At 58.3% G+C, this 57,671-nt stretch carries 47 protein-coding genes (1 of these 47 running past the window's edge); 31 read left to right on the top strand and 16 right to left on the bottom strand.

What is annotated here, in order from left to right; all coding sequences use genetic code 11:
* The 4 genes from R3F00_RS14795 to R3F00_RS14780 all read left to right on the top strand — a co-directional run.
* A protein-coding gene (locus R3F00_RS14795; RefSeq protein ID WP_371282573.1) for an efflux RND transporter permease subunit crosses the window boundary here: on the top strand, positions 1-1,196 show its 3' end. Its footprint begins 1,933 nt before the window's first position; 1,196 of the gene's 3,129 nt are visible here — the last part of the coding sequence; its start codon lies beyond the left edge, outside the window; its stop codon occupies positions 1,194-1,196.
* A complete protein-coding gene (locus R3F00_RS14790; RefSeq protein ID WP_371282572.1) occupies positions 1,193-1,513 on the top strand; it encodes a P-II family nitrogen regulator in 321 nt (106 codons plus the stop codon). Before R3F00_RS14795 ends, R3F00_RS14790 begins: the two co-directional genes overlap by 4 nt.
* 79 nt (positions 1,514-1,592) lie before the next feature.
* On the top strand, positions 1,593-2,489 hold the full coding sequence (locus tag R3F00_RS14785) for a cation diffusion facilitator family transporter (protein ID WP_371282571.1): 897 nt from the start codon (positions 1,593-1,595) through the stop codon (positions 2,487-2,489).
* A 129-nt stretch (positions 2,490-2,618) separates the two neighbouring features.
* Positions 2,619-4,850 (top strand): heavy metal translocating P-type ATPase, encoded by a 2,232-nt coding sequence (locus R3F00_RS14780; protein WP_371282570.1) that lies wholly within the window; start codon positions 2,619-2,621, stop codon positions 4,848-4,850.
* 660 nt (positions 4,851-5,510) lie between these two features.
* Here the strand turns inward: R3F00_RS14780 and R3F00_RS14775 are convergent.
* Positions 5,511-5,735, bottom strand: coding sequence for a GDCCVxC domain-containing (seleno)protein (locus R3F00_RS14775; RefSeq protein ID WP_371282569.1), 225 nt, complete (start codon positions 5,733-5,735; stop codon positions 5,511-5,513).
* A 181-nt stretch (positions 5,736-5,916) separates the two neighbouring features.
* Here R3F00_RS14775 and R3F00_RS14770 point away from each other — a divergent pair, with 181 nt between their 5' ends.
* The 10 genes from R3F00_RS14770 (at position 5,917) to R3F00_RS14725 (ending at position 16,275) form a co-directional block, all read left to right on the top strand.
* Positions 5,917-6,339: a CopL family metal-binding regulatory protein gene (locus R3F00_RS14770; RefSeq protein WP_371282606.1), complete on the top strand. Its 423-nt coding sequence runs from the start codon at positions 5,917-5,919 to the stop codon at positions 6,337-6,339.
* Between the two features lie 123 nt (positions 6,340-6,462).
* Entirely contained in the window at positions 6,463-8,223 is a 1,761-nt protein-coding gene (locus R3F00_RS14765) for a copper resistance system multicopper oxidase (RefSeq protein WP_371282568.1), read from the top strand.
* A complete protein-coding gene (locus tag R3F00_RS14760) occupies positions 8,220-9,575 on the top strand; it encodes a copper resistance protein B (RefSeq protein ID WP_371282567.1) in 1,356 nt (451 codons plus the stop codon). Before R3F00_RS14765 ends, R3F00_RS14760 begins: the two co-directional genes overlap by 4 nt.
* A 16-nt stretch (positions 9,576-9,591) precedes the next feature.
* A complete protein-coding gene (locus R3F00_RS14755; protein ID WP_371282566.1) occupies positions 9,592-10,437 on the top strand; it encodes a cytochrome c in 846 nt (281 codons plus the stop codon).
* A gap of 11 nt (positions 10,438-10,448) precedes the next feature.
* Complete coding sequence (locus tag R3F00_RS14750) at positions 10,449-10,946, top strand: nuclear transport factor 2 family protein (RefSeq protein WP_371282565.1); 498 nt, start codon at positions 10,449-10,451, stop codon at positions 10,944-10,946.
* A 9-nt stretch (positions 10,947-10,955) separates the two neighbouring features.
* Complete coding sequence (locus R3F00_RS14745) at positions 10,956-11,546, top strand: DUF411 domain-containing protein (RefSeq protein ID WP_371282564.1); 591 nt, start codon at positions 10,956-10,958, stop codon at positions 11,544-11,546.
* A gap of 15 nt (positions 11,547-11,561) precedes the next feature.
* Complete coding sequence (locus R3F00_RS14740; protein ID WP_371282563.1) at positions 11,562-11,993, top strand: nuclear transport factor 2 family protein; 432 nt, start codon at positions 11,562-11,564, stop codon at positions 11,991-11,993.
* A 115-nt stretch (positions 11,994-12,108) separates the two neighbouring features.
* Positions 12,109-14,496 (top strand): heavy metal translocating P-type ATPase, encoded by a 2,388-nt coding sequence (locus tag R3F00_RS14735; protein WP_371282562.1) that lies wholly within the window; start codon positions 12,109-12,111, stop codon positions 14,494-14,496.
* A 160-nt stretch (positions 14,497-14,656) separates the two neighbouring features.
* On the top strand, positions 14,657-15,109 hold the full coding sequence (locus tag R3F00_RS14730; protein ID WP_371282561.1) for a DUF305 domain-containing protein: 453 nt from the start codon (positions 14,657-14,659) through the stop codon (positions 15,107-15,109).
* A gap of 59 nt (positions 15,110-15,168) precedes the next feature.
* Positions 15,169-16,275: a phosphatidylserine/phosphatidylglycerophosphate/cardiolipin synthase family protein gene (locus tag R3F00_RS14725; RefSeq protein WP_371282560.1), complete on the top strand. Its 1,107-nt coding sequence runs from the start codon at positions 15,169-15,171 to the stop codon at positions 16,273-16,275.
* 33 nt (positions 16,276-16,308) lie between these two features.
* Here the strand turns inward: R3F00_RS14725 and R3F00_RS14720 are convergent, their stop codons facing one another.
* From R3F00_RS14720 to R3F00_RS14680, 9 genes are all read right to left on the bottom strand, one after another.
* Positions 16,309-17,475 carry an acetate/propionate family kinase gene (locus R3F00_RS14720; RefSeq protein WP_371282559.1) on the bottom strand — a complete coding sequence of 389 codons (1,167 nt, stop codon included), beginning with the start codon at positions 17,473-17,475 and terminating at the stop codon, positions 16,309-16,311.
* A 91-nt stretch (positions 17,476-17,566) separates the two neighbouring features.
* Positions 17,567-19,966: a phosphoketolase gene (locus R3F00_RS14715; protein WP_371282558.1), complete on the bottom strand. Its 2,400-nt coding sequence runs from the start codon at positions 19,964-19,966 to the stop codon at positions 17,567-17,569.
* A 226-nt stretch (positions 19,967-20,192) separates the two neighbouring features.
* A complete protein-coding gene (locus tag R3F00_RS14710) occupies positions 20,193-20,822 on the bottom strand; it encodes a hypothetical protein (RefSeq protein ID WP_371282557.1) in 630 nt (209 codons plus the stop codon).
* Positions 20,823-20,838: 16 nt separating this feature from the next.
* On the bottom strand, positions 20,839-25,278 hold the full coding sequence (locus R3F00_RS14705; RefSeq protein WP_371282556.1) for an RHS repeat domain-containing protein: 4,440 nt from the start codon (positions 25,276-25,278) through the stop codon (positions 20,839-20,841).
* Positions 25,275-25,694: a DUF2933 domain-containing protein gene (locus R3F00_RS14700; RefSeq protein ID WP_371282555.1), complete on the bottom strand. Its 420-nt coding sequence runs from the start codon at positions 25,692-25,694 to the stop codon at positions 25,275-25,277. The genes R3F00_RS14705 and R3F00_RS14700 overlap by 4 nt, the downstream gene beginning before the upstream one ends.
* A 193-nt stretch (positions 25,695-25,887) precedes the next feature.
* Positions 25,888-26,421, bottom strand: a complete 534-nt coding sequence (locus R3F00_RS14695) for a MerR family DNA-binding protein (protein WP_371282554.1) — start codon at positions 26,419-26,421, stop codon at positions 25,888-25,890.
* Between the two features lie 36 nt (positions 26,422-26,457).
* Entirely contained in the window at positions 26,458-29,601 is a 3,144-nt protein-coding gene (locus R3F00_RS14690; RefSeq protein ID WP_371282553.1) for an efflux RND transporter permease subunit, read from the bottom strand.
* Position 29,602: 1 nt separating this feature from the next.
* Entirely contained in the window at positions 29,603-31,057 is a 1,455-nt protein-coding gene (locus R3F00_RS14685; RefSeq protein WP_371282552.1) for an efflux RND transporter periplasmic adaptor subunit, read from the bottom strand.
* Positions 31,057-32,220, bottom strand: a complete 1,164-nt coding sequence (locus tag R3F00_RS14680) for a TolC family protein (RefSeq protein ID WP_371282551.1) — start codon at positions 32,218-32,220, stop codon at positions 31,057-31,059. The genes R3F00_RS14685 and R3F00_RS14680 overlap by 1 nt, the downstream gene beginning before the upstream one ends.
* Before the next feature lie 924 nt (positions 32,221-33,144).
* On the opposite strand from R3F00_RS14680, the gene R3F00_RS14675 reads away from it, so the two are divergent.
* The 3 genes from R3F00_RS14675 (at position 33,145) to R3F00_RS14665 (ending at position 36,279) form a co-directional block, all read left to right on the top strand.
* On the top strand, positions 33,145-34,386 hold the full coding sequence (locus R3F00_RS14675) for a hypothetical protein (protein WP_371282550.1): 1,242 nt from the start codon (positions 33,145-33,147) through the stop codon (positions 34,384-34,386).
* Positions 34,387-34,567: 181 nt separating this feature from the next.
* Entirely contained in the window at positions 34,568-35,035 is a 468-nt protein-coding gene (locus R3F00_RS14670) for a hypothetical protein (protein ID WP_371282549.1), read from the top strand.
* Between the two features lie 362 nt (positions 35,036-35,397).
* Positions 35,398-36,279 carry a hypothetical protein gene (locus R3F00_RS14665; RefSeq protein ID WP_371282548.1) on the top strand — a complete coding sequence of 294 codons (882 nt, stop codon included), beginning with the start codon at positions 35,398-35,400 and terminating at the stop codon, positions 36,277-36,279.
* Between the two features lie 119 nt (positions 36,280-36,398).
* On the opposite strand, the gene R3F00_RS14660 is transcribed toward R3F00_RS14665, so the two are convergent.
* The 4 genes from R3F00_RS14660 to R3F00_RS14645 are packed head-to-tail and all read right to left on the bottom strand — an operon-like array spanning position 36,399 to position 37,845.
* Positions 36,399-36,938 (bottom strand): hypothetical protein, encoded by a 540-nt coding sequence (locus tag R3F00_RS14660; RefSeq protein ID WP_371282547.1) that lies wholly within the window; start codon positions 36,936-36,938, stop codon positions 36,399-36,401.
* A 4-nt stretch (positions 36,939-36,942) separates the two neighbouring features.
* Complete coding sequence (locus tag R3F00_RS14655) at positions 36,943-37,167, bottom strand: GDCCVxC domain-containing (seleno)protein (protein ID WP_371282546.1); 225 nt, start codon at positions 37,165-37,167, stop codon at positions 36,943-36,945.
* Positions 37,164-37,466, bottom strand: a complete 303-nt coding sequence (locus tag R3F00_RS14650) for a heavy-metal-associated domain-containing protein (RefSeq protein ID WP_371282545.1) — start codon at positions 37,464-37,466, stop codon at positions 37,164-37,166. Before R3F00_RS14650 ends, R3F00_RS14655 begins: the two co-directional genes overlap by 4 nt.
* A 10-nt stretch (positions 37,467-37,476) precedes the next feature.
* Complete coding sequence (locus R3F00_RS14645; RefSeq protein ID WP_371282544.1) at positions 37,477-37,845, bottom strand: mercuric transporter MerT family protein; 369 nt, start codon at positions 37,843-37,845, stop codon at positions 37,477-37,479.
* Between the two features lie 79 nt (positions 37,846-37,924).
* Between R3F00_RS14645 and R3F00_RS14640 the strand changes: the two genes are divergently transcribed.
* Entirely contained in the window at positions 37,925-38,335 is a 411-nt protein-coding gene (locus R3F00_RS14640; RefSeq protein WP_371282543.1) for a helix-turn-helix domain-containing protein, read from the top strand.
* A 344-nt stretch (positions 38,336-38,679) separates the two neighbouring features.
* Complete coding sequence (locus tag R3F00_RS14635; protein ID WP_371282542.1) at positions 38,680-38,889, top strand: hypothetical protein; 210 nt, start codon at positions 38,680-38,682, stop codon at positions 38,887-38,889.
* Here the strand turns inward: R3F00_RS14635 and R3F00_RS14630 are convergent.
* Positions 38,837-42,271 (bottom strand): DDE-type integrase/transposase/recombinase, encoded by a 3,435-nt coding sequence (locus tag R3F00_RS14630; protein WP_371282541.1) that lies wholly within the window; start codon positions 42,269-42,271, stop codon positions 38,837-38,839. The two genes, R3F00_RS14635 and R3F00_RS14630, sit on opposite strands and share 53 nt — an antisense overlap.
* A 543-nt stretch (positions 42,272-42,814) precedes the next feature.
* Here R3F00_RS14630 and R3F00_RS14625 point away from each other — a divergent pair.
* From R3F00_RS14625 to R3F00_RS14605, 5 genes are all read left to right on the top strand, one after another.
* On the top strand, positions 42,815-45,091 hold the full coding sequence (locus R3F00_RS14625; protein ID WP_371282540.1) for a patatin-like phospholipase family protein: 2,277 nt from the start codon (positions 42,815-42,817) through the stop codon (positions 45,089-45,091).
* 188 nt (positions 45,092-45,279) lie between these two features.
* A complete protein-coding gene (locus tag R3F00_RS14620; RefSeq protein WP_371282539.1) occupies positions 45,280-46,824 on the top strand; it encodes a choice-of-anchor Q domain-containing protein in 1,545 nt (514 codons plus the stop codon).
* Positions 46,825-46,887: 63 nt separating this feature from the next.
* Positions 46,888-48,201 carry an amidohydrolase family protein gene (locus tag R3F00_RS14615; protein WP_371282538.1) on the top strand — a complete coding sequence of 438 codons (1,314 nt, stop codon included), beginning with the start codon at positions 46,888-46,890 and terminating at the stop codon, positions 48,199-48,201.
* A gap of 211 nt (positions 48,202-48,412) precedes the next feature.
* Positions 48,413-49,609, top strand: a complete 1,197-nt coding sequence (locus R3F00_RS14610; RefSeq protein ID WP_371282537.1) for an acyl-CoA desaturase — start codon at positions 48,413-48,415, stop codon at positions 49,607-49,609.
* A gap of 167 nt (positions 49,610-49,776) precedes the next feature.
* Positions 49,777-50,145 carry a hypothetical protein gene (locus tag R3F00_RS14605; protein WP_371282536.1) on the top strand — a complete coding sequence of 123 codons (369 nt, stop codon included), beginning with the start codon at positions 49,777-49,779 and terminating at the stop codon, positions 50,143-50,145.
* A gap of 61 nt (positions 50,146-50,206) precedes the next feature.
* On the opposite strand, the gene R3F00_RS14600 is transcribed toward R3F00_RS14605, so the two are convergent.
* Positions 50,207-51,067, bottom strand: a complete 861-nt coding sequence (locus R3F00_RS14600) for a mechanosensitive ion channel family protein (RefSeq protein ID WP_371282535.1) — start codon at positions 51,065-51,067, stop codon at positions 50,207-50,209.
* A gap of 238 nt (positions 51,068-51,305) precedes the next feature.
* Here R3F00_RS14600 and R3F00_RS14595 point away from each other — a divergent pair, with 238 nt between their 5' ends.
* The 7 genes from R3F00_RS14595 to radA all read left to right on the top strand — a co-directional run.
* Positions 51,306-52,460, top strand: coding sequence for a DUF4124 domain-containing protein (locus R3F00_RS14595; RefSeq protein ID WP_371282534.1), 1,155 nt, complete (start codon positions 51,306-51,308; stop codon positions 52,458-52,460).
* Positions 52,461-52,604: 144 nt separating this feature from the next.
* A complete protein-coding gene (gene rpsF, locus R3F00_RS14590) occupies positions 52,605-53,069 on the top strand; it encodes a 30S ribosomal protein S6 (protein ID WP_371282533.1) in 465 nt (154 codons plus the stop codon).
* A 26-nt stretch (positions 53,070-53,095) separates the two neighbouring features.
* A complete protein-coding gene (gene rpsR, locus R3F00_RS14585) occupies positions 53,096-53,320 on the top strand; it encodes a 30S ribosomal protein S18 (protein WP_371282532.1) in 225 nt (74 codons plus the stop codon).
* 89 nt (positions 53,321-53,409) lie between these two features.
* A complete protein-coding gene (rplI, locus tag R3F00_RS14580; RefSeq protein ID WP_371282531.1) occupies positions 53,410-53,862 on the top strand; it encodes a 50S ribosomal protein L9 in 453 nt (150 codons plus the stop codon).
* A 213-nt stretch (positions 53,863-54,075) separates the two neighbouring features.
* On the top strand, positions 54,076-55,521 hold the full coding sequence (locus R3F00_RS14575; RefSeq protein ID WP_371282605.1) for a replicative DNA helicase: 1,446 nt from the start codon (positions 54,076-54,078) through the stop codon (positions 55,519-55,521).
* Positions 55,518-56,600 (top strand): alanine racemase, encoded by a 1,083-nt coding sequence (gene alr / locus R3F00_RS14570; protein ID WP_371282530.1) that lies wholly within the window; start codon positions 55,518-55,520, stop codon positions 56,598-56,600. Before R3F00_RS14575 ends, alr begins: the two co-directional genes overlap by 4 nt.
* Before the next feature lies 1 nt (position 56,601).
* The coding region (gene radA, locus R3F00_RS14565; protein ID WP_371282529.1) for a DNA repair protein RadA at positions 56,602-57,671 on the top strand (1,070 nt) is incomplete at its 3' end.

Genomic DNA, 57,671 nt, shown 5'->3' with positions numbered 1-57,671 from the left:
AGGAGACGCTTGAAGAGGTGGTTCCGAATGTCGTACCCGGCTATACCCAACCGATCCAGATGCGGGTGGAAGAGCTCATATCCGGCGTGCGTGCGACCCTGGCGCTCAAGCTCTACGGCGAGGATCTTCAGCAACTCGATCGGATCAGCGGGCAGTTGAAGGGCGTGCTCGCCGGCGTGAAGGGCGTAGCCGATCTGTCCCTGGAGGCGAATGTGGGCAAACCCCAGATCCGCATCCAGGTCGATCGAGACGAGCTGGCGCGCCATGGCATGAATGCCGAGGAAGTGCTGACCATCGTCCGCAACGGTTTGGGCGGCGAACCGGTGAGCGTCCTGCTCGACGGCGTTCGGCGTTTCGACATTGCGGTGCGTCTCAGCGATGTGACACGTGATTCAGTGGAAGCCCTTCGCAAGATTCCCATGCGAACGGCAACCGGCGCCCTTGTAGCGCTGTCCGAGGTTGCCGATGTCAGCGTCGCGGAGGGCTATTCCTTCGTGCGCCGCGAGCAATTGCAGCGCTATGCCGTGATCCAGATGGATGTGCGCGGTCGCGATGTGGACGGCTTCGTCAATGACGCCGAAGCGGCCATCCAGAAACAGGTGGCTTTACCCTCTGGATACTGGATCGAGTGGGGCGGTGCATTCGAAAACCAGCAGCGTGCGCTGGCCAAGCTCGCCTTGATCGTACCGGTCACGATCTTCTTTATCTTCGTGCTGCTCTATACCGCCTTCAATTCGGTGAAGTACGCCGTTCTCATCCTGGCCAACGTTCCGTTCGCCACGATCGGCGGTCTGCTCGCATTGTTCGTTACCGGTCAATATCTCTCGGTGCCTTCGGCGATCGGCTTCATTGCGGTCTTTGGCGTGGCCATGCTCAACGGCATCGTGCTGGTGAGTTTTCTCAACGAGCTTCGAGACAAGGGACTCAGTCCGCGTGAAGCGGTATCGCAGGGAACGGCATTGCGCCTGCGGCCGGTATTGATGACGGCGAGCGTGGCGATACTCGGGCTGGTGCCGATGCTGCTTTCCAGTGGCGTCGGCGCGGAAACCCAACGACCCCTGGCCACCGTGGTGGTCGGAGGCTTGATCACCTCGACCTTGCTCACGCTGATCTTGCTTCCGGTTCTCTACGAGTGGATGGAAAACCGCGCGGAGCGAAAAACGCTCGAGTCACGAACACAGGAGGCCGCGTCATGAAACAGATCAAGGCATTCGTGCACAAGAATCGCGTGCCCGACCTTATCCATTCTCTTGAGGAAGCGGGATTTCGGAAGCTGAGCCTGTTCGACGTCAAGGGTCTATTGCGTGCAATCAGCACACGCGAGCAGGAATATTCGATCGATCTTGGCGACCGTGTCATCAGCGAAATGCAGATGGAATTGTTTTGTGAGGACGAGGAGGTGAGTCGAGCGGTGGAGATATTCCGCCGGGTCGGTCGGACGGGCCGACGTGAGGCTGGCTGGGTCTATGTCGCTTCCGTCGAGCAGTCCTACGCCATTGGCGATCCCGACTAGCGCCAAACGGGTGCCGGTGCCTGCGGGTTTTCCACCCGCTGGTACCGGCAATTTCCGAGGGCAACATGGAGACGGAAACGTGAGTGCAGGACATGATCACGGCGTAAGCGAAATGAAACATGAGAAGCCACTTTGGTGGGCTTTCGGTCTAACAGCGGTTTATCTCGTCGCGGAAGTCGTTGGCGGCCTCCTCACCAACAGTCTGGCGTTGTTGTCCGATGCTGCGCACATGGGTACGGACGCGCTTGCGCTCGGCATCTCCTTGTTCGCCGTGCGCATGACTCGGCGCCCGCCGGATGCCAAGCGAACCTATGGCTTTGCTCGCATGGAAGCAATCGGCGCGATGATCAACGGCGGCATGCTGTTCTTGGTCGCGGGTTACATCCTGTGGGAGGCGGTGGGGCGTTTTCGCGAGCCAACGGAAGTTGCCTCCACAGGCATGCTGGTGATCGCCGCACTGGGTTTACTGGTCAACCTTATTTCAATGCGCCTGCTCAAGGCAGGCAGCGGCCAAAGTTTGAACGTCAAGGGCGCGTATTTGGAAGTGTGGGCCGACATGCTCGGGTCGGTAGGCGTCATCATCGGCGCGGTAGTAGTCATGGCCACCGGCTGGACGTTGGCAGATCCAATTATTGCCGTGCTGATCGGCCTGTGGGTTCTGCCGCGCACATGGATGCTGATGCGCGAGGCGGGCCAGGTGTTGATGCAAGGCGTACCTGCGGGTCTTGACCTGGACAGAGTTCGCGACATGATGCTGGCGCATCCCGGGGTCGCAAAGGTTCACGACCTGCACGTCTGGGCGCTCGGGTCAAAGGAACCCGTATTGACTGCGCACATCATCCTTACCGACGAAACGCGACCGCCGGATGCGGTGCGGCAGTCGTTGGCGACGGCGTTGACAGCAGCATTTGATATCGAACACGCGACGTTGCAGGTAGACGCCTCCACGGTGATCGAAGGTCCCACGCATGCGTAAAGGACTCGCTTCGGTGTTGCAGCAAGCAAACATCAAGATCGCTGATTTTCGATTGGGCCACGGCCTACATTGATTTCGCATGGTCCTTCAGTGCATCAACGTCTAGAGGAACAGTTACCGGAGAAGTTTGTGAATACAAAAGAAGTTGACGTGGCAGGCGCCGCTGGTTCGCACGCTGACAAAGATCATTGTTGTGACTCTGGTACTCCCCCCGCATCAGATCAGATCGAGGGAGCTGGCAATGGAACGGCTTTCCGCATAGACACCATGGATTGCGCCGCTGAGGAAAGCGAAATCCGCCGCGCTCTGGCACCGGTCACCGGGGTGCGCGGGCTCAGTTTCCAGTTGGGCGCACGGATCCTCACCATCGATGCTCTGGAGCCGGTGATACCAGAGGCGCTGGTGGCGATTCGGAAAGCAGGTTTTGACCCCCAACCGGTTGCGAACGATGGCCCAGCCCCGGGCGCATTTGCGCCTGTCTCACAAGGACTGTGGCGGCTGGGATTTGGCTTGACGCTTGCCGTAGTGGCGGAATTGCTGGCCTTCTTCGCGCCGGAAACATTGCCGTTCAAGTTCCTTGGCATGGTGCTGGCTGCCGCCGCCATCGGCCTGGCTGGCCTGTCGACGTACAAGAAAGGCTTGGCCGCGCTTCGTCGCGGACAGTTCAACATCAATGCATTGATGGCCGTGGCGGTGACCGGGGCGTTTCTGATAGGGCAATGGCCCGAAGCCGCAATGGTCATGGCGCTTTATGCAATTGCCGAACTGATAGAGGGTCGGGCACTGGATCGTGCGCGCAACGCCATCAAGAGCCTGCTCGATCTCGCCCCGGACACCGCGGAAGTGCGGGAGGCCGGTGGCGACTGGAAGGAAATCGCCGCGACCAAGGTTGCTCTGGAAACGATCGTCCGGGTCAAACCCGGCGCGCGGGTACCGCTGGACGGCGTAATCACGGCCGGCACCACCGCGATCAATCAGGCACCTGTTACCGGAGAAAGCATTCCCGTCGACAAGGCACCGGGCGACCCCGTGTTCGCCGGGACCATCAACGACACCGGAATGATCGAGATGCGGGTCACCGCGGCCGCCAGCAATACAACCCTGGCGCGTATCATCGATGCGGTTGAAAAAGCGCAAGGCACCCGGGCCCCAACACAGCAATTCGTGGACCGATTCGCCGCAATCTATACACCAGTGATCTTTGCCTTGGCTGTCGCAGTAGCCCTGCTGACGCCGTGGCTGATGGACTGGACATGGTCGCAATCAGTGTACAAGGCGCTGGTGCTACTCGTGATCGCGTGTCCGTGCGCGTTGGTGATCGCAACACCTGTGACCCTGGTCAGCGGTCTGGCCGCTGCGGCGCGGCGCGGCATCCTCATCAAGGGCGGCATTTATCTGGAGGGTGCCCATAAGCTCAAGGCGATCGCACTCGACAAGACTGGAACGATCACCGAGGGCAAGCCGAAACTGGTCGCGACCGAAACGATGGCCAAGAACTTACCCGAAGAACAGGTCCTGCGCTGGGCGACCGTGCTTGCCGGCCAATCCGATCATCCCGTGTCGAGGGCGATTGCCCAGGGACTGCCTCAAGGCGAGGGTGACGTGCAGCAATTCACCGCGCTGCCGGGACGCGGCGTCCGCGCCATCGTCGACGGACAGACTCTCGTCCTGGGCAACCATCGCCTGATCGAGGAACGCAAGCAGTGCAACGTCGACATTGAAGCGCGACTGGCCGTGCACGAAGCCGAGGGACGGTCGGTCACGTTAATGGCATCGGAGTCGCAGGTACTGGTGATCTTCGCGGTGGCTGACACCATCAAGGACAGTTCGCGCGAGGCGCTGGTGCAGCTGCACGCGCTCGGGGTGTCGTCCGTCATGCTGACCGGCGACAACACGGCCACCGCGCAGAGCATCGCCCGCGAGGCCGGCATCGACGATGCACGCGGTGATCTGTTGCCCGAGGACAAGCTGGCCGCTATCGAGGAAATGCAGAAGCGCTATGGGCTCACCGCGATGACCGGAGACGGAATCAACGATGCGCCAGCGTTGGCACGGTCCGACATGGGCTTCGCCATGGGAGGCGCAGGCACCGACACCGCGATGGAAGCGGCCGACGTGGTGATCATGAATGATGATCTACGGCGTATTCCCGAAACCATTCGCATGTCGCGCCGCACGCGGACCGTGCTGTTGCAGAACATCGTGCTCGCGCTGGGCGTCAAGGCTGTCTTTCTGGTGCTGGCGATCTTCGGAACCGCCACCATGTGGATGGCGATCTTTGCCGACATGGGGGCAAGCCTGCTTGTGATCTTCAACGGGTTGCGTTTGTTGCGGATGGGTTCGGTGGAGAGCGGCAAATAGCGGCGCGATGAGATTGCATCCGGAGTGATCAGGACGCTCATTCCAGGCACGCGCCGGCTGATGGAAGCTGGCAGCCCTCGATGTAGGCTCACCGCAGCATCAGGCAATCGATCGCATCAATCCGGATATGGATCAGCAGTCCCAGTCCCAACGGGCGGGTACGTCGCGGCACGACATGAGTTGCACGACAAGGAACTATCGCCGCGAATTGCGACCGGTCGAACTGGGCGAGCGTGATGCCACCCATGTGGAAACGCAAGCAGGCGCAGCACGAAGACGCGCAGTGCAAACGGGAGGCGGTGGCGCGAACGCAATGGCGATGGCTTGCTCGAAATGGATGACACTGGGACGGAATAGTCGTTCGATGGATTGGAAGGCCATCAGGCCCGCGACGCCGAGCAACAGCATCGCGCTCGTGTATCCACTCACTATTTCGATCATCAAGGTGCCGATGGAGCAACTGCAGTTGTTGCGATAAGGCCGGCCACCGTCAGGTGGCCAAAACCAGAGGGGCCGCGAAAGCGACCCCGAACAAGCCGCATTGAGCGGCTCACACAACTAGAGCCCCCGGCTTTGCCGGGCGATACTTACTCCGCCGAGCAAGGCGGAAGCGCCCACTACATTTCTTGGTAGCAACTAGCGGGCTGGCGTGTGCCCAATTCATGCACAACACGAACTGTTTGCCTGGGCCGGCGGGCATTTCACATCGACGAACGAACAATAGACGCAGCAGGCGCCAGTGTTCGGCTTGAGAAGGGTACTGCAGTTCTGGCAGTCATAGAAGAACTGGCAGGCATCACTCGGCATGAGGTCTGTTGACTGGTGCCCGAATTCGGGACAGGTCAGTGTTGAATCAGGTTCTTGAACCGCAATCTGCACGGACATAGTTTCTGAACAGAGAGGTCTTGCACCTGATGCCCTCGCAAGGCGCGAATGCGGCTGAGATGAACCTATTTGGCAAAATCGGGTCTATTAAGGACAATCAAGGACAATTCCCGGGATCGCTGCTCGTCAACCAGCTTCGGGTTGAGTTTCAAGCGTGAAAAATCAGGTGTATCCTGTATTGATGTCTATCAGATCCACATGGCTGCGGTCGCTGTTGAGCTTGGGATTGATCCTCAACGGGTCATCTTATTCAATGGCCTCTGCCCATGCTGGAATGGAGATGGAGGGTGCCGCCCAGTCTTCGTCTGGCGCCAGTAATGATTTGACTGCCATGCCGCCGTGCCATGAATCGGTGGCCAACTCAGAGTCGATCGAAAAAGACATTTCCTCAACGGCGGCCGAGTCAGACACGCCTTCGAAGCTAGCGCTCTCGGGTTGCTGCAAGTCAGGAAAGTGCAATTGCGCTTGCGTGCATGCAGTGTTCGCCTTGCCAACCATCGCGCGGATTGATGTAGTCAGTCTTCGCGGGCCCATCTTGCGCCCCATCGTGATTCGCCACGCAACACCTGTTCTCTCCCGGCTGAGCCGACCTCCCATCGTCTGAACGTCATTGGTGCCTTTAGGGCACCTGTGGTCGCATGCTGCCTGTCCTTTCGGAAATGGCGGGCAATCGGCCTGTCCTGCGCTGTTTTTGCAGCCGACTTTCTGACGTCCTGCGGAGTGATCCATGGCTTCCCGTTTTCATTTTTCGAATTCTGATTTCCCGATAGCGGCGTCCCGACGCCGCTTCCTGCAAGCTGCGCTGGCCGGTGGTGTCGTGGCCGGGCTTGGTCTTGCACCGCGCTTTGCATGGTCATCGACATCCCCTGGCAAGCAACAAACTCTCAGCGGCACCCAATTCGACCTGGACATCGGCGAGACGCCGGTGAACTTCAGCGGTGCCGGTCGAATGGCTACGACGGTCAATGGAACCGTGCCCGCGCCGATCTTGCACTGGCGGGAAGGGGACACCGTCACCCTGCGCGTAAAAAATCATCTCAGCGTGCCGACTTCCATTCATTGGCACGGCATCCTGCTGCCAACCGGGATGGATGGCGTGCCGGGTTTCAGTTTCGACGGTATCGCCCCCGGGGAAACGTTCGAGTATCAGTTTGAGCTCAAGCAGTCCGGCACCTACTGGTACCACAGCCATTCCCGATTCCAGGAGCAAAACCGCCTCTACGGCGCGATCGTGGTTTCCCCGCGTGGGGGAGAGCGATTTCCGACCCAGCGCGACTACGTCGTGCTGCTCTCGGACTGGACCGATGAAGATCCGGAAGTCCTGTTCGCCAATCTCAAGAAGATGGGCGACTACTACAACTTCAATGAGCCAACGGCCGTCGATTTTTCCAACGACGCGCTGAAGATGGGATTCAAGCAGGCCCTGGCCAAGCGAAAGATGTGGAACAAGATGCGCATGAGCCCGGCCGATCTGGCCGATGTCACTGCGCATACCTATACCTATCTGATCAACGGTGCGACCGCGGGCGACAACTGGACGGGTCTGTTCGAGCGTGGTGAGAAGGTTCGATTGCGCTTCATCAATGGGTCGGCGATGAGCATCTTCGATGTGCGCATCCCTGGTTTGAAGATGACCGTGGTCGCCGCTGACGGCCAGGATGTCGAGCCGATCAGTGTCGACGAATTTCGAATCGCAGTTGCAGAAACGTATGACGTGATTGTCGAGCCATCCGATGAAGTCGCCTACACGGTATTTGCGCAGACCATCGATCGCACCGGCTATGTGCGCGGCACCCTGGCGCCGAGTGCAGGGATGTCAGCCGAGGTGCCTGCCGTCGATCCGCCGCAGTGGCTGACCATGAAGGACATGATGGGTGCAATGGCAATGGGCGCCGGCATGGAACACGGCCCTGGCGACATGAAGGGAATGCAGCATGGAGCGGCTACGGACTCAATGGCTCCAATGGTCATCGCCAATCACGCGCGAACCGAATATGGACCGGGAATCGACATGCGCGTCGACATGCCGCGTACCAATATTGATGATCCCGGAATTGGCCTTCGAAACAATGGTCGCAAGGTGTTGACCTATGCGGATCTACACACGATTGGCGGACCCATCGATCCTCGGGGACCCGGTCGCGAGATCGAGCTGCACCTGACCGGCAACATGGAACGCTACATGTGGTCGTTTGATGGCGAGAAATTCAATAACGCCAAGCCGGTGCACTTTCGGTACGGAGAGCGTCTGCGCGTGATTCTCGTCAACGACACGATGATGCCGCATCCAGTCCACCTGCATGGCCTGTGGAGCGAACTCGAGAATCCGAATGGCGAGTTCCAGGTTCGCAAGCACACCATCATGGTGCAGCCGGCTCAACGTATTACCTATCTGGTCAGCGCCGACGCACTCGGAAGGTGGGCTTACCACTGCCATCTGCTCTACCACATGGAAGCGGGCATGTTCCGCGAAGTGGTGGTGTCATGAGGACGATGAAAATCGACAACGGAAAAATACCTGGCTACCCGCTGGTCAATGGCGCGTGCTCCGTAGCGCTTCTTGCCTTGCTGATTGCGCCAGGCGTCGGATTGGCACAAACGGATACGGGCACGACTGGCGATCCGCACGCGCAGCATGCGGAACACCAAGTGAATAGCGCAGGCGTAGCGGAGGAGGGCGACGAAAAGACTGCGGAGCAAAAGAATGCCACTCCGAAAGCGGCTGGCGCGAAACACGACATGGATCACAGCAAGATGGAAGGCACGGACCACAGCCAGATGGAAGGTATGGATCACAGCCAGATGGAAGGTATGGATCACAGCAAGATGGAAGGTATGGATCACAGCAAGATGGAAGGTATGGATCACAGCAAGATGGAAGGTATGGACCACAGCCAGATGGAGGGTATGGATCACAGCCAGATGGAGGGCATGGACCACAGCCAGATGGAGGGTATGGATCACAGCCAGATGGAGGGTATGGATCACAGCCAGATGGAAGGCATGGACCACAGCCAGATGGTAGGTATGGATCACAGCAAGATGGAGGGTATGGATCACAGCCAAATGGAAGGTATGGATCACAGCCAGATGGAAGGTATGGACCACGGTCGAATGCAGGGTGGATCGCCACCGCCCGATGCGCGTGACCCGGACTATTCGGATGGCGTAAGTGCGGGTCCGATGCATGGCATGCATCACATGCACGGCGATTCCAGGATAGGCAGTGTCCTGTTTGATCAGCTCGAGCAATTTAATGGCGACAACGAAAACGGGCAGGCTATTAATATGCAGGCCTGGTACGGATCGGATTTAAACAAGATCTGGTTCAAGCTTGAAGGCGAACGCAGCGACGGACGCATGGAATCGACTCGTAGCGAACTGTTGTGGAGCAAGGCCGTATCGGCCTACTGGAACTTCCAGACCGGAATTCGCCACGATTTCGAGGACGGACCGGATCTGAACTGGGCTGCATTTGGATTCCAGGGTTTGGCGCCGTACTGGTTCGAAGTTGATGCGACCGTCTACGTTGGCGAGTCCGGTCGTACGGCGTTTCGGCTGGAAGCCGAGTACGAAATCTTGCTGACACAGCGGCTGATCCTGCAGCCGGACCTGGAAGCCAACTTCTATGGAAAGAACGATCCCGCTCGTGATATCGGCAGCGGACTCTCCGACGTCGAATTCGGATTGCGCCTGCGCTATGAAATCACTCGCAAATTCGCACCGTACGTCGGTGTCGTGTGGTCAAAGAAATACGGACAGACGGCCGATTACGCACAAGCCGCGGACGAAAATGTTGAAGACACCCAGCTCGTAGCTGGCCTGCGACTATGGTTCTGAAAAACAGGAGCACCCCATGAAATCCACTTCAGGAATACTCAAATCAGCCTTGACGCTGCTGATCCTGGTTGCACTCGGTGCTGGCATTTTCATCTGGTCCGGGGTCTATAACATCGGGGCAGACGATCCGCACATGCGAGCCACTCACATGCTTCTTGAAACGTTGCGGGAGCGTTCCATCGAGAGTCGCGCGTCGAAATTGACCGTACCTGACCTCTCCGATCCGGCAAAGGCTTTGCAAGGCGCTGGCAACTACAACGCGATGTGCGTCGGCTGCCATCTCGCGCCGGGCATGGTTGAGTCAGAACTGAGCAAGGGCCTCTATCCGGCGCCTCCCAATCTCTCGAAATATCCTGTTGAACTGGCCCAAGCGTTCTGGGTGATCAAGCATGGAATCAAGGCCTCGGGAATGCCGGCCTGGGGCAAGAGCATGGAAGATGCCTATATCTGGAACATGGCGGCATTCCTGCAAAAGCTACCAACGCTCGACGCAAACCAGTATCAGGCGATGGTTGCGAGCAGCGGTGGCCATTCACACGGTGGGGGTGAAAGTGGGCGCGACCTTGAGCATGAAGTCGCGACCAACTCGGAAGCCGCTCATGATGATTACGAGGGTGTTCATTCGCATGAATCAGGCGAAGGCGACGAACACAACGACAGTGACTCCGGCCATCACCATGACAACGCGGCGATGCAGGCCGAAGATTCCGTTGCAAATGCAAAAAACGCAGAGGCCCACGGACATGACGATAGCTCCAAAGATCAGGCAATGACGACGCATACGCATGCCGATGGCACAGTGGAGAGTCATCCAGTAAAACCCGAAGTCGAAACTGACGACGGCCACGACCACAAACATTGAGGACAGAGATCATGACAATGAAGAAACCAGTAGCAGTTGTATTGGCCGTGCTCGTACTTGCCCTTTCGGCCTCATCCAATGCCCACGAAGAAGCAACCAAGGATCCGACATCGTCGATGGATGTTCCGGTCGCCGCGCAAGGCGCCACTGCAGTTGTCGATCGTTTCGGGGCCGCACTCCAGAAGGCTGATTTGGCAACAGTCGAAGCCATACTTGATCCCGACGTCCTCATCCTCGAGAGCGGCGGGGCGGAACGAAACCGGAAGGAATACCTCGGCCATCACGCACCCGCAGATGCAAAATTTCTCAAGGGCGCGCACATCCAGAAGACGCACCGGACCGCCCGACGCGACGGCGACCTGGTCTGGGTCGGAACCGAAAGTGAAGTTCATACCCAGAAGGATGGCAAGCCCCTGACACTACTGAGCAGTGAAACCATGGTTCTGAAACTGGAGGGTGATGACTGGCGCATCGTCCACATCCACTGGTCGTCGCGACCGAAGAAGTAGGAGATCGAGATGAACACACCCCTCCTTGTGTCAACTGCGGGCGCAATAGTCCTCGCGCTTGCGATTACGGCCTGTGCACCGTCCTCGAAATCGTCCACGGAGGCAGGATCCACTGCTTCGGATTCCGCCGTGGCCCCTCGCATTGATGCGCGCGAAACCGCCTTGCGGTCGCCGCCGGGCGTGCTGATCCCGGCATCGCTCGATGCCGCGCTACCCAACGTCGTGGTGTACAAGAGCCCGAGCTGCGGCTGTTGCGGCGCCTGGGTGGAGCACATGCGAACGGCAGGCTTCCCGGTCGAGGTGCGCGACTCGGACAATCTCGAACCGGTCAAGTCCCGGCTCGGCGTGCCCTACGGCAAGGGATCCTGCCACACCGCCGAGGTCGACGGCTACTTCGTCGAAGGGCACGTCCCGGCCGGTGACATCAAACGCCTGCTGGCCGAACGCCCGGATGCCCGCGGACTGACCTTGCCAGGGATGCCGCTCGGCTCGCCGGGCATGGAGGTGCCGGATGGGACCGTGCAGCCGTATACCGTCGAGTTGGTGACCCGGGATGGCGGCACCCGTTCTTTCGCCCGCCACCCGGGATCAGGAGAGTAGCGGCATGGGACGCGCATGCCGCAGGAGAGCACGCTTCCGGGCCCGGACGGCCTCATTCTGGAGAGCGGCGGAGCTGAGAGAAATCGCGAGGAGTATCTTGGCCATCATTCCGTCAGTGATGCGGCGTTCCTGGGTACTGCCCACGTACAACTTCTGCTCAGGGCCGCGCAACGCAGCGGCGATCTTGTCTGGATCGGTGGTGAGAGTGAGATTCACACACGCAAGGATGACAAGCCGCTGACTCTACTCAGTACGGAGACCATGGTTCTAAAGAAGGTCGACGATAGCTGGCGCATTGTCCATATTTATTGCTCCTCCAGGCCAAAGCGCTGGCCTCGTGCAAAGTCCTACATGGCAGTGCTCGATGTTGGAGCTTTCGGGCATTGCCATTTCATTGCAGAAACAGATCGTTCTGGATGGGTCAGCTTTGGGAGGGGACGACATTGATTGGGGGCGCCCTTATGGGCGGCCCCCTGGCTCTTGACTCTGGACCCGGGTCCAGGCCTCAGAATTCGAGGTACATGCTCATAGGCGCAACCTAAGCTGAAACGGAGAGCAAGAAATGAACATCAAACAGCACGCGGATCACAATCATTCATCAGGTGAGACCGATACGTCGAGAAAGACTTCCAGCAGCAGTTCTGCGGATAGCTCGACCAGCCAAGCTGTCGACCCGGTATGCGGCATGACAGTGGACCCGTCGAAGACGACTCATCATGGAGAGCATGCCGGCAAAGACTATTTCTTTTGCTCGGCACGCTGCCTTGAAAAGTTCAACGTCAATCCGGAGTCATATCTTGACTCCAAGCACTCACGCAATGCTCCAACGCCCGTGGAAGGCGCCATCTACACCTGTCCGATGCATCCGGAGATCCGGCAGCCAGGCCCTGGCACTTGTCCCATCTGCGGGATGGCGCTGGAACCCGAAATGCCAAGTTTGGAGGAAGACGACAATCCCGAGTTGCGCGATTTCTCAATAAGGTTCTGGTGGACGCTTCCGCTAAGTCTGGTCGTGCTGACGCTTGCGATGGTTGGTCATCGCTTGCCCTGGCTCAGCGTTGACGCGAGGACGTGGATCGAATTCGGGCTCAGTACGCCCGTGGTGCTATGGGCGGGTTGGCCTTTCTTCGTTCGCTGTATCCAATCGATCCGCAATCGCAGTCCGAACATGTGGACCCTGATAGGAATTGGTGTGGCAGCGGCGTTTGGCTACAGCGTCGTAGCCACACTTGCGCCGGGACTATTTCCGTCCTCCTTTGCGGAGCATGGGCGAATTGGCGTCTACTTCGAAGCGGCGGCGGTCATCGTCTCGCTAACGCTATTGGGTCAGATGCTCGAGCTCAAGGCACGTAGCAAGACCTCGGCCGCGATCAAGGCCTTGCTTGGGCTGGCGCCAAAAACCGCGCGACGCATTGATGAAGAGGGCAGCGAAGAAGACATCGCACTGGATCAGGTCCAGTCAGGGGATCGTTTGCGCGTACGCCCAGGTGAAAAGGTGCCCGTGGATGGTGTCGTTCTTGAGGGCCATACGAGTATTGACGAGTCCATGCTGACTGGCGAGCCGATACCGGTCGAGAAGAATGCCGGGGACAAAGTCATCGGTGCGACCATGAATGGAAGTGGAAGCCTTGTCATTCGCGCCGAGAAAGTTGGATCTGACTCCGTGCTGGCGCAAATTGTTCAGTTGGTCGCCCAGGCCCAGCGATCACGAGCACCTATGCAAAAGATGGCAGACAAGGTCGCATTCTGGTTTGTTCTGGCCGTGATCGGCACCGCTATCGCGACGTTCCTGATTTGGGGAGTGTTCGGACCAGAGCCTTCCTGGACATTCGCCGTTCTCAACGCAGTTTCGGTCCTCATTATTGCCTGTCCTTGCGCATTGGGTTTGGCGACACCGATGTCGATCATGGTCGCGACCGGTCGTTCGGCGCAGGCAGGCGTACTGTTCCGCGATGCTGAAGCCATAGAGCATTTGCGCCTGATCGATACCTTGATCGTCGACAAGACTGGCACCTTGACCGAGGGGCGGCCGACATTTCGCGATGTTCTGGTCGCTGACGGGTTTGTCGCCGATGACATTCTTGGGCTCGCTGCCAGTTTGGAACGTGGTAGTGAGCATCCCTTGGCCGCTGCAATTGTCGCAGAGGCGATGGAACGCGGACTGGAATTCGACGATGCCAAGGAGTTCGAGTCGCATACGGGTACGGGCGTAACAGGGCAAGTAGGCGAGCGACGTCTCGCCTTGGGCAATCAGGCGTTGATGTCCACGTCCGGCGCGAGCATTTCAGAGCTGGAGTCAGCTGCCGAAGAATTGCGAAATGAAGGGGGCAGTGTCATGTACTTGGCAATCGACGGGAAACTTGCCGGGGCAATCGCCGTTGCGGATGCGATCAAGCCGACTACTCGGCCTGCGCTGGAAGCGTTGCGAAAGGCAGGTATTCATGTGGTCATGGCATCGGGAGACGCGCAGCACACCGCAGAAGCTGTTGGACGCGAACTAGGGATCGACGACGTCCGTGGCGAAGTGCGCCCGAAAGACAAGGCCGAACTCGTCAAATCGTTCCAGGACAAGGGGCATCGCGTCGCAATGGCCGGCGACGGGATCAACGACGCCCCGGCGCTGGCAGCAGCGGATATTGGCATCGCCATGGGTACGGGTACAGATGTCGCGATGTCGAGTGCGCAGATCACGCTTGTAAAGGGCGATCTCGGCGCCATTCTGCGTGCCAGGGCGATTTCCACTATCACAGTGCGAAACATGAAACAGAATCTCACCTTTGCCTTCGCCTACAACGCGCTGGGAGTGCCTATCGCGGCAGGCGTCCTGTACCCCATTTTCGGATTGTTGCTGAGTCCAATGATCGCCGCGCTGGCCATGAGTTTGAGCTCAGTTTCTGTTGTGGCGAATGCATTGCGTCTCGCCAAGACACGACTCGACGCAGTACCATGAAATTCATGCCATCAAACGCATGCTGAACTGGAGTCGCAACAGCAACCGTAGCTCAGGGGTCATACAGTTTCCCCCATTAGAATTGGCGCGAGTTATCTCATTTCCAACCGCTGCCTTTGTGCAGCACTCGTTTCGTTGGTGAAGTAGAGGGAGGTTTGTCATGAAAAAATACACGCGTTTTGCCGCAATGATCGCCACGTCGACCGTAGTGATGTTCGGTCTGATGTACCTCAACACCTACGCGGTTGATCACATATTTTTCAGCGAGACGCGTGCCTACATGGCCCTGATCATGGGGTCGACCATGGCCATCGTCATGCTGCTCTTCATGCTCAAGATGTATGAGAACACGAAGATAAATCTGAGCGTTCTGTTGGGGAGCGTCGTCGTATTCGCGGTTTCTCTTTGGCTGGTTCGCAGTCAGGAGACTGTCGACGATGTCTCCTATATGAAAGCGATGATTCCTCACCATTCAATCGCTATTTTGACCAGCAAGCGCGCCCACATTTCAGATCCGCGTGTCCGAAAGCTGGCGGATGACATCATCGAAGCCCAGGTAAGGGAAATTGAAGAGATGAAGAACCTGATCGAAGATATCGAGAGCAAGCGATAGTGTCAGGTCAGTCGCGCAGATTCCTATCGCGACTCACTTTGGATTGAGTGCCCCGAAGCGTGTACAGCACAAGCGACACGGCGTTGGACACACGCGAGAAGAACTCTGATCGCTGGGTCAGCGTGTTTACCGAAGGCGATGAACTGTACGATGCGATGCTCGACGACATTCGCTCTGCTCAGGAACGCATCCGCCTCGAGAGCTACATTCTGTCTGACGATGTAGTTGGAGGGCAGTTCTTTTCCGAGCTTGAGAAAAGTAGCGTGTTGGGTTGCGTAGTTGGAGTTAGGGCGGACTACGTGGGATCGTGGGGCGCCGTACCACAAACGCGACAGCGCTCACTGCTGACGGCAGGAGTGCAGTGGAGCTGGAGTCGCCCTTGGTCTTGGCGGATGCCCTGGATTCTGAACAGAAGAAACCATCGAAAGCTTCTGATCATTGATGGCCGCGTCGCCTACGTAGGTGGATTCAACATTCATCGCGAGAGTTCACGGCGCGCCTTTGGCCCATCGCGTTGGCGAGACACGCACGCCCGATTCACCGGCCCGCTGGTAAAAGATGCTATTCAGCTTTTCGACCGTTTTCCTCGTCGCCCACGCGTGGCCTGGCCTAACTTTCCAGGCGGAATCGGCTTGCTTCCCAACAATAGCCATCGTTGTAGACACCTCCTGCGTTGCGCATTCAACGCACACTTCCGATCAGCACAAGAGAGGATATGGCTCACGACGCCCTATTTCGTTCCTGATAGCCGGAGTCAGAAAGCCCTCCGCGAGGCTGCAAGGCGCGGGGTGGACGTGCGCGTTCTTGTCCCGGCCAAGAGCGATGTCACGCTGACGACATGGGCAGCGCGCGCTTCCTACTCACGCATGCTCGCTTCAGGGATCAGAATCTGGGAGTACGGGGGACGGGTGCTGCACGCAAAGACTGTGCTGGTTGACAGGAGCTGGGGGACGATTGGAACAGCGAACTTCGACTATCGCAGCTTCTTCCTCAATGACGACCTGAACCTCATGGTTGAAGAACGAGCGTTCAATGCCCGACTTGCGCAGCAATTCGAGGAAGACTTGACGGAATCAGCCGAGGTAACGGAATCGGGCTGGAAGCGTCGGGCTTGGTACGCCGTCGTAGTGGAAACCATAGGCTGGTGGGCACGGCGATGGCTTTGATTCTTGAGTAAACAGCCCGATATGCGTTCCAGATCACGGGGCAGGGGATAAGGCATTGGCGAGCTCACGGTCTTCGTAGACCTCAAAAACAAGAATGCTGGCCGCACTCGAACTGGCATTGATTCGTTGTTCCTGCGCCGCATTGGCCTGTGGGTCAATCTTCAAGCCGATCCAATCCAATTGCTCGACTATGGCTGCGCGAATGATTGACGAGTGCATCCCGATCCCTCCAGAGAACACGAGGTCATCAATGCCCCCAAGCGTGGTCGCCATCGAAGCGATTCCCTGAGCCGTTCTATGAACGAATATGTTTATCGCCAGCTTGGCTTCGACCGTTTCGGCCAGGAGGAGGCGCTCCATGTCGCCTGTCGTTCCTGAGATTCCCAATAGTCCACTGTTTCGATTCAGTTCGGCTTCCAAGTCAGAAACAGAGAGTCTTCCAGACCTGAGCAAATGGAGAATGACTCCTGGATCGATGCTGCCACAACGTGTCGCCATCGGTAGCCCGTCCAACGGTGTGAGTCCCATCGTTGTGTCGACACTCCTGCCGCCTCGAACCGCACACAAACTCGAGCCACCCCCGAGGTGGGCGAGAACAACACGGCGGTCGATTGCATCCGGATGGACTTTGCAGAGTTGCCTCCATGCTGATTGAAACGCAAGTCCATGGAATCCAAACTTGTGCAGGCCCTCTGAGCGCAGTGCTTGCGAAATGGCGAACGTCCGAGTGAGACTTGGCAGAGTGCGATGCCAATCTGTATCAAACATTGCGAGCTGAGTGGCCACGGGCCACATTGAGGTTGTGACATCGACAATGGCTAGCGCTGGAGTTTGATGATTCGGCGCCCATGCCGAGATCCGTGAAAGCAATGCGATATTCTCAGGGCTCAAGAAGCATGGCCCTTGAAGGGTGCCCCCGTGGACGATGCGGTGAACGACAGTGTTTGGAGTTGATCCGATAGTGGAAAGCCAGCTCTTCAGTTGCCTTGCCAATAGATCGACTATGGTGCTGCTCGCATTGAGATCCCCATTCTCTTGAGCCGACATCTCACTGCTGTCTCGATCAGGTGAGTCTTCAATAGGCCAGGAAATTGAATGCGAGGGACCGCTCCAGTCGGGTTGCGTTCCTCGATGGAACAAGCTGCCCTTGAGCGACGTGGAACCGAGGTTCAAGGTGAGGACAAGCTTCGTCTTTTCCACGGTGACAAATGCCTTCTGTGCAGTAGCGCTAGGCGCAATTGGGAATTCTTGTCAGGAGCGATGTCGGCCCTTCGTGCAGGCCCCCATGATGTCAGTAGGGCCATGTCCATTCTCGGATCTCGGGGGCATCCTCACCATGCTCCCTTATGTAGTGATTGTGTGCATACAGTAGCTCAAGCAATTCTTGTGTCAGTGCCGCGGCACAGTTGCCCAGGGCAGGAACGCGCCGAACGGCGTTGATGGCCAGATGAAAACGGTCAAGCTCGTTTCGGACGACCATGTCAAACGGCGTCGTCGTTGACCCTTCTTCCTTGAAACCGTGCACATGGAAGTTGTGGTGGTTGGTTCGATTGTAGGTAAGTCGATGGATCAACGACGGGTAGCCGTGATAGGCGAAAATGACAGGTCTGTCAGCGGTGAACAGAATGTCGAACTCGCGATCATTCAGGCCGTGCGGATGGTCGCGGTCTGATTGTAGACGCATCAGATCAACGACGTTGACGACGCGGACTCTTACTTCGGGCGCGTGCTTTCTAAGAATGTCCACAGCTGCCAGTGTCTCGAGTGTCGGTACATCTCCAGCGCAGGCCATCACTACATCGGGAATTTCATCTCCAGCATTCCCGGCCCAATCCCATGTTCCTACTCCGACCGAGGTATGCCGAATTGCGGCCTCCATTTCCAGATACTGGAGTTCCGGTTGTTTGCCAGCAATGATGACGTTGACCTGACCACGACTGCGCAGGCAATGATCTGTAACCGAGAGAAGCGTGTTGGCATCGGGCGGCAGAAAAACGCGGACGATCTCGGGCTTCTTGTTTGCAACCAGATCGATAAATCCTGGATCCTGATGACTGAACCCGTTGTGGTCCTGTCGCCATACGTGCGAAGTTAGAAGATAGTTGAGCGAGGCGATAGGACGGCGCCACGCCACTTCCCTGGAAACATCGAGCCACTTTGCGTGCTGGTTGAACATCGAATCAACGATGTGAATGAACGCCTCGTAACATGAGAACAGTCCGTGACGTCCTGTCAGAAGATACCCCTCGAGCCAGCCCTGACAAAGCTGCTCACTGAGCACTTCCATCACGCGTCCATCGGGTGCAAGGTGATCGTCAGTCGACAGAACAGAATCCATCCACGTTCGGTCGGTTACTTCAAAGAGGGCAGTAAGTCGATTGGAAGCCGTTTCGTCAGGACCCATGACGCGAAAGATTTCGGGGTTTCGAGCCATGACATCGCGCAGAAGCGCACCCATGATTCGTGTTGCCTCCACCGTGACTGTTGCGGGAGAGCGTACTTCGACGGCGTAGTCGCGAAAATCGGGGATATTCAGGTCCCGAAGAAGCAAGCCGCCGTTCGCGTGCGGGTTTGATCCCATGCGGAGATTGCCTGCTGGTGCCAGCTCGGCAAGTTCCGGCAACAGTCGTCCATTCGCATCGAACAACTCCTCTGGCCGATAGCTGCGCATCCAGGACTCCAACTGTGCGAGATGCTGAGGGTTTTCGGCCAGTCCGGAGAGTGGAACCTGGTGGGAGCGGAAAGTGCCCTCGACAGGGACACCATCTACTTGTTTGGGTCCGGTCCATCCCTTGGGTGAGCGCAATATGATCATTGGCCAGCGCGGGCGAACCATCTGGTGATCGTTGCGTGCGAGGTTTTGCGCGGCTCGAATTTGTTCGAGTGCCAAGTCGAGCGTCGACGCCATCCGGCGATGCATGGCATGTGGCTCATCGCCCTCGACAAAGCGCACTGTGTAGCCATAGCCCTCAAACAAGCTTTCCAACTCCGAGTCGGACATTCGCCCAAGAATCGTGGGACCTGCGATCTTGTAGCCATTCAGATGAAGCACCGGAAGGACGGCGCCGTCCCGTGCGGGGTTTAGAAACTTGTTCGAGTGCCAACTGGTAGCTAGCGTCCCGGTCTCTGCTTCGCCGTCACCGACGACGCAACAGGCTATGACATCCGGGTTGTCGAACACGGCGCCATAGGCATGTGCCAGTGAGTAGCCCAGCTCGCCACCCTCGTTTATCGAACCCGGTGTCTCGGGAGAGGCATGACTTGGAATGCCACCGGGGAAGGAGAATTGCCGGAACAATTTGCGCAGACCCTCGCTATCCTGCGTGATGTCTGGGAAGTGCTCGGTGTAGCTGCCTTCAAGATAGGTGTTGGCGACGATGCCAGGACCGCCATGTCCCGGACCAGTGATGTAGAGCATGTTGAGGTCATGTGCGCGGATCAGACGATTGAGATGCGCATAGATGAAATTGAGGCCCGGCGTTGTACCCCAGTGACCGAGCAAGCGCGGCTTGATGTGTTTCAGCGTCAGCGGCTCCCGCAACAGTGGATTGTTTAGTAAATAGATCTGTCCGACCGACAGGTAATTGGCTGCGCGCCAATAGGCGTCGATTCGCGCGAGCTCATCCGAATCAATCGCAGATTGGCTGGAGGTGGACTGATCCTTTTCCAGAGCTTTGTTGGGAGATTGCATGGCTGATCCTTATCGACTGCGCCAAAGCACGATTGGCGAGTACTTGAATGGTCCACCCCACTATTGGGTCGGCTCTATGCGCACACCGATGGAGTTGATCACGGAAACCAACGAATCATGATCACCGGACCGACGTTGATCAAGCTCAAAGGTGTCCTAGGCGATATGCCGTCACCAGATACATCCAATCTCCAATAGGCCCTTGTTCTCCATGCACTTCAGTTACTTACTCGCTCAATTCGGGCTGTGACAAGTAGACATAGGCAAGATCTCGTGTGGCTATCGGATCGCCGCTTTTCAAGGTCAGCCCGCGCAACAAAGCTATCTTGAGACAAGCATTAACATCTTCAATTCCATTGGAATTGCACTCGCGGAGTACCCCGCTCTCTCCGTTGAGGGCTCTCATTTGCCAAGCCATTGCGAATCTATTCAAGAGCGATTCGTAGAAGCCTGAGAAAATGATTCTCGTGTCGGATAGCGAAGCGCCAGCTGGCAACTCCTTTCGGAGTTTTCCCTGATTGGCCTCCTGCCAAAAGAAGTCGGCGAATGCGATAGCTTGAGCTCTGGGCGGCAACTGGCACCTACATCCATTGATGTCTTTCAATGCTCGAGTCGACGCAGACAGCAAGTCATCCGATACAGGCCTTGGTATGGTTTCCAAGATCTTCCTACCCGCATCGTCAATTGATGCCGGGATTGGGTCAGTGTTCGTCAAATCTATGTCGACCTGATTCTCGTAGCGACTTAGAGGCGTATCCCGAAAGCTTTGCTCAATTCGGCTTCTCTCAGCCGCCTGGACAAATGCGGCATCGAAAAATCCAATCAAGGCTATCAGGACAATCTTGGCGATTTTCATGTGTCTCTCCCGAGCGCTACCAAGTTACTGGGATATCCATATTCTGAATGCGAACCCCGCTATATGTTCTCGCACCAGAGATACCGCCAATGTTAGCGCCGGATCTCAGCATTGACGCATGCCCATTTTCGTTCCAGAGCCAAAGCGGGTATTTTCGATAGCGCGGGGAGTCGAGCAATTGTCTATCGTAGTCGCTAAAATTAGTGTCTCCGCGAAGATGGTTGTGAGCAAGACTGTTGATCGAAGAGACGGAGATCCCGTTCGAGCTTTGTGCTAGAACAAACGTTGATTTAACGGGTGAAACTTGCGATTGACCCGCGAGACCAACGTTTGGATATGTGTAACCGAAGCTCAGATCCGAAAGTTGGACGATATACCAGTTCGCCTCCTTTCCAGTGATGTATGCGTCTGGAACCCATCGATTAGCTGCTGCTAGTTGAGCATCGTTGGCCGTCGCATAGCCTTGGCCGGCAATCTCTCCGGCCTTGGCACTCGCAGCAGCCAAGCGCGCATTGGCCTTTGCGATATCACTCGCTGAATGAACCACGGTATTGAAAAGAAACTGATATATCGCAGTTGCCGCACCATTGCTGAACGAGTCACCCGCAAGCTTTGACGCTGTCCCGCCAATCGCCGCGTAAGCGACTGCTTGAGCGGGAACGTTGTCAATCGAGCTCACTGCTGGACTGAAGGTCTCCGTCACTCCCGCACTTACGAATCCGTGACCAAACTTCCCTCCTTGAAGTTCAGTGAGTGTTCCGCCAGCAGCGCCATGCGCGGCAATTTTTGCTACTCGCGCGCCCTGAGTCATCTCGGCCCCGCAGCTATAGCCTGTATCGTAGGCCCAACTGCGACTGAACGCTGTTCCTATCCCCCAGAACACGCCCGCCGCAAACGCACCCCATAGACCGGCCCGAAGGCTTCCAGTCGCGACGTACGCCGATGCAAATCCTCCCGCCACAGCGATTCCGAAGCTTGCCGCGTATGCGCCTTGGGCTAGATAGTACTGACCGAAGTACGCTGCCACCACGGCAATGGCGATGCCGACAACCTGACGAAGAGAGAGGTAGCCACTCGGATCCGTCAGGCTCAGCGGGTTGTTAAGCACATAGCTGTAGCGATTGAGTCCCTGAGCCTTGTCAGATTCGACAAACGGATCCGCTTGGATGAATCGCCCCAACTGGGGGTCATAGAGCCGGCCGCGCATGTGCACCAGGCCCACGCCATCCAGTTGCTCGTGCCCGGTGTACCCTTGGCGCGTCACTGTTGTATCGAAGCTGGCTGCGATTGAGGCGGGCAGAATGCCCCACAGGGTGGATGAGCCTGGGGGGTCTGCGTAGCGACGTTGTCCCCATGGATCAAAACTCAGGCGCTGCTGAATCGTCCCCAGTTGGTTGGCAATAGCATCAATCGACCCCAGCGCATCGCGGAAGAGATAGGCGTATTGCGGCGCCGAGGGTGGCCCGCCACTCACGCTGGAGGCCGTGATGACCAGATTGCTGCCGATGTAGCGCTTGGTGGTGGTCGTGGTGCCAGCGATGCGAACTTCTACATTGGACACGTAGTAGGTCGTGCTTCCGCCCGTGGTTCCCCCAGTGCTGCCCGGGTCGAAGCCGTCGCAGAAGATTCGATCGTTGGCCGGCGCACATCCGGCACCGGCGGGTGGCGTCGTGGTTGCACCATCCACACGCTTGAACATCCCGCGATCCGGGGCGTATTTGAAACTGACCGAAGTTGTGCTGGGCACGCCGGTCGTGACAATGCTCTCTGCCAGATCGTAGCCCGTGTAGGTGATTGTCCGTGTCGCGCTGGCGGAATACTTGGCCAGCGTCTGATTGCCGTTCTCGTCGTAGCAATAGGTCGCCGCGTCGAACTGACTCACCGCGTGCGGACCCGCCACACGACTGCAGCCGCTTGGGAAGCCCGCGTACGTCCAGGTGTTCGAAACGGGCGTTCCGCCTCCCACCTGATGCGTCTTGGTCATGAGGTTGCCCAGCTGATCGTAGGTAACACTGGTCGATTGCGTCGTGGCGATGCCGTCGGATCGAGTCAGTGAAATCGTCTTCAAGCGATCCAGAGCGTCGTAGGTCATTGTCTCCTTGATATTGTGACCGTTTGCCTGGTTCCAGCGGCTGAGCAGGTTGGTGTTCTTGTCGTAGGTATAGGTCCAGTTCTGGATGGCCCCCGCAGTACCGCTGTTGATCCCCAGCAGTCGACCGGTCGCATCGTCGTAGATGCGCGTCGTGCTGAGATTGGCGGCATCGTGAAAGCGTTCTTCCTTGACCTGGCCGCGCGGTGAAAGCGCGAAGACCTCACTATAGATTTGTCCAGTGGTGCCGCCAGCCGCCTCGCGCACGCGGATGGGATAGCCATCGTTGGAGTATTCGGCGAGCGTGCCGGCCGTCGAGTTGATGTCGGTACTCGGGTCGATGTGCAGGGTTCCGCGCCCCACTTCATCGTAGGCTTGCCACTCGATATAGGCGGTGCCATCCAGCTCCGTCGTGCTTTGCTTGATGCGGCCGCCGTCATCGTAGTTGAGCGTTCGCTCATAGCCACCGAGGCTCAGGGTCTCTACATGTAGCGCACCGAGCACGGGGACGCCGGCCAAGGGCGGGCTGATGTCACCCGGACGGGGCGAGGTGTCCCACGTCCAGACGGCCGTCGGTTCGGCCACTTGGCTGCCGCCCGAAGTGCGGCGCGTCTCTGTGCGCTTGATCAGACGACCCAGCGCATCGCGATAGAGCTTCTTGACCTGATTCTTGGCGTCGATCTGTTCGACCAGTTCGCCGAGTGCGTTGTACTTGTACGTCCAGCCGCCCTTGTCTGGATCGTTGATTTGGGTTTTGCGACCCAGACGATCGTGGACCAGGTCAGTCTGGATCGATGTGTTCGCCGAGTCACCATCGGTGGGCGTACGGCTGACGGATTTGAGATCGCCTACGGCGTCGCGGCCGAAGCTCACGGTAAGGCCCCCGGGTTCCTTGACTGACACCGATTCGTCGCGCCCATTCATGGTCCGCAACGTCGGATTGCTGCGGGGATCGGTTACTTCAACCTTCAGCGCATCGTAGGTAAACACCGTTTCGCTTGGGCCATTGACCGGAGTTTCCGGATTGATGGTCCTGTCGGGGCGTCCTATCGCGTCATAGTCAACGGTCGTGTTCTTGGGTGTGCCACTTACGGGTGTGCCAGCGCGTGCCGTGGACTGGAGGGCCGTGGGGTCCTTGGAGAAATAGGGCACCGTAACGACTTTGGCGCGACCTGTCAGATCGTAACTGGTCGCTACACTGGACCACCGGGACGTGCTGGATGGAGATTGTTGATAGATGCGCGTCGTCTTGAGCACCTCGCGACCCAAGCGGTCGAAATAGGCCCACATGGTTGGCGCCACACTCTTGCCATTGAACGTGCCGGTCGTTCCGGTGCTGTCCGTTGTCACCCGGAATACTGCACCTACAGGGCAGTTTGCGCGAGGAGCGCCAGCCGGAATGCCGGTGATCGCGGCGTCTGTGCACCAGGTGTAAGTCGTCTTGCTGAATTCGCCCAGCACGCCACGCTTGAATCGTTCTCGACCAAGGGCGCCATAGGCCATCGTGGTCTGCACGCCGGCCACGTTGACGTGGTTCAAGGGATCGCCAAACGTATTGCGCCGTGGCACCAGGTTCAGTCCTGCGGGCACCCGAAGCAGCCCTGGGGCCACGTCGATACCAATTAGCTCGCTGAATTCTTCGGTGGTGTTGTTGGAGGCGTTCGGGTCGTAGAACGGTGCCAAGGTTCCCAGCATGAATCGGCCGCGGTCGTCATAGCGCATGCGCCGGTAGCGTTGAACCTTGGTGGGATCGGCCTCCCATTGGCGCTGATCGAATGCGGCGAGATTCAGGCATGCGTTCCGGTTCGCGAAGTGAGAAGTACTACAGACCACTTCGAGAATTGCATTGCCATCGCTGTCCAACATCCGGTCGGTACGAAGCTCAACGCGAGGCTTGGTCGCCACCGGTTCTTCTGGATAGGGACCTTGGATCTCCGAGACCAACTGCAGGGTTACTGCATCGTATTCAAAGCTGGCCCGACGGACGACCGCTGATTGCGCCGGACGCGCCGTCGTTACCGTGCTGACGGACAAGCGTCCGAGGCGCTGGCGTTCGGCATTGAGACTGCCACCGACACAGCCACTGGTCGTCGGAGGCGACAGCGTGCACCCGTAAATGTTGGTTGTGGTTTGCGTCTCGTCGATGATCAGCAAGCCGCTTTGCCCACGCTGGCTGTAAACGGTGGAATTGGTAAGGTTGCCCCAGACATCCATCGTGAACTGGCTGTGGATGCCATGGCTGAGCAGACCGGGCGTGGTCAAGTCATACTTTTGTTCAGCCGAATCGGACAGATAGGGCGTCAACGACTGTACCGTCGTGGCAACGAACGCGGGTGTGCTGGTCCAGGTGTTGGTCGCGTCACTCAATACCTGTCCGCCGCCACCCAGCATTGACGGCGCAGCGGCGCTTTGCGGCTGACACGTTTCGCCCGTGAGGCAGGTAGGGCTGACAAAACAGCCAGGCGCTTGATATTGGTCTCAGGATTAGCGGCTACGGTGGGCGAATCGGATTCGGGAATTTTTGGGGAGCCATGGTCGCCGTGCGAACCGTGATGGCCGTGGCCAAAGAAGTGAATGAACGGACACGCAAGCAGCAACAAAAGCGGAAGCCAGCTGAGACTGGCAACGAGATGTGCCTGGTGCTCACTGAACAGGTAGAAGGCGGCTATACCAATCAGAAGCCAGATGCTCAGCCGAGCCTGCCAGCTTGATCGCGCAGCACGGCCGGATTGATTGTTCCTGCTTGATCGACTTGACATCGGGTTTTCATGTTCATGGTTCATGGCTGTAGTCCCAGTGAGGTTCTCCATAGCAGAAGCTCGCGAAAATGGTGCTTTCGTTGAGGTTTAGTTCAAGTTCGTAGCGGTGTGCGGGTGCGCACGGCGCCCGATACTTGATGTAGCGTGACCACGGAACAGTCGGGTGCAGTTTTGGAGATACAGGCAGTGCGTTTCGCGGGGGAATGCGTCACAGAGTTCATGAGGAGTCCTCGGCCTGGCCAACTTGTTCCTCACCCGTTGGCGAGGAACGTCTGATGGATGTGTCACCTTCTGATTCGATCAAGCGGCAGATTTCGAAGCCACTGGGAGTGCCTCTATGGGATTCGCGCCACCGCTGTTGTGCCTTGGACATTCGCGCATGCAACAAGACGAGTTTGTCCAGTTCCGCGCCAATCTTTGGCAACCTCTGGTCGAGGATCTCCATGACCTCTTCACAAGGTTCTGATCCGGCATCGGCACTCCTTATGAACGCCGCAATCTCATCCAGAGTGAAACCAAGCCCTTGCGCGCGACGTATGAAACGCAGTCGCCGCAAACTGCCTTGATCGAACAATCGATAGCCACTAGCGCTGGTGGTTGCTGGTACAAGCAGCCCAATCCGGCAGTAGTAGCGGACCGCATGAGCGGGTTCGTCGGCGAAAGAGGCGAGTCTCGAGACCGTCATCAACTCACGTGGCTTCCGCGCCATGGACGAAGCGTTCTTTCTGATGTGCGGGCGAAATTTGTTCATGACATTCTCAGCCTAGACCTGTGCGCGGCGCACAGGTCAAGAACTCAACAATGGCTTATGGGTTTCAGCTCGCAGGAGCTGGCGGCGTTTGACTACGGCATAGATCGCCGGGATTACAATCAGGGTCAGAATTGAGGAGGACACCATGCCTCCTACCATTGGCGCTGCGATACGCCGCATGACTTCCGATCCGGTTCCGGTGCTCCACATGATCGGCAGCAAGCCCGCCATGATGGCGACGACCGTCATCATCTTTGGTCGCACGCGATCCACGGCGCCTTCGACTATTGCGCCGTGCAGATCTTCGGCATTCAGCTGCGTGCCATCCTTGCGCCGCACGGCGGCGCGCTTCTCGAGGGCTTGATCAAGATAGATCAGCATGACCACACCTGTTTCCGCAGCGACGCCGGCCAGCGCGATGAAGCCGACTGCGACCGCTACGCTCAAGTTGTAGCCCAGAGCCCACATCAGCCAGATGCCGCCGATTAAGGCAAAGGGCACCGACAGCATGACGATCAGCGACTCGGTGACGCGGCGAAAGTTGAGGTATAGCAACAGGAAGATCAGCGAGAGCGTAACCGGGACAACAATCTTCATCTTGGCAATTGCCCGCTGCATATACTCGTACTGACCACTCCAGGTCGCGTAGTAGCCCGGTGGAAAGTCGACCGAATCAGCAACTGCCTTTTGCGCCGCACGGACATAAGCGCCGATGTCGGTATCTCGTGTATCCACGTAGACGTAAGCAGAGAGCAGGGCATTCTCGGTACGTATTGACGGAGCTCCCTTGTTGATCGCGATCGTGGCCAGTTCGCCAAGAGGAATCTGCGCGCCGCCCATGGTCGGCACTAGGATTTCACTGCCAATACGTTGGGGGTCGTCACGTAGCTCGCGCGGATAGCGCACGACTACGGCAAAGCGTTCACGCCCTTCGACAGTAGTGGTCACCTTTTCACCGCCCAATGCGGCTGAAATCACATCCTGGACCTCACCGACGGTCAGTCCGTAGCGAGCCAGTTGACTCAGATCAGGTTCGATATCGAGGTAGTAGCCGCCGGTCAGGCGTTCCGCATAGGCACTTGTCGTACCTGGAACCTGCCGTACCGCATTCTCGATTTGCTTGGCCAGGCGTTCCATTTCCGCGAGGTCAGTACCAAACACCTTGATGCCTATAGGTGTGCGAATGCCGGTTGATAGCATGTCTGTGCGCGCCTTGATGGGCATCGTCCAGGAGTTGGCCACGCCCGGAAACTGCAAGGCTTGATCCATCTCGCCTATCAGCTTGTCGACGGTCATGCCCGCGCGCCATTCATCTTCCGGTTTCAGATTGATGACTGTCTCGAACATTTCCAGCGGGGCCGGATCCGTCGCCGTAGTGGCTCGACCGGCTTTTCCAAAGACTGACTCGACCTCCGGAAACTGCTTGATGATGCGGTCTTGTTGTTGCAACAGTTCCGCTGCCTTGGTGACCGACATGCCGGGCAGCGAGGCCGGCATATAGAGCAGGGTTCCTTCGTTCAAAGTCGGCATGAATTCGCTGCCGAGGCGGGCGGCGGGCCAGATCGAGACCACAAGGACCAACGTTGCAACAGCCAACGTCATCGCCTTGTGGCGCAGCACGAGGTTGATGATCGGGCGATAAATCGCAATCAGGAACCGGTTGATAGGGTTTCGCTTCTCGGGAAGTATTTTTCCGCGAATGAACAACAGCATGAGCACCGGTACGAGCGTGACCGACAGCAAGGCCCCACCCGCCATCGCGAAAGTCTTGGTAAAGGCGAGTGGATGAAAGAGGCGACCTTCCTGTGCCTCAAGGGCGAACACGGGCAGAAACGAAACCACGATTATCAGGAGACTGAAGAAGAGCGATGGGCCGACTTCCTGACAGGAATCGATGATCAACTGCAATCGTGATTTGCTGCCGTCATTGTGTTCGATGTGCTTGTGAGCGTTTTCAATCATGACGATTGCCGCGTCGACCATTGCGCCTATCGCAATGGCGATTCCTCCAAGACTCATGATGTTGGAGTTCATGCCCAGTGCGCGCATGGCGATAAATGCAATCAGTACACCAATCGGCAGCATGACGATGGCCACAAGCGCACTGCGCACATGAAAGAGAAACAGGATGCAGACCAGTGCCACGATGATGCTTTCTTCAAGCAATGTCGTGCGTAAGGTAGATACCGCGCGATGGATCAAGTCCGAACGATCATAGACGGCTCGCAAGGTGACGCCATCGGGCAGTCCTGCCTGGATTTCGGTGATCTTGTCCTTGAGCCCCTGGATAACCGACAGGGCGTTTTCCCCGTACCGGGCAACGGCAATTCCGGCGACAGTTTCGCCTTCGCCGTTGAGTTCGGCAATACCGCGACGTTCGTCCGGGACGAGTTCGACGCGGGCGATGTCGGCGATGAGCACGGGAGTGCCTCCATCGGACTTCACGACAAGACTCTCCATGTCCTCAATGCCGCGCAGGTAACCGCGGCCGCGCACCATGTATTCGGTCTCCGTCATTTCGATGACGCGACCACCGACATCGCGATTGCTGTCAGCGATCACCTTGGATACGCGATTCAACGGGACGTCGTACTGACGCAACTTGCCGGGATCCACCGTGACTGAATACTGGCGAACAAAGCCGCCAACACTGGCGATCTCGGCAACACCGGGGGCCTTGGTCAATTGGTAGCGGACATACCAATCCTGGATGGCACGCAGTTCGTCGAGTGTCTTTTGCTTCCCTTCGAGCGCGTATTGGTAGACCCATCCGACGCCGGTCGCATCTGGCCCCAGCGTTGGTGTGATGCCTTGCGGAAGTTGCTTGGAAGCGAAATTCAGGTACTCGAGAACTCGGGAGCGAGCCCAATAGATGTCTGTACCGTCCTCAAAGATCACATAGACGAATGAGGCGCCAAAGAAGGAGAAGCCTCGAACCACTTTCGATCGGGGGACCGCAAGCATCGATGTAGTCAATGGATAAGTCACCTGATCCTCGACTACTTGGGGCGCTTGTCCAGGCACTTCGGTGAATACGATGACCTGCACATCCGAAAGATCGGGTAGCGCGTCCAGAGGAGTCTTTACGACGGCGTAGATTCCTGCTCCGGTGAGTGCGATGGCGGCGATCAGTACAAGAAAGACGTTGCGCACCGACCACTCGATAATTCTCGCGAGCATGTCAGTGGGCTCCCTCGTGCTGATTGTGGTTGGCATGTGGATCAGCCGGGGAATGATTCCGGTGGTCCGCTTCCGGGGGACTGTCAGGAGGCGAGTCATTTTGCGCGTCGGGCTTTGTTGCCTCCGTCGGATGTGAGCTGGCGGCGCCGGAAGATTCAACCGCTGCAGGCGTGGCGGACGATCCCGTACTCGCGTGATTCTTGTGTGCGCTGAATCCTTCGAGTGCGGATTGGAGGTTGCTTTCGGCATCGATCAGGAAATTGGCCGAAGTGACCACGCGCTCGCCTTCGGCGAGACCTCGACGGATTTCCAGTAGCGCTCCGGCACGCTCCCCGATCTCGACTTCTCTGGGTTCGTAGCGTCCTTCAGCGAGCTCGACGAACGCTATCTGACGCTCACCGCTGTCAAGCACGGCTGTGCGCGGAACAACCAGCACAGACTCTGCTTCATCCTGGGTAATCGTCACATCGCCGAAGAGTCCCGGGCGTAGGCTCCCATCGTCGTTTGGCATTTCGATACGGACGCCGAGAGTCCGGGTCTGCATCGCGAACATCGGCTGGATAAAGGCGACCCGTCCCTCGAAGGTTCGTCCGGGCAGAGTGGGAGACTGGAATATTGCCTGTTGGCCTATAGCAACGTTGGTCGCGATTGACGCGGGTACGTCGGCGATCAACCAGACCGTTGAGAGATCCGCCAACCGAAGAATCGTTTCGCCCGGTGCAAAACGCGCGCCCTGGACTATTGGCTTGTCGACAATCACTGCATTGGCGGGTGAGGTAATCAGAAGATTGCCTGCCGACTCGGAACCGCCCAACTGGGATAGCTGGGATCCGCTGATATCCCAGTTTCGTAGTCGTGACCTTGCGGCATCGCGCAACTGACGCATGGTCGCTGCACTCTCTGGATCTGCAGTCTGCAATGCTTGCGCGGCGGACTCGGCAATATGGAATTCTTCCTGTGCAGCCAACAGGTCGGGGCTGTAGACCTCAAGCAATGCTTGCCCGCGCTTGACGAGCATGCCGGTCTGGTTTGCAAATAGACGCTCAACCCAGCCTTCGAATTTGGGCGCTATCTCGTACTGGCGAGTTTCATCGACCTCGATAGTTGCGCTAGCTTTAATCTGCGGGGCCAGTCGACGAGCGCGCACCGGCTCGGTACGCACACCCAGGCGCTGCACTTTCTCAGGTGAGACCACTACGGTGCCCGACGCGGCCGGAGCGTCGCCGCCCTCGTAAACCGGAACGTAGTCCATGCCCATGGAATCCTTTTTTGGCACAGGCGAGGTATCCGGTAGGCCCATCGGATTGCGGTAGTACAAGATCTTCGGGGCGGAACTGGTGGCAGCTTCTGTCACCGGAACCTCCTTTTCCGACCAAGGGGCTCGACCGGCGACCCATCCGATAGCCAGGGCCATGACAAGAGCTGCAGCCACTGCGAATCCATACGAACGCTTCATCAATATTCTCCGTCAATGGCGCGCACTTGCGCGGCGCCCAGTAGCTCATCGCGTGTGGCATCCACGCGGGCAAGGTCCGCGCCCTGCCATTCCCGCAAGGCAGAGAGGAGGGTTCCAAAGTCGACTTCGCCGACCTGGTAGCTGGCCAGGGCAGACTTGAAGTTCGCGTCTGATTGGGGGATCAGGGTGTTTTCAATCAGCAGGCGCTGTTCACGGGCACTGGTCCAGCGGACCCATGCGGAACCTAGCTGGCCTTCAAGGTCAATTCGCGATGCGTTGGCGCGTGTGAGTGCAGCATCTTCGAGCAAGCGAGACTGCCTCTCACGCTCCCGACGTGCGTGCTGTTGAAAGGGAATCTCTACCTCCAACATCATTTCGTAGCTATCCAGTCCAGAGCCGCGCTGCAACGCGCCGACGCCCACGGAAATGTCGGGAAAACGGTTGCGGCGTTCGAGTTCGACATTGCTGCGGGCGGCACTGGCGATTGACTGGCTGGCCTGCAAGAGTGGGTGCTCGCCTGTTTCGAGACGTTGGAGTGCTTCGGCGCGTGTAGTCGCCGCTACCGGCAAGTTCGGCTGGTCGGCTGGTATCGCCAAGGCGGCATCGGCGGGTCGCCCCAGAACTGCGTTCAATGCCGAGCTGACTTCCTGCCGGACGGCCAGGCGCTCGATGCGCTGGCGTTGCATGCTGGTCCGTTCTACTTGTGCGCGTATCGAATCCTGTTGCGGGGCCATGCCGAGCCCGTATCGAACGCGAGCGAGATCTTCAACCTGATCCAGCAGCTCGATGATTCGGTCAATGATCTTGACCGATGCAATCGAATGCCAATATCGCACGTAGGACTGCTCGGCCTCCGAGACAAGGTCGAGTGCTATGGCGCTGCGCTCAAGGCCCATTGCTTCGGCCCTTTGTTGTGCAACGTCGCGTGCCAATCCTCGTTTCCCCCAGAGTGGAAAACGCTGGCGCAGTCGATAAAGCGAAGAGCCAACATTCCCGGGCAACAAGGATGGATGGGTCGTATCAATACCGAGCAACGTGACGGACGCCATGGGATCTGGAAGTGCGCCAGCCGGGTAGATCGCTGCATGCGCCGCGTCGGTTTCGTAGCCAAGCGCTTGTAGTTCCGGGTTGCCGTCAATCAGCCACGTTCGAATGGATTCCACGGTCTCTCCGGGAATCTCCGATCTCGCCAGAGCAGGGTTGCTCGTGACGATTGGAATTGCCAAGGCAACTCCAAGTGCGGCGGTCCTGAACGCACGCCAAACTCTTCTTTTGGGAAACTGACGATCCGCCTCCGAGTCGGATCGCATCCGAACAGAAGCGGGGAAGTATCTGGGAAAATTCATGTCTCTAGCCTTGCGACTTCACGCAGCCGTGGCTGGGTGAGGTAGTTGCGGAAGCAACACGCCATCAAAAGACGGCAGCGCCGATGTACTCGCGAGCAGGCGGCAAGGCCGCCCGTCGAACATCAGCTAGAGATCAAATCAATAAGAGGCTGGCGGGATGAAGCGTAGGTCGATGCCACGAAACGGGCGGACGTATTGTCGAAAGAGGCTCAATGGATAAGCCGCCAGTGGTCGACAGGGAAATAAAGGATATTGAAGCCAGCGGCAGGAAAGGTATGCAGGGGACACGACCTGCCGCGTCACTTTGATCGCCTTGGCTACAATGCGCGAGGCAAATCGGCGATTGCAAAGGTGGTGACGTGTCATGACAGCCTGAGTGATCAGCCGGGGCGGACACTACCGTGTTGGCCATAGCAATAGCCGACATCGACGTCATTGGATGCAACGCCAGAACAAACTGGGCCCACAGCATCACCACGCCCGCGAGTAACGCGAGTCGGCTCTGAAAGCGGCGGCGGCGGAAGCGGTTCATGTCACAGGCACCATACTCCATTCTCTAGAATAGTTCTTGACACAAATCAAGTAGGCCTTTGCCAACTTATGACCCAAGTATCGCGTGATTGCCAACCCAACAGGGGGTCTAAATTGGATAGATCGCAAAGCCCGATTGAAGCCCAATGTGGCCGTGGAGTCTGCGTTCCTTCCTATTCCGCGGCCGAGCTGAATAGCAACTGCTTCTGTGTGACCGCTGACCCTGAAGCAATTCGAGCCAAACTTGAGCCATTGCTTCGTTCTCGCGGCGTCGACGATTCCATGCAGGAAACGCATCCGCACCTGTTCGCCTCGTTGCCTGTCTACGTTCCTCACGCGCAAATCGAGCGGATAGCCCGTGTTGTGGCGGCAATCGAGGAGGTCATCGGGCTTCCAGCCTATCGTTCTGAAGTCATGCTTGGAGCTTCGGCGATCGCACGAATTGATCCCGGTTCCCCAGGTGGTCTGTTGGGTCTGGATTTTCATCTAACGCCAGACAAAATCGGACTGATCGAGATCAATACGAATCCGGGCGGAGTCTTGCTCAACACCGTTCTGGGCCAAGCGCAGTCGCTCTGTATGCCTGAGATCATGAAGGTGCCAACAGATTTAATGCAGGTCGAGAACGCTGTCGTCCAGACCTTTCAGACAGAGTGGCGCTTACAAGGGAGATCCGAGCCACTAACGTCGATTGCTATCGTGGATGAGTCGCCAACCGAGCAGTACCTCTACCCAGAGTTTTGCCTTTTTCAGGACTTGTTCCGTCGGCACGGCCTTCGAGCTGATATCTGCAGTCCGGAAGCGTTTGTCTACAGGAGTAGTCGTCTTTGGCTCAATGGTGAGCCGGTCGACATGATCTACAACCGGCTTACCGATTTTGCTCTTGAGGAGGAAGGGCACGCCCGGCTCCGCGCTGCCTATGAATCGGACGAAGTCGTTCTATCCCCACACCCACGCGCGCATGCTCTGTATGCCGACAAACGCAATCTTGTTCTGCTGAGCGATCCCGAGTTCCTGAGAAGAGCAGGGGCCAGTCCGATGTCGGTTGAGGCGTTATCCAGAGCCGTTCCTAGAACGTACTTGGTGTCGCCGCAGAACCGGGACAGCTTGTGGGGGAACCGAAGAAATCTGTTCTTCAAGCCGTCTGCCGGCTACGGGAGCAAAGCCGCCTACCGAGGCGACAAGTTGACGCGTCGTGTATGGGACGAAATTTCCAACGGGAAGACCTATGTCGCCCAGGAACTGGTAAAGCCCAGTGAACGACAAGTGTCTGCGCACTCAGATCCCTTGAAGGTAGACATACGCTGTTACGCCTATCAGGGCCAGATACTGCTTTACGCTGCGAGGATGTATCAGGGGCAGACCACTAATTTCCGGACGCCTTCGGGGGGATTCGCGCCAGTGCTTACTCTCGCGGAAACCGGGGCAGGGAGTCGAAGCAGATGCCGGTAATTGAAAGCTGCACTCTGGTCGGCATGCTTCCAACGTGGACCGATGGCGGTCACTCGTCCAAAGTTGTAGTCGTGAAAGACACACTCTTTCAGTGGAAGTTGTCAACCGCCATTTCCACGACAGTGAGTAGGTCGTGATTTTTGGGTTCGCTCACAGGGAAGGGTTCAAAAGGGAACACCAAATGCACCCATTGGGACATGGCCAAAGTGCGTGGAGGAAGTTCTGGATTTTTCTTGGTCTGGTGGTCCTGATCGGATTCGTGCTGAACGAGATCTGGGAAATGGCACAGATGAGCGCGTACGTCGAAACGAAGAATGCGCCATGGGTGGACTCGCTAGCTTTGTGCACGCGTGCCGCATTGGGCGATGTCGTAATAATCCTTGGGCTCTATGCTGCAGGCGCGTTGGCTGCCGCCGATCCTGCCTGGGGCCTGCGAGCTCGCTGGAACATTTACCTTGTGACGTCCCTGATTGGATTGGGGGTCGCGGTACTGATCGAGCATGCAGCATTGGAAGATGGTCGTTGGACATACTCCGCGAACATGCCTGTAGTGCCATTCTTGAAGGCTGGTCTTTGGCCAATACTTCAGATGATTCTGCTTCCACCGGCAACTTTCTGGATTGCTCGGCGCGTAGTAGCGAATCACTGATCGAAAGGAACGCTCGTTATCGGGGAAATTGGTGCCGGAAATGGGATCTGGCAATTCCGAACCCGGAGCCTCCGACCCGACATGCATTTCGGTCTTACTGGCTATACGGGTCCACGTGGATTTCATTGCCCCGGATTGAGCCGTGGTCCCCGTCTGGGGCCGCGAAAGTGTATCGAGGTGGGACCAAAGAATAGATGCCCCAACGCAAGTGTCTGTCCGTTAGCGCTGCTGGCAGCGTAGGGCGGCGGGATTGCGTCTCGACCTCGGCATCCACAAATCGGTGTTCGAATTCGCCGGCTGTATACTCGGCTGCAGCAGAGGCTTCGGCTGATGTGAATGCGCATTTGCGTTGGAAGCGAAAGATGGCCGGATCCAAGGATAGTCGTTCAACTCCAGACCTCGTGTTCGAGATTCTGCATGCTCAGGCGACGTCCGCGATGCCCTCCGAGATCCGAAGGACCCACGGTTCGACCGAAACGATGTTTGTCGCCACCGAAGGTTACTCAGCAATAGGCGAAATTCTTCAGACGACCGTGATTCTTCACGCCGGAATAGTCGCGCTCGCCAAGGAGCGCAGCCTGTCCAGTCGCCTGCTGAGCGATTCGAAAAGCCTGTCCAACGAGTTGCGCCAGCAACTAGAGAAGACCATTGCCGAGGGCGCAAAGCGGGAGGCCGCAGCGCTCCAGATCGTCCGAGACGACTTCGCCCCACTAAACGCCATGACGCTCGTCAGCTTCGCCGCAGCGATCGAGGCCGCTGTGGAGCAGACAGCCATCAGCGTGCTGCGCTATCGTCCGGGCACAATTTCAAGGTTGCTTAAATTGGGAGTGAAAAGGATTGCTGCGCCGTGCGACCGCGATTTGACCTACGACGAGGCTTTCCAAGCCTTCACAAGGCTAAAGGAGTGGGCATTTGGTCCGAGTAAGCCGGCACCCAACGCCTTATTGGGAATTTTAGATGCTGTCGGACTCGCTATAGACCTGTCGGATCGAGTCAAGGAGGACATCCGGGAAATGATTTACGTGAGGAACTGTATCGTCCACAGGCAGCAACGTGCGGATAACAAGGCTTCGGAGAACGCAACATCGCTTGGTCTGGTGCAGGGACTGCGGTTTACGGTGACTCGTACGCACATGGGTCGCTACACGGATGCGGCGCTCGCGCTCACCCAAGCGATTGCTATCGCGCCCTTACCCGAAAAGCACCAGCGTGAGTTGCGGGAGGACCCGGCCCCCAAGACCTGACTACTGGCGAAGAAGTTGTGCCTTCTGCCAGATCGAACGGCAGCTTCGGGTCGACTTGCGACCGTCGCTGTCCGGCCAGAAGCGGACGTTGAGACTCCACTTTTCGCCCATCCTGGACATCAGCGTTTACTGGATTCCCATTTATCGATTGGATGCAGTGGCCCCAGCGGGCAAAAATGCTCCTTGGTCGGGTTTCCGGATAAACGAGAATACAACTCGTGGAAAGCACGCAACTCGCAACCGGGCGTTGCTATTGCGGCAGAAATCATGCATGCCGTGCCCAGGTGAGAGAAAAGATATAGCTCCCACATCCATATCGAGCTTGCCAGTGCGTTTGTCTCGGCAACGCCTTGCGTGACCTGTCCATATGCCGCCAAGGCCATGAAGGCGCCCGCACTCAAGAATGCCGGCCTCTTCTTCCATCCACGCGAAAAGCCGATATTCACGGTATAGCTGATCAGCACGAGACCGATCAACAAGCCATTCCACACAACAGACCGAATATGACCGTCGCTCCCAATGAGGTCTCCTGATACACCAATCAGGTCAACGACGTAGTAGAGACACAACGTGCCAAACGAAAGCCGTACTATCCGGCCAATAGGACCCGGCTTGGGGAGCGAACCCGAATCTTCAAGTTTTAGGTCTGTGGTGGCCATTCAACTATGTACAGCACGAACTGCTTGCCTGGATCGGCGGGCATTTAACATCGCCGAACGAACAATAGACGCAACAGTCACCTGCGTTCGGCTTGAGAAAGGCATTGCAGTTCGGACAGTCATAGAAGAACTGGCAGGCATCACTCGGCATGAGGTCTCTTGACTGGTACCCACATTCGGGACAGGTCAGCGTTGAATACCGCTCAATTTCTTTCTTGGGCTGATTCATTCTTCAGTCAATTCGGTTGCGGGAAATCCAACGTCAGATGATGCGCTGCCAATGTCTGAGGCCGATGTCAGGTTCGCGTTGTAAACGACGGTCGCCATTTTCGTTTCGAAATTGACATCGACATCCTTCACACCGTCCACACGCTCCATCGCCTTGCGCACGGATATTGGACAAGTTGCACAGGTCATGTTCTCTATGGAGAACTTGACCGTCGCTTCATAGCTTGTTGCTGCGCTTAGATCGCTGACCGAAAGGCAAATGAAGATCAGCAGAGCGATAGCTGAACCAATGTTTCTCATTGCGTACTCCTCAGTAGAAAATCGGCGCCCACAGATCGACTGTCAGCGATAGAGCTACGAGAACCGTCGCTAGCCAGAGCGCGCTTTTTACAATCGCTTCAGACTTGGGTGTCGCGCAAACTGAAGCGTCTTTGCATTCCTTGTCCGATTTCCAATAGACCTGCCAGAACCCGGCGGCGAGAAACGCCAGCGTCAGCGCGATGAAAATAGGCTGGTAATCCTTCAGTGCCGTCAGGTTGCCAATCCATGCCCCACTCGCGCCCAGGGTAATCAACACCAAGGGAACGATGCAGCATGTAGATGCGAGCACAGCTCCAATGACGCCGCCTGCAGCAGTCAAATTGCGATTCTTGTTGTTGGGCCAATTATTCCCGCTCAAGGTGCGATTTCTCCGTTTGACATACGACCTCAATTTCCTAGTATGGAACCTGTAGTTACTACAGGATCAAGCACAAATCATGGAAAAGAGCATCGAAGCGCTTTCTCGTGGCGCATTGGCCTCTCGGAGCGGCGTAAACAGCGAGACAATTCGCTATTACGAGAATATTGGCTTGATGCCTGACCCAAGCCGAAGTTCAGGTGGGCATCGACTCTACAAACAAGAGCATGTGAAGAGACTGTCGTTCATCAGGCGAACCCGGGAGTTGGGTTTCACCCTCAAGGAAATTGGCGGCCTACTGACTCTTGTAGACGGCGGTGACTACACTTGCGCGGAAGTTCGAGATCGAACCCTTTCCCATTTGAATGACGTAACCAGGAAAATTCGTGACCTTCAAAAGATGCAACGAACGCTCAAATCAATTTCATCGAAATGCGACGGCGGCCTCGTTCCAGAATGCCCAATAGTTGATGCGCTCTATGTCCCATGAGTGGCTGCTTTGGGTCGACTTGTGACCGTCGCTGTCAAGCGAGAAGCGGACGTTCAGGAGTTTCGGTTGACTTCCCAAAGAGCCATAGACCGGAAGTTCCTACTGGACCGGGGGAAGTCCAAGGCCCAAGCGAAAGTGCCCGCAGAATCGGGGTAGAACCCCAAAGTCACTTCGAATGCGCAATAGTTCATGTCGTTGCGTTTAGTTGGCGTCGCAATTGCGCCAGAGGCCAATCGAAAGAATTCGTCGATACGGTCATCAACCACGGGTCTCGCGCTTGTTCGCCGGGGTACTGATCCCGCGAATGTACAATCTGAGCATTCGATCGAGGCAGCCGCAAACACATGAATGCCAAGACAGACAAGACAACTGAGTATCAGGCAGACAGCCTTTCGCTGATTGGTGCAGTTGCGCTGGGCACGGGCGTCATGATTGGTGCCGGGATTTTCGCGTTGACCGGTCAGATGGCGGAAATGACTGGAAGCCTGTGGTCAATACCCCTCAAGCGCTGCCATTCGAAAGTAGAGACCTTCGTTCCTGCCATTGACGTTTGAAGACCAGCGGCGGCAGGTTGCCGATGGCTTGGTGGCATCGTTGCTGGTTGTATATCGGCATCCAACGCTGAGTCTCTGCCCGGGTTGCTGCCAGTGTTGGGAATCTATTGGCATCGAGGACTTCGACACGATAGGTTCCGTTGAAGCGCTCGATGTAGGCGTTCTGCGCCGGACAACCTGGCTGGATGAAATCCCAGCCAATGTTGTTGGCTTCGGCCCATGCCTGTACGGCATGGCTCCTGAATTCCGGACCGTTGTCGCTGCGAATGGTTGATGGCTTTCCATACCATTCGCAAAGCTGATCGAGAACCCGCACCACACGGCCGCCACTGATACTGAAGTCGATTTCGATGGCCAGCGCTTCACGTGCAAAGTCATCAATCACGTTGAAGGTCCGGAACGAGCGACCATTGGCCAGCGTGTCGTGCATGAAGTCCATGGACCAGCACACGTTGGGCTCGATCGGCTGCAGGAGTGCCGTCCGCTCGCGCTCCAAGGGCCGACGCTCTCGAAGCTGCCGCTGCGCCGAGTAGGGTCGAACAAATGCTGGATGGTGTGTGCTCGCGACGACATTGAGCGGATAGAAGTTGGGCAGCCGTTCGACCCTCCAACCATGTAGATCACGTCCATCTTTCAAAAGCGCTCGGAGCGACAGGACTCTGAGTTCCAGCTCGATCATATTCTCCGCGCTTGCGCACACGTCTTTGCGCAACTGGGTTACCTGCGCTTTTGAGACTTTGTGAATGTCTTCAGGCCTCGCCAAGAGGTCAGGAAGCGAGCTTCGAACCGCAGCTTGTACGTCCTCATCAATTTTCGCACCTTGCTGGGTTCTTGCGACTTCGACCGCAGAGCGCTGGGCTTGGTAGGCAGTCGTCACCTTTTTCTCAAGAGAGTTTTCCAGCGAGATGACATCGACAGATATTGCTGTGGATTCCCTGTTGAAGACATCAACATCAAGAGATCCTGTTACGCCCAGAAGAGGGCGCCATCCGTCTGATTGGAGCAGGGATTCAACGTGCTCGCGTGTGGATTTCAGAAATTCGGAAGGTTCGAGGAAACTCTCATCGCCAAACGGCTGAATTCCGAGTTCGTGATGCCCGATAAGTGCCTGGACAAAAGGGGCCGGACAACCAAGATCCCTCAGACGTGTGGCGAGCCGGTGCCGTAGAAAATTGAGTGGGAGATTCCAGCCATGTGGAAGCCGGCTCAACAAGTCCTTTGGAGCAAGTGGCTTAGGACCAGATGGGCCGAATATAAAGAAGAGGGGGCCAGTGCCTGAAAGTGCATCTTGTGAGCTGGATCGTTGGGCAGGCGTCAGTCGGCTTTCGGAGGCCATGAGTCTGAGGTGTTTTCCATACGCTGCGAGCGAGGAAACCAATGTCGCTGAAAGGGGCACCAAGCGGCCGATATGACCCTCATCGCTTTGCTTATCCGAGATGACAGCAAGTGCAGCCCGCAGGTCGAAAGAGGCGCTGGTAATTTGGCCCAAGCGGAAAGTGGGTCGAAATCCCGTGCCTGCCATCCACAGTAGTGCCAAAGAGGGGACGAGACGCTCGTGCAATTCGAGCAACTGTCTCCCGGTGCTGTGGGATTTTCTCGGCGTGTAGAGGATCCCCTGCGTCGCGAACTTTACGACAGACGCGATAGTCTTGGGTTTGAGGACCAATTGACTCCCCACCCGCGCCTCGCCTGGATGCGTTTTGGGGCTGGGATCCAAGCCAGAGGCCAACACTGCACGGTTATATATGTCTTGAAGCGCGTTTGCGCGGGCTGCGTAGTAGGCAATCGGTGTAGCGGAAGCGCCCAACGTCTGTCCCGTGATCATCTGCGCGGATGCGACATCGCCCGAACATCCGAGAACTTCGAGTTGATGGCCTCGTGAAAGGCGCGCGATCGTGTAGCGCGGTTCCGTCTCACGGGCTTCGGAGAAGATTTTTCGGAGTCTGGCCTCAAGGTGTTCCAACTCGCGCCCAAACAGGTATCCATCAGGGCTCGGCTGAAGGGTTGCGAGCACGTCCGCGATTTCAGGCGGCAGAAACAACAAGGTTCTCTGTTCGACAGATTCCAGATGCGCCGCCTGCTCTGTGGTCGGTTTGTACCGTGCCTCTAAGACGATAAGCGGAATTGAAAGACTGCCATCCGTGGCGTCAAACTGGTCCACAGGTGAGTCATTTGCTTCCGCGTCGGTGATTTCGCCCCCAGAAACGATGCAAGCTTTGGTCATGTGGCTTCGCGCCAGGGGGAAGCCCGTAACGCCAGAAAGTAAAGCGAGAGCTGCTGCTTCCTTGAGGAGGTGATCACCGCTGGCGACTGCTTCCTGCCAGCATGCATACAGTCGGGCTATGGTGTGCTGCATTTCCCCTGGTGTTAGCGCATCCCATTGGATTCTCGCCCAAAATCCCTGGCGAACATCAGAGCGATAGCGCATCGCGGCTGCGCGTCGCTGGACCAGCGATTGGGCACCAGCGACTTCGTCTGCAGAAACGCCTTCCGTGCTTGTTTCCTGGTCTTCCGATGTTTCTGCGGCGGCAGCAATGTCGATCCGTCGGGCATCATCGACTCCGTTTGCTGAGCCAAAATAGAGCGAGCCTGGGATTTCGGCGTGAGTTTCCGACTCGATTGACACCCCCTGCAGTGAGGATTTCGGCTTCGAACTTTGTTCGCGACGTCGTGACGTCGGCGAACGGGGGAGGACGGGTTGGTCGCTCTCAGAGGATGACGGGCTGACTCGATCAGGTTTATTGCGAAGTTCGAACGCGCCAAGTCGAAGCGCCAGCACCGTAACCGCCCTAATCACTTCATCGATTCGAGTGGCAAGGAGGGGAAACTGGCCTTTGGAACGTTCGAGGGATTCCACCAACGTGGAGCCGTCAAAAATGGCGGGCAAAACGGCCACTATCTTGCGGCGATCATCAGTGAATTTAGTCTTGGACGAGTCGCCGGCCAACCGAACGAATTGGGTCAATGACTTGATCATTCCCCGTTTGATTGAGCGGTCGTTGCTCAATAGCAGAAGCCCAAGAAGCACTCCTTGCAAGCAGCCAAAACCCGCCGCTGCCGTTGGCGGGGCTATTTGAGCAAAGGAGCGGTAAGCCTCAAGACCCGTGCCGCGCTGAGCATCCTGATTCCAGTGAGTCTGGGTGGATTCAAGGCCTGCGCCGTGAACCGCCTCAAGTTCCGCCAGCAGTTCATCTAGGCCGCGCCCCTCGTAGGTGAGGGATCGATTCGGGGGAAGTGCGGCTGCTCCGCGTCGAACGCCAGCCAGGAAGCGATTGAAGTGATAGGGCGCATCGGGTGGATTGAACAGACCCAGAAACGCTCTCGCCTCGTTGCTGACCGAAGTTGACTTGCGCCAGTCGTCAATGATCGGTTCCGGGCTCATACGGGATCTGGGTACTCGAACGCTTTTCCGACGGATCTGAACGCAGGTTGGGAGATCCGACCACTAGGCAACTGCAAAGCCAGCGACGCAATGGTAGGATTGATCGTCGCAATAGTATGCTGTGAAATGTGACGATGTTGCCAGAGGTCTTGCTATCCGGCAAAGTCGGCGAAATCAAATGTCATAAAATGCGGTTAAATTAGACATACTAAGTCGGTGAAATATAAGGATGATGGAGATTAGCGGTGAATATGATCGTTCAACAAAGAACGAGATATTAGATCTGTAGAGAGCTACGAACTTGGTGGTCGGGAGTTCGAATCTCTCCGGGCGCGCCAACAGCAAAGACGAAGGACCAGCGGGTTTACTCCCTCTGGTCCTTTTTCTTTTGCTGCAGTCGGACGGGCTCGCGACCTCGGTCGGACAGGATGCCCCGCCACAAGAGTCGCAAGGGAAGTGCGGTGTCGATTGCGCCCCGATGTACCATCGGGCGGGATTCCAAGTCCGGGAACGCGAGTCGAAAATCATGTTGAGGCCAGAATCTTGATCGTCAGGAAAGCGCAGTCAGCAAGGTCCGCTCACTCCCCGCTTGCGTGGATCCTGCTGGCGGGCCTGATTGCCGTCTTCCTGCCTTGCACGGTGGCAAGCGCGGAAGAACTGCCTGCCGCCAGTTCATGCGGTCATCGTGAACCCGGCGATACACGACCTCGTATCGGACTGGTGCTTGGCGGGGGCGGCGCGCGCGGCGTGGCGCATGTCGGCGTGATTCGCATGCTCGAAGAGCTGCATGTCCCGGTCGATTGCATTGCGGGCACCAGCATGGGTGCGCTGGCCGGCGGCCTGTATGCGTCGGGAATGAGCGTCGACGATATGGAAGAACTGGTCGTTTCGACGGATTGGCCGAGAATATTCAATGATTCGATCGGGCGCGTGGATCGATCCTACAGGGAAAAGCTCGATGATCGCGACGGGCTGACAACGGTTGGCGTCGGTATTGGTGACAACAAGGTGAAGCTCTCGCCCGGCCTGCTGCAGGGGCAGCGCATCCTGACCATGTTCCAGCGCGAGACGGCTGCCGTGGGCGGCATCAGCGACTTCGATCTGCTGCCGATACCATTTCGCGCCGTGGCGACCGACCTCAACACTGGCGAAGCGGTGGTCCTCAGTAGCGGCAATCTCGCCTTCGCGATGCGCGCCAGCATGTCGCTGCCGGGAATTTTCCAGCCGGCCCTGTTGGACGGCAAGGTTTTGCTGGATGGCGGTCTGGCCGACCAGTTGCCGGTCGATGTGGTCCGCAGCATGGGTGCCGATATTGTCATCGCGGTCGACGTCGGCACGCCGCTGCTGAAGCTGGACGACAACGCCAGCCTGCTCGACGTGGTTTCCCAGATCAGCGGAATGATGACGGTCAGCAATACCCGTCGACAGATCGACTCCCTGACCGGCGAGGACATCCTGATCGTCCCGCCACTGGGCGAGAAAGTCGCAACCGCCGACTTCGACAAGTCCAGGGAAGCGCTGGCCATCGGCCTGGCTGCAGCCGAGGAAGCGCGCGACAGACTCAGCCGCCTGTCCGTCCCGGCGCCTGCCTACGAGCGATGGGTCAGGTCCAGACCGGAAATTCCTGACCAAATGCCGGTTGTCGACTTCGTCAGACTCGACAACCAGACCGGATATTCCGACGAAGTCATTCTGTCCGAGATCCAGGTTCCCCTTGGTGAACCGCTCGACATGGAACAGATCGAGGACGGATTGCTGCGGACCTATGGCAGGGGTACCTTGTCCAGCGTCACGTATGAAGTCGTCCGCGAAGAGGGGCGCTCAGGCGTGCTGATCAAGGCGCGAGAGAAGCCACAGGGACCGAACTACCTTCAGCTCGGCCTGTCCGTCAGCTCGAACTTCGACAGTGACTCGCAAAGCAACCTGCGAGCAGCATTGTTGTTCTCACCGCTTTCACCCATGGGTGCCGAGGGTCGCATTTCGGCAGCCATCGGCAGCGAGCCTGAACTGAAGGGCGAGTACTTCAGGCCGCTCGACCCGAAGAGCACCAATCTTATTTACACCAGCGCGGGCTACTTCAATCCGGATATTCCCGTCTACGACGCCAATGGCAACAACACGTCCGTCTACGACGTCGGTATCTATTCCGTAGAAGCCAGGGTGGCTCACGAGTTCAGCAACTACGGTGTTCTTTCATTTGGCCTGCGTCGATCAGCGGGTAACGGCAGTGTCCAGATTGGCGATCCGACCCTTGAAGATTTCGACTTCGATCAGGGCACAGCCCAGGTTTCGTTCGTGATCGACCAGGTCGACAGCCTGTATTTCCCGCGCAACGGTTATTACGCGTCACTGGGCTACTCGATGTCGCGGGAATGGCTGGGTGGCGACTCGAATTTCGATCAGATGGATTTCGATGCGTTCGGTGCCACGAGTTTTGGCCGCCACGCCATCCAGTACGGCGCCCGCTATCATGTCACCACATCCGGGGTGGCGCCGATCCAGAGCCTGTACCGATTGGGTGGTCTCTATCGCCTGGCCGGATTCAAGTTCAATGAATTGACCGGCCAGAACTACGCCATGCTGATTGGCGGTTACTCCTATCAGCTTGCCGAATTCTTCGGACGCTCGGCGACGTTCGGCGGCAGCATCGAGTACGGCAATGCCTGGCAGCAGCGCAGCGACATGGGATTCGACAATGCCCTGCTCAATGCCAGCGTGTTTGCAGGGTTCGACTCGTGGCTGGGACCCATGTTGTTCGGCATCGGATTGAGGGAAGGCGGCGAGCAGGTCCTGTTCCTGGATATCGGCAGGTCGTTCTGAGGCGCTGAAACGGAACGGGGTGAGGGGAGTTCGTTCGATTTCTGTCGGAGTTTGCCGACCGTACGTGCCGTTGCTGACCCATGCGATTCGGGTCGACAAGGAGTCCAGGCGGCGCTTCTGAAACCGCTATCACGGAAAACGTGCGGATTGAGCTGCAGAATCGGGCTCTCAAGACGCAAGGCGACGACATGCTCCTGCCGAGATCACTCATTCTCTTGTTGTTCGCGCTTCCGAGTGCCGAACTGCTTGCGCAAGCCAGTTTCGATTGCGCTGCTCCGCAGATGCCTCAATTGAGCAATCCGGTGATCCTCGGCAATGGCAGCGCGGGCAGCGTCAGTACGAGTGCGTTGCAGTCCGCGCTTGATGCGGGGGGTCCCATTCGACTGAATATCGGTACCTCGACGATGACGGTGACTGCCGAGCTTAGGGTGACGCGCGCAAGCAGCCTCGACGCTGCCGGCGCGACCATTTCGGGCGGCAACCAGCGCCGTGTGCTGCGCGTGGACAACCCGTCCAATCAGGTTTACACCTTCGACCTGCTCAACGCGACAATCGCCAATGGCTCGACGCCAGGCGGCTCCGGTGCGGGATTGTGGAAACCGACGGGCGGCCCCTGGCAAGCCGTCACGATCCGCATCTTCAATTCGAGGTTCACGGACAATCACGCCATCGTGACGGCCCAGGATGACGGTGGCGGCGGAATCTATGTGGTGGGCGCCGCCGAGTTGAGCGTGGTTTCGACGCTGTTCGACGGCAACACCGGCGCAAATGGTGGCGCGATCTATTCGCTGGGATCGAAACGGGTCAATCTGTTCGATAGCGAGCTCTCGGGAAATTCCGCAACGGGAACCGGAGGCAACCCGGGCAACGGTGGCAATGCGGGCGCGATTGGCGTCGACGGTGCCGACCGCTTCGTCAATCTCTGTCGCATGCGTCTGCTCGACAACCAGTCCAACGCCTACGGAGCAGGCCTGTTCACCACGGTCTACGACACCACCAGCTTCACGCGAATTCTTGATTCCACGTTTCGGGGCAACAACAGCATCGGATCGAGCAATGCGCATACCGGCGGCGTCTATCTGCAGGGCGGACCGTTCTCGATTCGGGGTTCGACGTTTCGCGACAACCAGGCTGCCGGCTATGGCGGTCTGTCGATCTTCGATCATCAGACCGCCACCCTGATCCGCGCATCCGGAGACATCACCAACAGCACGTTTGTCGGCAACATCGCGCGCACGGGCCTGGGGGGCGCGATGAACCTGCAGGGCAGTGGTGGAATCGTTCTGCAGAATCTCACGGTCGCCAACAACTCGGCTCCCTGCGATGTCTGTTTCGTGGGTGGCATCAACAATGGTAATGGTTTGCCGATCACGATGCGCAATACCGTGCTGCAGAACAACACCGGCGGCAACGCCTTCAATCCCTGGACGCTGCGTTACCCGGTCAGCGGCAGCAATAACATCCAGTGGCCACAGACCCGGCCGGGCTCCAACCAGACCGAGGCCGCCGTGACGCCGGGCGCCGTCTATGCCAATGCGCAGTTGCTGGCGATTGCCAACAACGGTGGACCGACCGAGACCATGGCCCTGGCTGCCGGCACGATCGCGGTCAACAGCGGAACGGCGGTGGGGTCGCTGGCGCATGACCAGCGCGGCATGCCGCGGGCGGGTGCCGTGGATGTGGGTGCCTACGAGCTCCAGGCCGACCTGATCTTCGCCAACGGTTTCGATTGATTCCTGCGTCCTGGCGCTCTCGTTGCCCTAGACTGGCAGCCTCACGTCCAGAAGGGGAGCGCCATGCGATCGAGATTGACCGGATATCTTCTTGCCTTGCCTGTCGCAGTCATGCTGACTGCACAGGCGCTGTCGGCAAGTGCAGCGGATCCTGAAACCGTGGTGCTCAAGGCCGCCCACATGTTTGATGGCCAGAGCGGATCGCTGCAGAGTCCCGGTGTGGTCGTTGTCCGTGGCAAGAACATCATCGCGGCGGGAGCAGGTGCTGAAATCCCCGCCGGAAGTCGCGTCGTCGATCTGGGGGATGCCACCCTGGTACCGGGTTACATCGACGCGCACACGCACATCGCCTCCGAATACAACGAGAACTGGGCGCAGGGGTTCTACGAGGGCATGCTCAGGTTTCCGGTCGAGCAATCGTTCCACGCCGCGCACAATGCAAAGGCCACCTTGCAGGCTGGGGTGACGACCGCGCGCGAGGTGGGCGCGGGCGATTTCATCGACATCGCGCTGCGCAATGCGATCAATGATGATCTCGTCGAAGGTCCACGCATGCTGGTCGCCGGCCATGCTCTGGGATCTTCCGGTGGCCACTGCGATGCCTCGCCGTTCCCGCCAGACCGGGTCAAATTGTCCGGGCCGCTGGAGGGCGTATGCAATGGCCCCGAAGACTGTCGAACGGCAGTTCGCCTGCAAATGAAATTCGGCGCCGACCTGATCAAGATCTGCGCGTCAGGTGGCGTACTGTCCGAGTCCGACCCTGTCGATGTGCCCCAGCTCACCCCCGAAGAGCTCAATGCCATCATCGGCGAAGCGCATACCTGGGGCCGCAAGGTTGCCGCGCACAGTCATGGCGACAAGGCCGCGCAGCTGGCCATTGACGCTGGCATCGATTCGATCGAACACGGCAGCTTTCTGCAACCGCCCACCCTTCGTGCCATGAAGGAGAAGGGTGTGTATCTGGTGCCGACCCGCATGACCCAGGAGTGGGTCGTCGAGCAGGCCGACACCTACCCACCGAAGATTGCAGGCAAGGCGCGGGCTGCAGGCAAGGCGCACGACGCCATGTTCGGGAACGCGCTGAAGATTGGCGTACCGATTGCATTCGGTACCGATGCAGGCGTCTATCCGCATGGGCTCAACGCGCGCGAGTTCGGCGATTACGTGGCGCTCGGCATGTCGCCATCCGATGCATTGATGACGAGCAGTCAGGGCGCAGCCAGGCTTCTCGGCGTCGACAATGAAACCGGGACGCTGACGGTCGGCAAGTTCGCCGATGTCGTCGCCGTACCTGGCAATGTGCTCGAGGATATCCGCGCTACCGAGCGACCGATCCTGGTCATGAAGCAGGGCGTCATCGTGCGTGACGCGAACTAACAGCCAACCTCAGGCCGCTGTCTCGTGTTCCGCAAAGACTTGATGTTGTCTGCGGCTACCACCATCTACAGAGGTAATGGTGGTGCCGCAGCTGTCCGTGGCGCCTCGCCTCATGTCCATGCGGAGACGTATGTTGTTGTTGCGGCAGGAGTTGGTGGTTACCGCATCAGTGCTCGCGTATGATTGATCAACTATTCTCCGGTGGAAGTTCATGTTCGACTCGATAGTCACTTTCCTGACCCAGGGCCTGGTCAATGCGTCCTGGCCCATGCTGGTTCTCTACTTCATTGTCGTATCGCAATTCACTATTTTCTCGGTGACCCTGTACCTGCATCGCAGCCAGGCGCATCGAGGCGTGGATTTCCACCCGGTGCTGGCCCACTTCTTCCGCTTCTGGGCCTGGTTTTCCACGGCCATGGTGACCAGGGAATGGGTAGCGATCCATCGCAAGCACCACGCCAAGTGCGAGACCGCGGAAGATCCGCACAGCCCGCAGTTCTTCGGCATCAAGAAGGTTCTGCTGGATGGCGTCGATCTCTATCGCAAGGCGCGCAGGGATTCATCGATCACCGAGAAATACGGCAGGGGAACACCGGACGACTGGATCGAGCGCAACATCTATGCGCGCCACCCCGAAGTCGGACCGACCCTGATGCTGTTCCTCGCCTTCGCGCTGTTCGGGCTGTGGGGCGTCGTGATCTGGGCCTGCCAGATGATCTGGATTCCGTTCATGGCAGCGGGCGTCGTCAATGGCCTGGGTCACTGGTGGGGATACCGCAATGTCGAGAGCGACGATACCTCGACAAACCTGACCCCCTGGGGCCTGATCATCGGCGGCGAAGAGCTGCACAACAATCACCATGCCTTCCCGAGCTCCGCGAAGTTCGCCCTGCGCCGTTTCGAGTTTGATATCGGCTGGGCGATGATCTGCATGTTCGAAAAGATCGGCATGGCCAAGGTGATGCGTGTTGCACCCTCTCTGGACATTCGCGATGACGTCAATGCACCGGACTACGACACCGTAAAGGCATTGCTTACGCACAAGTTCCAGGTCATGACCGACTACTTCCGAGGCGTCACCGCGCCGACCTTGCGTGATGAAGCGGCGCGCGCCGGAGTCAGCATCAAGGAATTGCCGCGGCGCATGCGCAAGGCGCTTTCCAGCGGCGGACGCTGGCTGGACAGCGATGCGCGCGAACGTCTTGGAAGCTGGGTGAGCCAGCGACCCGCCATGGTCACCGTGATGGAGTACCGTCGGCGTCTGCATGAATTGATGGAAGGCCGCAATGGCGAAGCCATGCTCGAAGGCCTCAAGCAGTGGTGCCGGGAGGCGGAAGCCAGCGGCAACCGTGCGTTGCAGGAGTTTGCCAACCGCATCAAGGGCTATCGCCTGGCTCAGGCTGCCTGAAAGAATCCAGTTTCAGTTGAAGGTATTTGCGCCCGCAGGATGCGGGCGTTTTACGTTGTACGTGTTCTGCAGGATTCAACCAGATTGCTGATACAGTCTCATACCGGCAGTAGCGCTGGTGTAGAACGCGTCTCCCTCCCGAACCACTCGAAAACAGGTGAACTGCCATGCGTCCTTTCCGAAGCTTCCTTGTTCCCTTTTGCATGCTGGCCGTTCTGGCCACGACGGCGACGTCGACTCTCTCGGCACAAGGCTCCGACGTTATCCTCGTCAACAAGTCCCAGTGGGCGATCCACGAGTTGTACTTCTCGCCCACGGATGAAGTCGATTGGGGCGAGGATCAGCTGGATGACATGACGATCGGAACAGGCGAGAAATTTACCCTGACCGGTATTCCATGCGACAAGTGGGATGTCAGGGTTGTCGATGAAGATGGCGATGAATGCGTGATCGAGAATGTCGGCCTTTGCGCCGATGCCGACAAGTGGGTGATCAATGACAGCGACCTGCTCAACTGCCAGGCCGCAACAGACTGATTTTCGTCGAATGTCAGAAAAAAAACCCGCCGATCGGCGGGTTTTTCATGCAGGGTTGCGGTCAGGAAGCCTTGGCCAGGGCAGGGCTCTTTTCGTCACCGCCGCCATCGATGATATGCAGGTCGCGTTGGGGAAACGGGATGCTGATGCCGAGACCGTCGTAGCGCTTCTTGATCCGCTCGGTCAGCTCGCATTTGGTGACGAAGTAGTCCGCGTTGGCCGCATGGCAGCGAATGCCCAGGTTCACGCTGCTTTCTCCAAGCTCATAGAGCAAAACCGTGGGCTCGGGATCCTTCAGCACGCGGGAATCGGACTGCATGATCTCGAGTGCCGAGGATTTGGCCAGGTCGATGTCGTCGGTGTAGCCGATACCGATCACGAGCTCGATGCGGCGCATCGTGTCCGGAGTCAGGTTGATGATCGAATCCGAGGTGATCAGCGAGTTCGGCAGGGTAATGACCTGGTTGTCCACGCCACGCAGCCGGGTCTGGAAGATGCTGACCATTTCGACCTTTCCAGTCTCGCCGTTGATCGTGACCACGTCGCCGACCTTGAAGGGACGCAAGGTGACCAGCATGACGCCCGAGGCGATGTTGGAGAGTGAATCCTTCAGGGCCAGGCCAATGGCGAGGCCGGCCGCACCAAGTACCGCGAACATCGACCCGATCGGAACGCCGAGCATTTGAACCACGGCGAGCAGCAGCACAACCTGCATGGCGATGAGCACGATGCGGCCGAGGAACAGCGCCGCGGTCGACTCGAGCTGACTGGCTTGCAACCGCTTGCCGACCCAATTCGCCAGCATCTTTGCAAGCTTCAAGCCGATCAGCAGAAGTACGAGTGCACCGAGCAGCCGTCCACCGATGCTGATGCCCAATTCCACCCATTTCGCATGTTCCGGGGCCTGTAGCCACTCAATCATGTGCTTTCTCCGATAACCAATGAGGAAATCCCGAGATTCGGGGAACCCCAGTGTACTTAGTCGTTCATTAACCTGACTTCAGCGGTTTGAGCCCGATTCGCAATGAACACCTGGAGGCAGCACGGCGACAGGTTGTCTGCATCGGATATCCGCGCGTGTCGGGCTATGCTTGCATGATGAAGAACTGCTTCGGGCCTGATGGCTCGCCCGCGCTGACCCGAATTTCTCTGGAGCACTGATGCGCGCCGGTCTGTTCGTCGCATTGCTGGTCGCTGTCCTGGCGCTGTTCTGGGCGCAACGCGGCCGTGTCCCGGATCCGGTGCGCTCGACGTTGCAAAGCCAGGATCTGGTGTCCGAGAGCCCTCGTCAGGTGGCCGAAGTGGAGTCTGGCGGGGCAGGACGGCTGCCTGTACAGGAAGCGCCGGCTGACGCTGTTCCCTCCGGTTCGGAGTCGATTGCGGCTGTTGCAACGGCGGTCATGCATGCGGCGAACATGGGGCAGGCGTGCCTGGCAGGTACTGGAAGCCGCCGTCCGACAAGGGCGGCAACGATTCACCGATGGGTGGATGCGGCCGGTATCGTGCACTTCTCCGATCAGGCGCCAGCTCAGGGCGCCCTTCAGCACCGTCGCATCGAAGTGCAGGGATTGCCGCCGGTGCAGGTGGACGCCCGCGGCGTGGACGTGAATCTGCCGGACTACGTGGTCCAGCGTGCCACCATGGACGCGCAGGCGATCGAGCGGGTAATTCGCAGCAGCCTCGGCATGTCCGGTGATCCCGGCCTTGTACTGAATATCGAGTACATCGATTCCGCGGAGATCTATGCGAGCCGCATCGGCAGCGCAGCGCTGGCCAAATCCGACGGTACCTACTCCTCGGCCGACCGCACCATTCGCATTCGCCACCGCGAGGATGTCGAAACGGGCTTCCGCGTCCTCCGTCACGAAATCGTGCATGCCCTGATGCACGAGCATGTCGGCAACCTGCCGACGGCCGTCAATGAAGGTCTGGCCGGATTCTTCGAACGTCTGGCTGTGTCCGGTATGGGGGCTCGTGTCGTTCTCGATACGGCGAGACGCCGGCCCGACGCCGGCATGAGCGCAGATGGCCAGGACGAGCTGGTCGATCTGCTGACTCGCGAAGGAGCGGATTTTTATGGAGCCGGCCAGGAGCTGCGCTATTTCCGAGGCATGGCGCTGGTGGCGCTGTTGATGGAGCGGGTAGAAGGGCGCGCGGCCCTGTCCGGGCTGATTGCGGCCCAGCGCGAGACCCCCTGTCAGCCGGTGGAAGCGGCGACGATTCTCGACCGGGCCTATCCTGGCGGTCTCGAGTCGCTGGCCAGGGACTGGTCGAATTGGTTGAGGAATCCTTCGGAACGCACGTTATCCTATTGAGCCGACACCAAATCCGGCTTGCCGAGGACCGGCGAATCCCTTAATATCCGCGCCCCTTCACCTGACCCGGTGAAGTTTCTTGCCTCACCGCCTGTCGGGAGGCTGCCCCCGCGCGCTTTGCGCGGACATCCACAAGGAATAGCCATGCGTCATTATGAAGTCGTGTTTCTGGTCCATCCGGACCAGAGTGAGCAAGTGCCGGCCATGATCGATCGTTACAAGACGATGATCGAGGCCGACGGCGGCAAGATCCATCGCCTTGAAGACTGGGGACGCCGCCAACTGGCGTTTCCGATGCAGCACCTGGCCAAGGCCCATTACGTCCTGTTGAACATCGAGGTCAGCCAGCCCGTTCTTGACGAACTGCTGTCCGGCTTCCGCTTCAACGACGCCGTGCTGCGCCATCTGGTGATCAAGCGCAACGAAGCGGTCACGGAGATGTCCGCCATCATGAAGAACAAGGACGACAAGGGTGATCGTCGCCGTCGGGACGACGATGGCGGGTTTGGCAGCGATGATTCGGACGATCGTCCGAGTCGCTCGGATCGCTCCGAGAGAATGGACCGCGACTCGGATGAGTCCGAGGCCGCAGCGTCCAGCGCTGAGTAACCATCCCCATATTCCGGAGTATTCCCATGTCCAAGTTCTTCCGCCGCAAGAAATTCTGCCGTTTCACCGCCGAGGGTGTCGTCGAGATCGACTACAAGGATCTCAACCTGCTTCGTCAGTACATCACTGAAACGGGCAAGATCGTTCCGAGCCGCATTACCGGTACAAAGGCGCGCTATCAGCGCCAATTGGCAACCGCCGTGCAGCATGCCCGCTTCCTCGCCCTGCTGCCCTACAGCGACAGCCATTGATCTGATCCCCGGCCCGCCTGTTCGCGGGTCGATTCGGACAGCGCAAGCTGCGCCGGCATGATCCGGCGCTAACGAATTGGAGTTTTCCCATGCAACTGATCCTTTTGCAAAAAGTAAAGAACCTCGGCAACCTCGGTGACAAGGTCAGCGTGAAGCCGGGCTATGGCCGCAACTACCTGGTTCCACAGGGCAAGGCGGTGCCGGCAACGGCCGAGAATCTGGAAGGATTCGAAGCGCGTCGTGCCGAATACGAAGCCAAGGCGAACCAGCTCCTGGGTGCTGCCGAAGCACGCAAGGCCAAGTTTGAAGCTGCAGACACGGTAACCATCAAGGCCAATGCGAGCACCGAAGGCAAACTGTTCGGTTCCGTGGGCCCGCGCGATATCGCCGAAGCGTTCACCGCTGCCGGATTTGCGCTGGACAAGAACGAAGTCGTGCAGGGCGAGGGCCCGATCCGTCATATCGGCGAGTACGAGATTCGCGTACACCTGCATGCCGATGTCGATACAACCGTGAAGGTGGTTGTCGTTCCCGACAACTGATCCGGTCCGCTTCGAGTTGAAAAGGCGGGCGCCTCGGGCGCCCGTTTTTTTTTGCTTCGCACTACACAGGTTATGCACAGGGTTGTTCTCTATTTGTGAGACGCCACGCTGCGTATGATCCCCCGTCAAGGGCGTGCGCTTCGGAAGCGCGTCCAGGTTATCGCTTCACCGGCAATCGTTTCGACAGGTTGGACCGGGGGGCGACATGATTGGATTGGACTACCCGGCCAACTTCACGCAAGTGCCGGTCATCGGAATCGGGCATCCCACATGGTCACCAGCGCTGAACGCAAGCCGGCACCCAACATCGAGACATTGCGCGTACCGCCGCATTCGATCGAGGCCGAGCAGGCTGTATTGGGCGGACTCATGCTGGCGCCGGAATCCTGGGAGAAAGTGGCCGACCGCATCTCCGAAGCGGATTTCTACCGCCGCGACCATCGGGTCATTTTTCGTGCCATCAGCTCACTCGGAGAAAAGGACCAGCCGACCGACGCCGTCACCCTGGGCGAGTGGTTTGAATCGCAGGGCCTGTCCGAGCAGGTCGGCGGAATCGGCTACGTCATGGAACTCGCGAATTCGACGCCGAGCGCCGCGAACATCGTCGCCTACGCCGATATCGTTCGCGAGAAATCGGTGCTGCGGCAACTGATCGACACCGGTACCGAAATCACCGCGAGCGCCTTTCAGCCCGAAGGTCGGACCAGCCAGGAATTGCTCGAGACAGCCGAGCAGAACGTGTTCCGCATCGCCGAGGCAGGCTCACGGGGCCGCAAGGGATTCGTGGCCATGCGATCGGCAGTCAAGGAAGCATTCCAGATCCTTCATCATCGTTACGAGAATCGCGGAACCATCACGGGCCTGCCGACCGGGTACACCGATCTGGATGAAATGACGACAGGCTTGCAACCTTCGGATCTGATCATCGTTGCCGCGCGTCCCTCGATGGGCAAAACCGCGCTGGCTCTGAACATGGCCGAGAATGCCGCCATGCGCACGAAAAAGGCCGTCGCCGTTTTCTCGATGGAAATGTCATCCTCGCAACTGGCGTTTCGCCTGATTTCCTCAATGGGCCGAATCAACCAGCAGCATCTGCGTACGGGTGATCTGGCCGAAGAAGAATGGCCGCGGGTGACCAGCGCCATCACCATGCTCAGCGAAGCCAAAATCTTCATTGACGATACGCCGGCTCTTTCTCCCGGCGAACTGCGCGCGCGTGCCCGGCGCCTGAAGCGCGAGCACGATCTGGGCCTGATCGTGATCGATTACCTGCAATTGATGCAGGTGCCCGGAAACACGGAGAATCGCGCCACTGAAATTTCAGAAATCTCGCGTGGACTGAAAGCCCTCGCCAAGGAGCTCAATGTCCCGGTCATGGCCCTCTCACAGCTCAACCGCTCGCTCGAACAGCGCACGGACAAGAAACCGATGATGTCGGACCTGCGCGAATCCGGCGCCATCGAGCAGGACGCCGATGTCATCATGTTCATCTACCGCGATGAGTACTACAACCCGGACTCACCGGAAAAGGGCGTCGCTGAAATCATCATCGGCAAACAGCGAAACGGCCCGACCGGTTCGGTCAAGCTGGCCTTCCTCGGCCAGTTCACACGATTCGAAAATCTGGCCGTGGACCGCTACACGGAAAACTTCGAGTGAGCCGGGCCACCAGCGCGACGATCCATCTCGGCGCCCTGGGTGACAATCTTGGCCGCGTGAAGGCTCTCGCGGGTGGCGCCCGCATCATGGCTGTGGTCAAGGCTGACGGCTATGGGCACGGGCTCGAGCGCGCGGCGCGCGCGTTGCATGAGGCCGATGCTTTCGGCGTGGCCTGCATTGCCGACGGCCAGCGCCTGCGCGCTGCGGGAATGACCCAGCGCATCGTCGTGCTTTCCGGTATCGACGAGGCCGCCGACATTGCCGAGATGCATCGGCTCGGGCTCGAATCGGCGATTCATCACGCCGCGCAGATCGATTGGCTTGCTGCCGACACTGATCGTCGCCCTTTGCGTGTCTGGCTGAAGGTCGATAGCGGCATGCATCGACTGGGCTTTGCACCTGGCGAGGCAATCGCGGCACGAGACCGTCTGCTCGCCCTGCCGAATGTCAATCCGGACATCGGCTTGATGACGCACTTCGCCAACTCCGATGAACTCGATGACCCGCAGACCCGTTCCCAGATCGCGTGCTTCGAATCGCTGGCTGCGGATTTGCCCGGTGATCGCTCGCTGTCGAACTCGGCCGGCGTGCTGGGATGGCCGCAGGCCCGCGGGCAATGGGTCCGGCCAGGGGGCCTGCTTTACGGTATCTCCGTGGTTGCCGGAAAGAGTGGCAGGGATTTCGGCTTTCGCCCGGCCATGACCCTGTCGAGCAAGCTCGTGGCCATCAATCGCGTCAGCAAGGGCGAAGCCATCGGCTACGCGGCCACCTGGACCTGCCCCCAAGACATGGACATCGGTGTCATCCAGATCGGTTACGGCGACGGCTATCCGCGCTCGGCATCGGCCGGCACGCCGGTTCTGGTCAACGGGCGCCGCGCCCCGATCGTGGGCCGTGTATCGATGGATCTGACCACGGTTGATCTGCGCGGGCATGCCGACGCGAAAGTGGGCGATGCGGTCACCCTGTGGGGTCCCGACCTGCCTGTCGAGGAGGTTGCAGGCCACGCCGGCACGATCGGCTACGAGCTGGTTTGTGGAATGACCCGGCGCGTGCGATTTCTCGAGGATCTGAGCTGAGATGGCCAAGGCGAAGACCGCCTATGTCTGCTCGGAATGCGGTGGCGAGCACTCCAAGTGGCAGGGTCAGTGCGCCGATTGCGGCGTCTGGAACACGCTCTCGGAAATCGTGCTGGAACCGGCAAGCAAGACGGTCGCGGGCACGGTCCGACGCGGTGGCTATGCCGGCGCAAGCGATGCGCCGAAGGTAACCAGCCTGGCCTCGATTGGCGGAGAAGCGGACCGCCGCAGCGCTACCGGCATCGGTGAGCTCGATCGGGTGCTCGGTGGCGGCCTGGTCGGTGGATCGGTCGTCCTGATCGGTGGTGATCCCGGTATCGGCAAGTCGACCCTGTTGCTGCAGATGCTCGGGACGATCGGCACGCGCATGCGCAGCCTGTATGTGACCGGAGAGGAAAGCCTGGCCCAGGTCGCTGCACGCGGGCGCAGGCTGGGTATCGAACTCGAAGGCCTCGATGCGCTGGCTGAGACCTCGATCGAACGCATCCTTGCAGAAGCCGCGAGCAGCAAGCCCGAAGTGCTCATCATCGATTCGATCCAGACTATCTGGACCGAAACGCTGACAGCCGCACCGGGTTCGGTCAGCCAGGTCCGCGAAGCAGCAGCGCAGCTAGTGCGATTTGCCAAGCAGACTGGAACTAGCGTCTTCCTGGTCGGACACGTGACCAAGGAAGGCGGCATCGCCGGCCCAAGGGTACTCGAGCACATGGTCGATGCGGTGCTCTATTTCGAAGGCGAATCCGGCAGCCGCTTCCGCATCCTGCGCGCCTTCAAGAACCGCTTCGGGGCAGTCAACGAGCTCGGCGTTTTCGCGATGTCGGAGAAGGGACTCAAGGAAGTGCCGAATCCTTCGGCGATATTCCTGTCCACGCATGCGCAGCCAACGCCGGGCAGCGCGGTCATGGTCACGCGCGAGGGTACGCGTCCCCTGCTGGTTGAAGTGCAGGCCCTGGTCGATGCCTCGGCGTTGCCGAATCCGCGCCGGGTCACGCTCGGCCTCGAGCAGAATCGTCTGGCCATGTTGCTCGCGGTGCTGCATCGGCATGGCGGTGCAGCCGTGTTCGATCAGGA

The organism is Dokdonella sp., assembly GCF_041395345.1.
GTDB lineage: Bacteria > Pseudomonadota > Gammaproteobacteria > Xanthomonadales > Rhodanobacteraceae > Dokdonella.
The sequence above is the reverse complement of the archived record's forward strand: the minus strand, read 5'-3'. Positions and strand labels throughout refer to the sequence as shown.

Excerpts from the sequence above, each read along its gene's own strand:
- R3F00_RS14790 (WP_371282572.1), top strand. The coding sequence starts at position 1,193 with ATGAAACAGATCAAGGCATTCGTGCACAAGAATCGCGTGCCCGACCTT.
- R3F00_RS14775 (WP_371282569.1), bottom strand. The coding sequence starts at position 5,735 with ATGTCCGTGCAGATTGCGGTTCAAGAACCTGATTCAACACTGACCTGT.
- R3F00_RS14770 (WP_371282606.1), top strand. The coding sequence starts at position 5,917 with ATGTCTATCAGATCCACATGGCTGCGGTCGCTGTTGAGCTTGGGATTG.
- R3F00_RS14765 (WP_371282568.1), top strand. The coding sequence starts at position 6,463 with ATGGCTTCCCGTTTTCATTTTTCGAATTCTGATTTCCCGATAGCGGCG.
- R3F00_RS14760 (WP_371282567.1), top strand. The coding sequence starts at position 8,220 with ATGAGGACGATGAAAATCGACAACGGAAAAATACCTGGCTACCCGCTG.
- R3F00_RS14755 (WP_371282566.1), top strand. The coding sequence starts at position 9,592 with ATGAAATCCACTTCAGGAATACTCAAATCAGCCTTGACGCTGCTGATC.
- R3F00_RS14750 (WP_371282565.1), top strand. The coding sequence starts at position 10,449 with ATGACAATGAAGAAACCAGTAGCAGTTGTATTGGCCGTGCTCGTACTT.
- R3F00_RS14745 (WP_371282564.1), top strand. The coding sequence starts at position 10,956 with ATGAACACACCCCTCCTTGTGTCAACTGCGGGCGCAATAGTCCTCGCG.
- R3F00_RS14740 (WP_371282563.1), top strand. The coding sequence starts at position 11,562 with ATGCCGCAGGAGAGCACGCTTCCGGGCCCGGACGGCCTCATTCTGGAG.
- R3F00_RS14735 (WP_371282562.1), top strand. The coding sequence starts at position 12,109 with ATGAACATCAAACAGCACGCGGATCACAATCATTCATCAGGTGAGACC.
- R3F00_RS14730 (WP_371282561.1), top strand. The coding sequence starts at position 14,657 with ATGAAAAAATACACGCGTTTTGCCGCAATGATCGCCACGTCGACCGTA.
- R3F00_RS14715 (WP_371282558.1), bottom strand. The coding sequence starts at position 19,966 with ATGCAATCTCCCAACAAAGCTCTGGAAAAGGATCAGTCCACCTCCAGC.
- R3F00_RS14710 (WP_371282557.1), bottom strand. The coding sequence starts at position 20,822 with ATGAAAATCGCCAAGATTGTCCTGATAGCCTTGATTGGATTTTTCGAT.
- R3F00_RS14700 (WP_371282555.1), bottom strand. The coding sequence starts at position 25,694 with ATGAACCATGAACATGAAAACCCGATGTCAAGTCGATCAAGCAGGAAC.
- R3F00_RS14695 (WP_371282554.1), bottom strand. The coding sequence starts at position 26,421 with ATGAACAAATTTCGCCCGCACATCAGAAAGAACGCTTCGTCCATGGCG.
- R3F00_RS14690 (WP_371282553.1), bottom strand. The coding sequence starts at position 29,601 with ATGCTCGCGAGAATTATCGAGTGGTCGGTGCGCAACGTCTTTCTTGTA.
- R3F00_RS14685 (WP_371282552.1), bottom strand. The coding sequence starts at position 31,057 with ATGAAGCGTTCGTATGGATTCGCAGTGGCTGCAGCTCTTGTCATGGCC.
- R3F00_RS14670 (WP_371282549.1), top strand. The coding sequence starts at position 34,568 with ATGCACCCATTGGGACATGGCCAAAGTGCGTGGAGGAAGTTCTGGATT.
- R3F00_RS14665 (WP_371282548.1), top strand. The coding sequence starts at position 35,398 with ATGGCCGGATCCAAGGATAGTCGTTCAACTCCAGACCTCGTGTTCGAG.
- R3F00_RS14660 (WP_371282547.1), bottom strand. The coding sequence starts at position 36,938 with ATGGCCACCACAGACCTAAAACTTGAAGATTCGGGTTCGCTCCCCAAG.
- R3F00_RS14655 (WP_371282546.1), bottom strand. The coding sequence starts at position 37,167 with ATGAATCAGCCCAAGAAAGAAATTGAGCGGTATTCAACGCTGACCTGT.
- R3F00_RS14650 (WP_371282545.1), bottom strand. The coding sequence starts at position 37,466 with ATGAGAAACATTGGTTCAGCTATCGCTCTGCTGATCTTCATTTGCCTT.
- R3F00_RS14640 (WP_371282543.1), top strand. The coding sequence starts at position 37,925 with ATGGAAAAGAGCATCGAAGCGCTTTCTCGTGGCGCATTGGCCTCTCGG.
- R3F00_RS14635 (WP_371282542.1), top strand. The coding sequence starts at position 38,680 with ATGAATGCCAAGACAGACAAGACAACTGAGTATCAGGCAGACAGCCTT.
- R3F00_RS14630 (WP_371282541.1), bottom strand. The coding sequence starts at position 42,271 with ATGAGCCCGGAACCGATCATTGACGACTGGCGCAAGTCAACTTCGGTC.
- R3F00_RS14620 (WP_371282539.1), top strand. The coding sequence starts at position 45,280 with ATGCTCCTGCCGAGATCACTCATTCTCTTGTTGTTCGCGCTTCCGAGT.
- R3F00_RS14615 (WP_371282538.1), top strand. The coding sequence starts at position 46,888 with ATGCGATCGAGATTGACCGGATATCTTCTTGCCTTGCCTGTCGCAGTC.
- R3F00_RS14610 (WP_371282537.1), top strand. The coding sequence starts at position 48,413 with ATGTTCGACTCGATAGTCACTTTCCTGACCCAGGGCCTGGTCAATGCG.
- R3F00_RS14605 (WP_371282536.1), top strand. The coding sequence starts at position 49,777 with ATGCGTCCTTTCCGAAGCTTCCTTGTTCCCTTTTGCATGCTGGCCGTT.
- R3F00_RS14600 (WP_371282535.1), bottom strand. The coding sequence starts at position 51,067 with ATGATTGAGTGGCTACAGGCCCCGGAACATGCGAAATGGGTGGAATTG.
- R3F00_RS14595 (WP_371282534.1), top strand. The coding sequence starts at position 51,306 with ATGCGCGCCGGTCTGTTCGTCGCATTGCTGGTCGCTGTCCTGGCGCTG.
- rpsF (WP_371282533.1), top strand. The coding sequence starts at position 52,605 with ATGCGTCATTATGAAGTCGTGTTTCTGGTCCATCCGGACCAGAGTGAG.
- rpsR (WP_371282532.1), top strand. The coding sequence starts at position 53,096 with ATGTCCAAGTTCTTCCGCCGCAAGAAATTCTGCCGTTTCACCGCCGAG.
- rplI (WP_371282531.1), top strand. The coding sequence starts at position 53,410 with ATGCAACTGATCCTTTTGCAAAAAGTAAAGAACCTCGGCAACCTCGGT.